The organism is Nitrosomonas sp. (assembly GCF_019635155.1).
Lineage (GTDB): Bacteria > Pseudomonadota > Gammaproteobacteria > Burkholderiales > Nitrosomonadaceae > Nitrosomonas.
Genome location: NZ_JAHBZY010000018.1, coordinates 1 through 57,671, shown reverse-complemented (window position 1 = coordinate 57,671; position 57,671 = coordinate 1). Strand labels below are relative to the sequence as shown.

Genomic DNA, 57,671 nt, shown 5'->3' with positions numbered 1-57,671 from the left:
ATCAGACCGAAAGGATTAACACGATGCGACTGAACTATTTCATTCAATTGACGAATTGTTGCCACGTCGGATGGAGGTAAGATGATGGATCAGAAAGAACTCGCTGCACTACATGCAGAAGCCGAGACCGAATTGAGAAAAATCCCGGGCGTGGTCGGTGTCGGTTACGGCTTGAAAGAAGTCGCCGGAAAAACCACCGATCAGATCGCGTTTCGTGTCTATGTTAAAGAAAAACGCAAACCGGAAGATTTGAATCCAATCGAGATCATCCCAAAAGAATACAAGGGAATTCCGACCGATGTGGTGTTGGTCATCCAATCCAAACCAATACATTGCGAAGACTTGGATCAGCACTCGCCGTTGATCGGCGGTATATCGATCACCAATTTCAAAACGGATGCCGCGAATCAAATCGGCTCCGGAACATTGGGATGCTTCGCCACATTAAATGGCGTCAGCGGACCGGAAAATGTCGTGCTACTTTCGAACAATCACGTCCTTGCCAGCAATGGCGCGGTGAATGGCGATACCATTTACCAACCGCGTTATATCGATAATGCAGGAACTATCAATATTGATAGCACACAAGAACGGCGCAACCCGATCGGAAAAATTCATAATGTTGGTCAACAAGCCCCCTACTCTTATACCTACCCCAGTGAAACGGCACAAGACTATTATTTGGACTGCGCCATCGCTAAATTGGATATTTGCATTTCCAGCTGGTGCAACACCAACTGCGGTGTGTCGTACAAAAACGAAATTCGCGGCTTGAATATCGGCGGCAACAGCAAACTGGAAGATGTGGCCCGCGTTGCACAAAGCGATCTGGGCAGCAGCGATTATGTGGTTTATAAAGTTGGACGCAGGACCAGCAAAACCATCGGCAAAGTCATCGACACCACTGCGCTGGATGCTGGCGGCGGACGCATGATCTACATCGAAGCCACGCAACCCGATTGCAACGGCGCTTTGATATTCGCCGATCATGGCGACTCCGGTTCCGCTGTAGTCAATGCGCAAAACAAAGTAGTCGGGCTATTGTATGCAGTGGATTCGGCAAACCCCGCACGAGCACTCGCATCACACATCCACCCGGTCATGGCCTACCTCAGCATCACCCCGATCACCACCGCCAACCCGCCGGTCGGCCCCGCCGGACAGACACTAAACGATGTCGAAGGCATCTTCACCGGCATCAACCATACCACCGAGGTACGCGAACGCTTTTTAAACACGCCCAAGGGCGCTGAAATTTATCAACGGATTCTCGATCATCGTCAGGAAGTGGTGGCGCTCGTCAATCACAAACGACCGGTCACTGTGGCTTGGCATCGCAGCAAAGGCCCCGCATTCCTGGCGCATTTCGTCAACAATGCGCGCGATCCCTCGCATCGGATTCCGTTTGAAGTGGAAGGCATCACGCGCGATCAGATGATCCGACGTATGGCCGAGATACTGACACAGCATGGTAGCGAGGCGCTGCGACAAGTAATTCTGAGCTACTTTGACGAAGTGACCGGTTTCATTAACAGTTTCGACAATCTGCACGAATTTGTTAAGCAATTTGAAGACGCATCCGGCTCCGATGGATTCAGCGGACACGCCGCGCTCATGGAGGAAACCGCCGATGTCAAATGAAGTGGATACCTTACAGCGCGTTCTGCTGCAAATTGCCAATGTGCTGGAGCCGTTGGAGCGCGAGCTGAATAGCACGCGCGCTGTTCAAACGTTTGCGGAATTAGGCATTACGCTCAACAGCGGCCAGGTTTCGTCGCTGGCTTCGCCGATGCAAGCACTGGTCGCCAGCAGCAAAACCGTGTTGCAAAAAGCCGGGGATTTGGCGCAAGCGATCGAAGACGAAAACGTCGGCCAAATCGTCTCCGTCAGCGCGGAACTGATCAGCCAGGTTATCACCGCGATCCAGAAAATCGACCAATTGCAAACCGCCGTGCAAGGTATCGGCAGCATCCCGGCAAGCGTGTCCAGTCACTTTGCCGAACGCTTGTTTAACTATTTACTCGTTCGCACATTGGATGCCGCCAACGGCATCAACGAACTGCTCGAGCTGCTGGGCATCCTCGAGCGGCAACGCAACAATGTCGGTTCCACCGACCCGGACAATCCGGAGTTCACGATCTCCACCTTTCATTTCAACGAACTGGGCAAGTGGCTGGAATCGCCGGTGTCGGCATTGCAATCGCATTACAACTGGGGCAGCAACAGTCTCGATGCCGCTAATTTACTGCAGCGGCTCGAACGCTTGCTACTCCATCTGAAAGCGCCGGTTTTCTATGACGATGCATCGCCTACGCCGATTCTCGAGGCCGTCATCTTTCAACTCAAACCGCGCACCGACCTCAATCCCAACGGATTGAGTCTATCGGTCCGGCAGAATCTCAGTCCCGGCAAAATCGAATTCGCCGCCGATGATTTAAAAGTTACATTGGATTTGCAAGCCACGCTACCGTTCGGCGCCGAATTAGTCATCCAGCCGCCCGCCAAATTCACGTTCCAAACCGCCGCAGCCGATACCGTTTCCGGTTCGTTAAACCTCAGCGTCAGCGCGGATCGCACGCAAGCGGCAACGCCTTATCTGTTAATCGGCGACCCGGACGGCAGCCGGCTGGAAGTCGGGAAATTCGGCGTCAGCTTCGGTGGTCGGATTCAAGGCAGCGGCGGACAATCAACGGCCGACTTTACCGTCGGCGGTGAAATCGGCGCCGGTAAGCTATCGATTTCGTTTGCCGACGGCGACGGTTTTATTACGGATATTTTGAGTGGCATCCAGCTTAATTCCGACTTCGGCATGGCATTTGGCTACAACAGCAACGACGGCCTGTTTTTTGTCGGCAGCAGCGCGCTGGAAATCCAACTGCCGCTGCACCTGGATCTCGGACCGGTGGAAGTCAGCGCACTCACCTTTTCCGTCGGTATCGATAACAATAAATTCCCCACCGCGATTTCAACGGATATCAAAGCCGCACTGGGTCCGCTCGCCGCCGTCGTGGAAAACATCGGTTTGGCGATCGATTTCGCGTTGGTCGATAACCGCAGCGGCAATGCCGGGCCGGTCGATATCAGCTTGGGCTTCAAGCCGCCGAATGGTGTCGGATTGTCGCTCGATGTCGGCATCGTCAAAGGCGGCGGCTATCTCTACTTTGATTTTGACAAGGAAGAATACGCCGGTGCGCTGGAATTGATGTTCAGCGGTATCGTCACGGTGAAAGCGATCGGCCTGATCACGACACGCATGCCCGACGGTTCCGAAGGCTTCTCATTGTTGATCATCCTCAGTGCCGAGTTCGGTACGCCGTTTCAATTGGGTTTCGGTTTTACGCTAAACGCCGTCGGCGGCTTGCTCGGCCTGAACCGCACCATGGAACTGGAAATAATCGCCGCCGGCGTACGCACCGGATCGATCAACAGCATCATGTTCCCGGACAATATCATCGAGAATGCACCGCGCATCATCAGCGATTTGCGCCAATTCTTTCCGCCTGCACAAGATGTGTTTCTGATCGGTCCGATGGCAAAACTCGGTTGGGGAACGCCGACGCTGGTTAGCGCATCGCTCGGCATCATCATCGAAATACCGCCAGGCAATATCGCGATTCTCGGTGTGCTGAAAGTCGCGCTGCCCGATGAAGACGCGGCATTGATCATCATCCAGGTCAGCTTCATCGGCGCATTGGAAGTCGACAAGCAACGCTTGTGGTTCTATGCCAGCTTGTACGATTCGCGGGTGATTTTTCTCACCATCGACGGCGATATGGGGTTATTGATCGCCTGGGGCGACAATGCCAATTTTGTCATCAGCGTGGGCGGCTTTCATCCCTCCTTTAAACCGCCTCCACTGCCTTTCCCCAATCCCAACCGGATTGCGATCAATATCCTGAATACATCATTCGCACGTATCCGGGTAGAAGGTTATTTCGCCGTCACGTCCAACACCGTGCAATTCGGTGCCAAGGCGGAAGTTTATTTCGGCCTCAGCGCTTTCAATATTTCCGGTCATGTCGGCTTCGACGCGTTGTTCCAATTCTCACCGTTCTATTTCATCATCACGATCTCCGCGTCGTTCGATGTCAAGGTGTTCGGTGTCGGCTTGTTCGGCGTGCATATGCGCGGCGAACTCGAAGGCACATCGCCGTGGCATATCGAAGGCGAGGGTTCGATTTCGGTACTGTTTTGGGATATCGACGTACCGTTCAGCCATACCTGGGGCGAAAACGAAAACACCACGTTACCGGCCATCGACATCATGCCGCTGATCACGGCGGAATTCGAAAAACTGGATAACTGGACAGCCGAATTGCCGGTATCCAACCAATTGCTGGTGTCGCTACGCGCCATTGAAAGCACCAGCGATTTGATTCTGCATCCGGTCGGCGTATTGCGCGTCAACCAGCGCGCCATCCCGCTTGATCTGGATCTCGACAAGGTCGGCAGTCAGAAACCGAAAGATGCCAAGCGGCTTACTATTGAAGTCACCGGTGGCGGTCTGGCCAAAGTTGCGGATACCAAGGAATCGTTTGCCACGGCGCAATATAAAAACTTGAGCGATGCCAATAAATTGAGCGCGCCCGCGTATGAGAAGCAGAATGCCGGCATCGAGTTATCGGTCGGCAATCAATCGATAAAATCATCCGCGGCAATCAAGCGCGTGGTGCGCTACGAGCAAAATATCATCGACAATAATTTTATTTCGCTGCTGATCCGCTTTGTCGCGATCAGCGCTGAATTTTTCAATCACTTCCTGGGCCGCAACGCTGCATCGAAATCGGCACTCTCGGCGAGTTACAAAACGCAAAAAGCCCCGATCGATCAGAAAGTCATTGTGAAAGAAGCCGGTTACGTCGTAGCTTCAACGACGAATAACAGCCCGCATAGCAAAGAAGCTTATTTTGCATCGCACGCCCAAGCGCAAGATTTCCTACGCGCGCAAGTGAGTCAGTCGCCCGGATTGCAAGACAGTCTGCACGTCATTCCGAGCACGGAAGCGAACCCACTGCAGGAGGCGGCATAATGGCGATCGGCACCTATACATTTCTACCGTGGTTGCGGCAAGGTGTCGCCAATAATATCCAATCGGCGGATCTCGACGCTTCGGTCAAAACCCGCGCCAGTATTGCCGTCAACCTGAATATCAAAGGCAGCGGCGGCGAAGGTGGCGATGTAGCCGCCCCAGTCAATAAGAATGTCGCGCTCTACGGCCCCGGCGACATCATCGGTATCGAATCGCGCGCGGTCATCAAAACCGAGCCGCTCAATTGGATCACCAACTTCGAACCCAATTATCTTTGCCACATCGAGTTTTACGACGAAGATTTTCCCTGGCGTTATACGCCGGCGGCACCGGCGGGATCCCGGCTGCGCCCCTGGGTCACGTTGATCGTACTAACCGAAGCCGAATTTGCCGAAGGCGGCAATATTTCCGGAAAACCATTGCCTTTCATTGACATCAAAGCCAATCCGTTCGAAACGGTATTTCCAAAAGCCGAAGAACTGTGGGCGTGGGCGCATGTGCACGTCAATAAAAATATCGCCGGCAATCAGGATGCACCGCAAGCGCCGGATATCAACGCTGTGTTATCGCAACTTCAGAGCGTACTCGCGCAAAATGCCGACGAAGCCTATTCACGCATCGTTTGCCCGCGGAAATTGACTCCGAACGAACGCTATCACGCGTTTCTGATTCCGACGTTTGAAACAGGCCGCCTGGCAGGTCTGGGAATGAGCCCCGACGGCGCGCCTCATGCGACATTCTCGGCATGGGGCGAAGGCCGCCCGGCGCCGACGCAATTCCCGGTTTATTATCGTTGGTTTTTCCGTACCGGATCGCAAGGCGATTTTGAGTATCTGGTGCGCCTGCTGGAGCCAAAACCGGCGGATAGCCGCGTGGGACGCCGCGATATCGACGTGCAAAACCCCGGCTCCAATATCAGCGGTATCCAAAATCCGGATCTCGAAGGCGTATTGAAACTCGGTGGCGCACTGCTCGCACCGTTAAGCAGCGAAGCCGAACAAGAGATCGCGAAATGGGAAAATTGGGATCAACCGTATCCGCACGTGTTCCAGCAGGAATTGGCGGCGTTTCTCAATCTGGCTGATGATTACGCCCGGCTCGCCGCCGATGCGGCTCACCAGAACACCGATTTACCCGCCGCCATCCAAGCCGATCCCGATCCGCTGATCACCCCACCGATCTATGGTCACTGGCATGCGCTCCGGAATCGCGTGCTAAAAGAAGCCGACGGCAGCGACGCGCCGAACAACGAGAACTGGCTGCACGAACTGAATCTCGATCCGCGCTGGCGCAGTGCCGCCGGTTTCGGCACCGATGTCATCATCGCCAACCAGGAAGAATATATGGATGCAGCGTGGGATCAAGTGGGCGACGTGCTCGAAGCCAATCGTCAAATCCGTCTGGCGCAACTGGCTAAAATCACCGCCAATCACTGGTATCAGAAACAAGTGCTGCCGCTGCAACAAATCAGTCATGACAAAATTCTGTTCATGACGGCACCGGTGCAAAAACGTGTGATCAGTCAGGGCATGACCGTTTTTCATCAGATCAAGCAAAGTCCGGTCACGCCTGCGCTGACATCCGCGCCACTGCGGCGCATGCTGCGTCCGAACGGCCGCTTGCAGAAGCTATCCGCTTTCGATGAAAGTATCCATCCGAATAATTTAATCACCCGCGTCAACGACGGCGCCGTCACTGCCGCGCCGCCGCATGTAATCCCCGGCACGCTGCCATCGTTGGATAATCTTTCTCAAGATGCGCAGCCGAAGAATGTGCCGTCCTGGCTGCTGGATTTTTTGAAACGCTACCCATTTATTCCTTACCTCATATTAGCGTTGATTTTTCTGCTCGTGATCGTGCTGGCGATCATCGGCGCCAGCGCCGGAATCTGGGCTGTAGCGGCGGCGGTGGGTGCGGGATTATTGTGGGCTTACCGCACAGCACAACGTTTGATCACACAAGCCAATCAAGCCGATTCGGTATCCGAAACCGGACAAACACCGGCTGCGGTGGATACCATGCCACCCAGCAGTAATTTTGTTCTGACGCCGGAATTGAATCTGTTGGCACTGGATCCGGTCAATCCGCCGCAACCGGCGACTGCGGGTACAGTCGACAACGCACAGTCAAACCGCTTTAAAACGGCGCTGAAAGACTCATACACGGTGCTGCAAAATGGCCTGCAAGCCGGCGTCATTCCCGCAGCGGTCCCGGTTAACATCGCCCTGCTGGCAACGGATACGCTGGTGAAATTGGATCCGGCGGTCACCATCCCGAAATGGACCTTGAACAACATTCTGCTGCCGGCGCATATTATTAACTTGATCGGCGAGAAATTTGTCGAAGCGATGGCATACCCGGAATTCGATATTCCGATGTACAAACCGCTGGTCGATAAATCCACCGAACTGTTCGTACCGAACCTGAATTTCATCGGGCAAAACACCATAACGTTATTGAAAACCAACCAGTCATTCATCGAATCGTATATGGTCGGCATCAATCATGAATTCGCGCGCGAATTGTTATGGCGTGAATATCCGACCGATCAGCGCGGCTCCTACTTCCGGCAATTCTGGGATGTCAGCGGCTTTCTAAGCCCCACCGAGGACAGCGAGCAACGCCGCGAGGAACTGAAAGACATTCCGCCGATTCACCGCTGGTCCCGGTTCTCCAAACTGGGTGAGCATGACAACCGCGAACAAGGCCTGGAAAACGAAGAGGAACTGGTACTGGTGATTCGCGGCGAACTCCTGAAAAAATATCCGAATGCGGTCATTTATGCGCAAAAAGCCAAATGGCAACCGATCAGCGACACCAATCCGGCACCGAACAAAAAAACCGAACGGGTATTCGACGATAGCGTGCCGATCAAAACACCGCTCTACGAAGCACAAGTCAAACCGGATATTTACTTTTTCGGTTTCGATTTAACTGAAGAGGAAGCACGCGGCAATCCCGAAGTCGACGATGATCCGGGCTGGTTCTTCGTGATCAAGGAACGGCCGGGCGAACCGCGTTTCGGTTTGGATATCGATCGCGAAGGCCCGATTCAAGTCTGGAACGACCTGTCTTGGGCGGATGTCGCGCCCGGCATCAGCGATGGTGAATTTATCGACATCGCCAGCGCCCCGACACGCAGCTTGCCAAATGTCGAACCCGGCGGCACTGCTCAAGAAAAAGCGGAACAATGGCAAGAAGATCACTTGTTAAGCTGGACAAACAATATTAATTCGGCAGAACTGGCTTATATCTTGTTCCAGGCACCGGTACTCGTCGGCGTGCATGCTTCCGAAATGCTACCGCCCGATTAAGCATGACCAGTAAGTGGAACACTTCAACTGACAAAAGTGGCTTATGACAAATTTTAAAGATACTCAAGATCAGATTGACTCAGCGCGTCGACAACACCAGCAAAACCGGTTAAATTGGTTCGCTGCCAATGAGAAGCTGCAAAAAAACGAGCGCACCATCGCGTCTCTGAGCCGCCGGACGGATATCCAAGCCAAAGAGCAATTGCAAGCGCTGTTGCGTGAGCAAGAATCGTTGCGCGCCAACACCGCCAAACTGCAGACGGAACTTCAGCAAAGCCGGCAAGTTCTGCTCGATCACGAATTGTTGTTCGAAGTCTTTTCCGATCCTACAAAAAACATCGAGCAACTGAATGATCTGCATCCGATCTTGTTGTTTCCGTTACGCATTGAAACACGTTTCAAAAAAGTTGCCGGACCCGATGGACGTGATGACACCGTAAATCACTTATGGGTGCGCGTTTACCCGGACGACATCAGTATCGACACCTTCGAAGAAATTCCTTCCGAAGTTGAAATTAGCAACACGCGTGTTTATTGGACCAATATCTGGAAAGCGGGCGGCATCGATAGCGAAAAACGCGCAGCTTGGCAATCGTTGGTCAAAAGCCACGGTGCGGGCCGGGCATATTGGCTAAGTCAACTATTCAAGCCCTTGAATCTGACTGAAGAGCCGGTCAAAGCAGAGGGCGATTATCTTTTGGTGATCGTCTCCGAACAAGCGCTACCCGCGGCCGAGAAACCATTTGTGCAGCAATATTGGCAAGCTGTTTTCAATGCCAATAACGATCCAACTGCATTGGATGCCGCGTATACCGCTCTTAAAAATAATCTTGGCGAAGCACGCACACAGGAAATCGTCACGTCATACCAACCGCAAAATCTGAATGTCAAACCGGCGCAACCCGAAACTGCTACCAACGTGCGCGTTGAATTCCTGGAATTACCCGTTCTCAGCGGTGTCGATACGCAATTGCAAGCTTGGTCCAACCCGGCACGCGTCGCATTGTTACCGGAACGCTTCGTCGTAATGGGCTTTAACGGTACCGAACAAACGCTATTGCACATTGGCCGCCCGGTACCTTCGGAACTGATTGTCGGTCCCAATCCCAACGCCCCCGAAGATCAGCAATTGCGGCTGGAAAACGACGAGCTGATCGTCCCCGATGAAATGAAATGGGTTACCGATTTTGACGAGGCGGTCGCCAAAGGCATGGGGTTCAAGATTAATCTCACTGATATTCAAGCACGGCGCGGTTTCGACCGGCTATTTGTACTCGGTGTCCGGCTCAGCGCCGACGTCAACAAAAGCCGTGATCAATTGCAGCAATTGATTCAGCATCATCAACGCAGCCGCAAGGGGTTCAGCTTGCTTCCGCAAGGTACGCCGACCAATAATGTCGAAGACCAGGAAAGCGGCTATAGCTGGTTCAGCGATGCGGATGCCAGTTACGATCATTATTTCACCCAATACGCCACCGATGGCAGCGATGACGACCCGAGCGATTGGCGCACGCGCAAAGATGGCCGTTGGCTGGCAAGCAGCTTGGGCATTGACCCGGCCATTATGAAATTATCGCCGCAGTATTACGCCAATGATCAACTGGAAACCAGAGCGATGAACGAGGCATTGTGGCCGGCAACATTAGGTTATTTCATGGACCAGATGATGGAGCCGGTGTTCAGCGACGATACTATTACCAGTACACGCAATTACTTCAACCGGTATGTGCTTGGGCGCGGCACATTACCCGCGATCCGCATCGGCAAGCAACCATACGGCATTCTACCGGCGACCCCATTCTCGCGCATGGCATGGATCAATCGCAAAATTTTCGCGAACGACCGGCTGGAACCCCAAATTTCCGGCTCTTTCCTGTTTTTATCCCGGCTCTACGCGCTCATCAAGAAAGTCGATGAACGCTGGGTAACGTTGCTCCCCAAAGTCTCCTATGTCGGCAAGCCGCAAACCGATCCGCAACAAGCTTTACTCGATATCGTCGGTCTGCATCCGGCATCGGTCGAGTTTTATCAGCGCTATGCGGAAAGTGCCGAACAGTTATATAACCGCTATAAAACCTCCGGCATCAATGGCGCAATCTACGCCGCGATCGCATCGCTGATTTACACCCAGAGCGGTTTAAACCTGCTTGCGCAACTAGGCTATTCGGCGCAGGAAAACAACAAAATTCCCGATATTCTCAATAAATTCTTCACGCTGGCAGCCAATCTGCTGAAAGGCCCTCTGATCGACGATCAGGCATTGTCTGAATTCAATCCGATCCGGCCGTATCATACCGATGGCTCGAATTATCTCCAGTGGTTGGCTGCCGCAGCGCGTGACTCGCATAACACCTTGCGCTTGCAACAAGGCTTTATCGACGATAAGCCGCCGACCGCGCTGCTTTATTTGATGCTGCACCATGCGCTTGATCTGTCCTACCTCGACACCAGTTTGCGCTTGCATCTGGAAGCGAATGTATTGAATCCGCAACAATTCGCCGTAGCAAAACGCGAACCGAAGTTTTTGCATATCCAGGAGATCGAAGAAGATAAAGGCAGTCCTTGGCAGTATTTGTACAAAACCGAGCCTGCGATCACCAACCAACCGAATTTGCAAATCGCCGATTTTATTCCGCAGATACTAACCCTGCGTAATCCTTATTTGAATACTCAGATCAACGCAGTGGAGCGTCTGCGGCAAACACCGACCGCTCGCCTGGAAAGAAGCTTCGCCGAACACATTGATTGCTGCAGCTACCGTCTCGACGCCTGGTGGCTGGGATTATTGAATGTACAGCTCGACATCATGCAGCAAATAACCACTCCGGCGCAACCACTCCCCGGCACCGTACCGGATAATGTTAATGCTAATGACTCACATGGTTGCTACCTGGGTGCTTATGCCTGGCTGGAAGATGTCAGGCCGGAAAACAAAAATCTGGTGCCCGTCGAACTGACCGGAGAACTCGATAAGATTTTCAACAAACCCGGTCAAGCGCCCTTGGTCACCGACGACAAGAATTTCGGCTATATTCATGCGCCTTCCTTGAATCATGCCGTCACCGCTGCAGTGTTACGCAATGGTTATCTGGCCAATGCCACGCCCAGCAACCCCGACAGTCTGGCAGTCAATCTCACTTCCGAACGCGTGCGGCTGGCGATGAATGTCATCGACGGTATGCGCAATGGCCAAAGTCTTTCATCATTGCTGGGGTATTATCTGGAGCGCGGCTTACACGATGCCGGTGATCTGTTCCTCGACAGCATCATTTTCGATCTGCGCAAGCAATTTCCGCTTGCGGGTGACCGGTTATCGACCACCAAAAGCGCGAGCGATGCACCGATCAGTGCGGTGGAAGCCCGCAATGTCGTCGACGGTTTGGCGTTAATCGAACATGTGCAAGCGCAGACCGGCGTAAACCGGAATTATCCGTTCGGTATTGCGGCATTACCCACGATCACCGAGCAGAACAAGCTGGATGCAATAAACCGCGAAGTGCAACATATCATGAATATTAACGATGCCGTTGCCGATCTGGCGATGGCGGAAGGCGTATACCAAGTAGTGCGAGGCAATTACGAGCGCGCCGCCGGTACGCTGGATGCCTTCAGCAAAGGGCATTTCCCACCGGTTCCGGAAGTGGTGCAAACACCGCGTAGCGGTGTCACGCTCACGCATCGCGTCGGCTTGCATTTGCGCGCCGGATTGAACCCCGGCGACCCTGCCAACAGCACGCCGCGCGCCAAAGCCGAACCGGCCGTCAATCAATGGTTAACGCAATTGCTGCCAGTGATGAGCGATATTTTCTGCACCGTCGACTACTACCATCACGGCAACGCGCAACAGGAACAACAAACAGTCAGCGCGCAGGATTTGGGCTTGCTGGCAATCGACCTGGTGTATATGCTGTCGAGTGATCAGCAGCAAATGACCGCGCTTGACGATCGCATCCTGACCTATGTTTATGCCATCCCCGGCGTGCGCGTCGACAGTGACATCAAGATCCAATACCGCGGCAAGCTGCCCGGAAAATTCTCGCTCTTTGAAGTGATGCCGATGCTGCACGACCTGAAAGCTTTAATCACGCAATCGCGCCCGCTCAAAACCACCGACGTGAAACTGCCGAACGAAGCATCGCAAGAAGAAGACAGCGCCGCAACAATCCGTGCGGAAAAAGTCACCGCAGTGCGCGATTTGCTGTTGCCGCAACAAACAGCCTTGAATGCTTTGAAAACGCAAATCGACACTTGGCTGAACGATGCCGATCCAGCCGTTGCAGAAAGTAATGCGCTCAATCATCTCGATGAAATGATCAACGGTTATTTGCCAATTGCGCATGCGGTCAATCAATTCGGCTTGACCGGCGCGGCAACCGGTTTCGTTTACGACTGGCGGCGTGTTCAATTTCTCGCTTTGCTTGAAAAACTGCAAGACATTGTTACCCGCTGGCAAGCATCGCTGCAAGAATTCGAGCAGCGCATCACCGATTTTGGAGCGCTGGATCCGTCGACGCCGGTTGAAAACAAAATGCAATACCTCATGGAAGCGGCATTATTGATCACGACCGAATCGATTCCGATCCCGGCATCGAACGATCCGGACGATTTGCTCACCGCACTGAACACGACGCATAAGACCAGTTTCCAGAGCAGCTTGTCGATTCTCGAAAACTTGTTGGCAACCGCCGGTCAGGTTGGCGCACTGTATGCGTCGATGTTCGCTCGGGAAAGTGACATTGCGCTGCATGATACGCAGCCATTGGATATTGCCGACAACAAAAAAGCTATCATCAGTTTTGCGCAATCTCTACAGGCCAAAGCACAAGACTTGGCAACGGATATCGACAAACGCCTGACGGCGGCAAACGCTTTGATCACCGGTGACGCCTCGACATCAGCCGAGAAACGCATTGAGGAGTTGACACAGGCAATCCGGCAATTGACGCACGAAGATTTCGTTATCCTGCCCGAATTTAATCTCACCGCCGCGCATGGCGGTGAATGGCAGCAAAGCTACGACAATCGTGCGCAACTGCTGAATTATCAGAAAAATGATCTGGGTGTGGATTTTCCTGAAGACAATTGGCTTTACGGCGTCGCGCGAGTACGGGAAAAATTGCAACGCTGGGAAAGCGTCATGCAATTTGGCGAAGCGTTGAACAATAGCGGTCTAAATCTGACGCCATTACAATTTCCGTACCGCACCGACGATCATTGGCTGGCGTTGCAATATCCCGACACCCAGCCTGGCACTTCCGAGCTGTTTGTGATCGATAGCGACAAATTATTGTATACCGCGCACTATGTCGATGCTTTTGCACAAAATGCGGCGATCTGCGGGTTATTGCTCGACGAATGGACTGAAGTCATTCCCACTACGCAAGAAACTACCGGATTGACATTCCATTATGACCGTCCTAATTGCGAAGCCCCGCAGTCGTTGCTATTGGCGCTGCCCGCAAACTTTACCGGACACTGGCAATGGCAGGACTTGGTTGATACCTTGCACGAAACCCTGGATATGGCCGGAAAACGTGCGGTTGAACCGGCGCATTGGAATGAAACGGAGTACGCCCGCTTCCTGCCGGCCGTGATCTCTTCGGTAACCCGCTACCCGATCATGATGACGCTTGATTTCGCCTTTAATAATGCGGTGCAATTCAAATCCAACATTGAGAGTTGACCATGAACGATTTTATTGCGATAGAAAATATCCAGGAAGTCATCGATCGCAAGATCTTATTACCCACCGTGGTGCTGTGGAATCGCCTGGAAGGACGGCCTCGCACGAAAAACTTCACTCGCGCATTGCGCGCTGAAATCCGCGATCCGCTGTGGATGCTGTGCAAACAATGGCAAACAGGGGAATTCAAAGGCGACGACGCCGGATCGCCAATCTTCGCAAAAGCGCATATGGCGACCACCGAACTGACCAAGTATCAACCGGGCGATGCTGCCGTTCAGGATTTCGACCGTTCCGCACCGCTGGAAGCAATCGTCGAACAGCGTCCATTCCCCTACAACGGCCAGCAGCATATTCTTTCGCTGGATATCCGCCTGCTGATGGGCCGGCAATGGCTCAAATATTTGCAGTTGGCCGGTTTATCCGCGTTGAAACCGCAATACCTGCAACATGCTGGCTATCAAATCGCCGAACCCGACCCTGCAAGCCGCGACGATGCTTCTTTGACCGCGCATCCGGCGGTGTGGCAAAGTTTCTCGGCGCTGGCGGGGCGCGCGATGGATGGCGCCAATCTGTATTTTTATTTAAAAGCCGATATCTTGCACCATGCCTACGACGGTATTACCTTAGCGAATGACAGCGACAAAACAACCATAGATGACTTGGCTAGCAAATTCGTGCAATGGTACGAGCAATTGTTTTATCAGCCGGTTCAAGGCCGGAACGATGCCTGGCAACCTCAACAATTGGAGTATCAATTCGCAGTCGCGGCGCCGCAAATTGGCACGGAAAAAATTATGACTGCCGAGGAATACTACCAAGGCCGCTTGGATTGGTACAACTTGGATGTTGATCCGTCCCAGAAAAGCCTGGGCGCAGGTAACGATAGCACGGTGGAAGGAACCACCACGCTGTCGTTCTTCCCGACCGCTCTGCAATTCGAAGGAATGCCGAATACACGCTGGTGGGCATTTGAAGAAGGCAAAACCAATTTTGGCGATATCAAACCCGATACCACCGATATCAATAAGCTGCTGTTGATGGAATTCGGCTTGGTTTATGCCAACGATTGGTTTTTGGTGCCTTTCCAGTTACCGGTCGGCAGTATCGCCAATGTACAAGGCCTGACAGTTACCAATGTGTTCGGCGAACGATTCTGGATAACGGCATCGGGCTCCGGCAGCGACGAAGATTGGCAGCGCTGGGCCATGTATAACCTTACCGTCAAAGGTAGCGATAACGTTCGCGCCGACACATCGCTGATACTGTTGCCAACCGTACCCAAGATTCAGGAAGGAAAACCCTTTGATGCGTTATGGTTCGTCCGCGATGAAGTGGCCAACATGGTGTGGGGCATCGAGCAACGCATTCCGCTGGCAACAGGCCGCAGCAAACCGGGCAACGAAGCTGGCCGTGAACTCTTCAGTCGTCTGGAAAGTATTCTGGATAGTGAGATCGAAGGCGGTTTAGTCGTTCCGGAAATTCCCGAATCGAATGCGACCATTCGCTATCAATTGATGCAAGGTGTTCCGGAAAATTGGATTCCGATGATTCCGGTGCATCTGGACGGCAACAACCGCGAAATCCAATTGCAGCGTGCATCGATGCCGCGAATTATCCTCGGCGATCCTAATCCACCCGAAAAGGTCAAACCACGTACGGTATTGTTGCGGGAGGGGCTCGACCAGCAACCGCCGCAACCTTATTTTCTGCATGAAGAGGAAGTTCCCCGAGCCGGTATTCAAGTCACGCAGGCGTATCAGCGTACCCGCTGGAACAATGGTCAAGTCTTTTGTTGGCTCGGCGTGAAGAAACAAACCGGCCGTGGTGAAGGCAGCAGCGGATTAGCATTTGATCGCGTCAAGCCGGTCAAGGGGCGCCTGCGTCGCGCGCTACAACCAGCGAAACAATGATGTAACGCAACATCTCAGTATTTCCTGACGCACCGGGCAATTTTTGCTTCTTGTAACCAATCGACTCAATTTCAGGCTAAAAAAATTACGATCAACAGTATATAATTTCTGCTTTCAATTTTTTTGCTTATCAACATGCAAAAACCCGAACCACCCGTGATCGAACCATTTTCTTTCGTTTTTAGTTGGCGGCGTTTTATGATTCACTGCGCCATCATGGGATTTTGCGTTTTTCTCGGACTCATGACATGGTATTTCGGCAAACCGCATAGTGTACGGTTTTATGAAACAAAATCGGAAGAACTGTTAGCAACGTCTATAGCACCGGGTATTGAGATGGCCTTGGATACGCGCAGTTTTGTCGCTGTCAAGGACGGTGAGCCGCTACATGTGGAATTGTTCAGGGGAAATGTATATTTCGACATCCAGAAAGCTGCCGCCAATAAGTTAGAAGTAAAAGTCGGCAATGTCATCATTAAGGATCTCGGAACTCGCTTCAGTATCCAAATGCATAAAGATGGCAGCAACCATATTGCAGTGGCCGATGGACATATCGAGATTCATGTCGCATCCGGTGTTTATCAGATCAATGCATTTGAACAAGCTAACTTTGATGATGCCGGCATCCGTCAACACAGGCTGATGACGGAACGTAATATTGCGCCTTGGAATGCGCAGTGATCGTAATAGAAAATGGCAGAGGAACTCCGGTACCTCTGCCATAAAGCATCGTTACATATAATCTAAGAAATCCTGCGACGACGTACCATAAACCCCAATATACCCAATCCACTCAGTAACATAGCATAAGTTTCAGGTTCCGGTACCGGAGTTAAGATAGCCGCAGTAAGAAAAATTCCATCTTCCGGTTGATTTGGAAACATACCGATATCACTGGTATTGAATGCACCGATCGCATTATCCCAATAGATGTGATACATATGGTGATTACCTTCATCGGTAATAACTGCATCCCCCTTATAAGCCAGAAACTCGCTTGCATCCGCCTTTATCACATTGTCTGGATAATTAGCTGCATAAAAACCTTCGAGCGGATTACCACTATCGCCCAGGTTTAAAGGTACAAAGCTTAGCATTTCCGGTGTACCAAAGTGCAGCCCCAAATCCCTTTGTGAGCCATCAGATGCTATCGCTGTCAATCGCCCTGTGCCTTCTGACACAACCACCAAAGTATGGGCCGGAATGTCACCAAATGCTTGAGGTGTAAAGTCCAAACCTTCCGCGTCTCCGCCAACATTCGCTAACAAAGAAGCAGATCCGGTGCTATCAACTCTGTAGACATTGCCAGTCTGAGTTGTCACGAGCATATTGAAGCCGTATTCACCATAAGGATCAAAAGCAATACCGCGAACATCCCCGCTCAGTCCGGAGGCAAATAGTGACTGACTTGATCCATCGTTAGAAAATCGATAAACATTACCGGCCGCTTCCGATCCGGCAAATACGTCACGAGCGTCGCTTGATCCGAATCCACCGAGTCCCAGTGAACTGGATACATAAATTTCACCGATACTTCCACTGCTGATAGGTAACGGCGCTCCAAAAGGCAAAAGGTTACCGCCATTTAGATCCGTTTGATAGAGCTGATTGTTGAAATAGTTCGAACCGACAAACTTGTTACCTGCATATGCAAACCCAATCGGTGAACCGCCTGTGCTGCCTACAAATGTATCAAAACTGACAGCAGCATTACCTGTTCCAAGTAAAGAAAGACCGCCCATTAGAATCGATATTGCTAAGAATTTCTTTTTCATATTACCTCCTTATTTGAGGAAAAACCTTTTTATTATTGGGGTGGTAATAGTAAGTTTCGCAATTATCGAATACAAGGGAGTCCTGTACTATTTTAGGTAGGTCATTTGTCCTAGTTAGCTGCCGCTAACTTACTGAAATCAGTATCACAAATTCAAAAATAAAACACCATGGCGCATTGGCGGATGTCTCAATACGCCACTCGCGCAATCAGATAAAAGCTTGTTGAAATCAGTTTTATGAACGCACCACCAGACATCCAAACCCTTGTCGGGTTAAGCTTTGGCAGGCGCTGCGTGCTTGATTTTCCTGTAGCCCTACCAATCGCGCCCGGTATAGCTTGCGATTACTGATTTCCACTTCGGTAACCGCCACTTCGCCGGGTATCAAGCGAGCCGCAGCTTGCGCATTGGCACGCGCCCGGTCGGGTTCATGGTAGGAGCCGATCTGTACGGCCCAACCTTCATTTGTTCGCTGTTCAACTTTCCGCGGTTGCGGATGCGGCTGCGTCGGTTGCGCTCGCGTAACTGCCGTACTGCTACGTTGTGTCACAACAGGTTCAGCCATTTTTTGCTGCTCCGGGTAGGGCTTCAAGGTAGGGGTCGGTGCATTTACTTTCACAGGGGACACCACTGCTGCACGAGTATTCTTGCTATTATTTGCCACTTGGATTGCGCGACTACCCTGATTCAAACTACGGTCGATCAACTGCGCCATATGCTGATCGCGCGCAGCTGCGGTATGACCTCCCATCACCACCGCAACAACGCGGCGATTGCCGCGTTTGGCGGATGTAGCCACATTAAACCCGGAAGCGCGGATAAAGCCGGTTTTCAATCCGTCCACACCGGGAACATTCCGTACCATGCGATTATGGCTGTTGTATGTCACGCCTTTATAGCTAAATGACTGTGTAGAAAAATAATGATAGTACTTGGGAAAATCCTTCATCAGCCGTGTCGACAAGGTCACCATATCCCGGGCCGTAGTTTTTTGCTCGCCATTGGGTAAACCGGAAGCATTACGGAAGGTGGTCGAGCGCATCCCCAGCTGGCGCGCTTTATCGGTCATCATGCGCCCGAAATTGGCTTCGCTGCCACCCAATGCTTCGGCTACTACAGCCGCCACATCGTTGGCGGAGCGAACGATTAATGCGGGAATCGCGTCGCGCACCTTGATCTGATCGCCAGTGCGCAAAGCCACGTTGGTCTGCGGCATGGAAGCGGCGTGCACCGATACTTTCATCGGCGTATCGAGTGTCATTTTGCGCTGCTCCATCGCTTCGAAGAGCATATACAACGTCATCATTTTAGTCAGGGAAGCCGGATAGCGAACCGCATCCGCACTGTCTTGATGCAATACGGCGCCGGTATCGGCATCAATTACAATTGAGGAATAACGGGGATTTGCCTGTACCGGATTTAATAAAAATAAAGATAGCAATGAAACTGCGGCGGCGAGAAGTCCTTTTGTCATTACGCGGTTTAAAAAGAACATAAGATAGTACCTCTTGAATATTTATCAAAAAATGGAAACCCAGCGGCTCGCGACAAGCCAACAAATGCAAGCCGCATACGGCGTGCAATCCTGGATATGACGATGGGCTTTGCGTGATGCTTTTTATTGTTTCCCACTTTTTTATTGGTCATTCTCGTTCGATGCGATCGAGAGCACAGCAAGCATAAAAAATTATCCGCATAAATAATCGTTCATGCCATGTATTCTAAAACAAAATTTTTATTACATAATCGTTAATAAATAGCACATTTTGCCTTATCTACAAAGCATTTTCTGCCCGCATGAGTGTGTTGCATATCGATAGACTCGGTCAGCAGCGGCAAACAAAGACCATCCGTGATTATTGCAATCATTTACTCTTGTTTAACTATTATCAATAATACAAATACTTATGAATCACGACAAACCCGGATTAGCTTCCAGCGGCATTTTAAGCATATTTGATCGAATGCGCCGAGTAACACGATGATTGTTCAAAAAATCATAAGCACTGCTGTATGATGCATGTGTTTATTGATCGCATCACGCTGAAAATTCCGGGAAGAAAAACATACAGGAAGAATGAACCTATGACCACCGTCTGGCCGATAAAAAGCAGAGAACTGCACAGTCATCACTTTGATTCGACGATCTGGAACGATTTCCAATTTCGCGGCAACGATATCATCATCGCAACGTACGCCAAATCGGGTACTACCTGGGTACAGCAAATCGTCGCGCAACTTCTGTTTAACGGCGACCCCGAACTCGAAGTCGCGGAAATGTCTCCTTGGTTGGATTTGCGCGTACCGCCCAAGGCAATAAAATTGCCGCAGGTCGAAGAACAAACCCATCGCCGGATACTGAAAACACATCTCCCGGTGGATACATTGGTATATTCTCCCAAAGCCAAGTATATCTATATTGGCCGCGACGGCCGCGATGTATTGTGGAGTATGTACAATCACCATGTGAACGGCAATGCGGCATTTTACGCAGCGTTGAACGACACTCCCGGACGGATCGGTCCGCCATTGCTACCGCCGCCTGCGGATATTCGCGACTATTGGCACGATTGGATCGATAAAGACGGCTACCCGTTTTGGTCGTTCTGGGAAAATATCCGTTCCTGGTGGCAGATACGCTCACTACCGAATTTATTGCTGATACATTTCAACGATTTAAAGCGCGACATGCCCGGTGAAATGCGGCGCATCGCCAACTTCTTAGAAATCCCGATCGATGAGACACGCTGGCTTCATATTCTGGAATACTGTTCGTTTGATTGGATGAAACAGCATGCCAGTAAATCCGTGCCGCTTGGAGGCGCGTTCTGGGATGGTGGCGCTCAAACCTTTATCAATAAAGGCACCAATGGCCGCTGGAAAGAAACTCTGACCGCGGCGGAAGCCGCCGAATATGAAGCACGGGCAATCCATGAGTTGGGACCGGAATGCGCTCACTGGCTCGCCAATGGGCAAATCGCCAGTAAGTGCTGATTAATTTGCCAAACAAGATACAATCCAAGGCGAATGAAGCACAAGACACGAAGTCTCTCGAAAAACAGGCGATTTCTTGAGCATCACCCAACGCAGCAAGTCGCTTGCGCAGACAATTCACCGGTGTTTCCCTAAGCACACAGAAAAAGGATTCATGCAATGAGTAAGCTACGCTCCTCCTGGACTGGTCCGATTACCGAACATACCACTGCAACCAGTACCCGCGTATGGATTCGCGCAAAGACGCCGAACGGCAACGGCATGATGCAACCCTGGTAACATCTGTCATCGCTTACTGCTCCTCCCTCAAAACTTATGATTACAATCTCCAATCGCGAATGGGCTTTGATCGCCGGTCCGCTGCTGGCAATCGCGCTATATTTCACCATGAGCCAGTCCGGCTGGGAATCGCCGGCTTGCTGGACCGGTGCAATCGCAATTTTATGCGTGGTGTGGTGGATTTTTGAGCCGATTCCAATTCCGGCGACGTCGATCATTCCGCTGGCGGTATTTCCGTTGGTTGGCGTTTTGCCGCAAGATAAGATTGCATCCGCGTACGGCAACGAATTGATCTTGCTGATGCTCGGTGGTTTCATGTTATCGGCAGCAATGGAACGATCCGGCGCACACCGGCGCATTGCGCTCGGCATGGTCAATGTTATCGGCGGCACCAGCAGCCGCCGCATCGTGCTGGGTTTTATGGCAGCGGCAGCGGCACTGAGCATGTGGATATCGAATACTGCGACGGTGTTGATGATGCTGCCGATTGCTCTGGCGGTGATCACGCAAAGTCCCGACAAAAAACTGGCGCTGCCGCTGCTACTGGCGATTGCGTACGGCAGCAGCATCGGCGGCCTGGGTACACCGATCGGCACACCGCCGAATTTGGTATTCATGCAGCAGTACGAAAGCTTCACCGGCAGCGCAGTGAGTTTCTCGCAATGGATGAGCTGGGGACTGCCGGTGGTGCTGATTTTCTTGCCGATTGCCGGATTATGGCTGACACGCAAACTGGATTACCGGGGTGAATTGACGATCCCACCCGCAGGCGATTGGCGCCCGGAAGAACGCCGTATGTTGATTGTATTCGGATTGACCGCGCTGGCCTGGGTCACCCGCCTGGAACCGTTCGGCGGCTGGAGCACCTGGTTCGGTCTCAAAGGCGCAAACGATGCAGCTGTCGCGCTGACCGCCGTGGTCATTCTGTTTCTGGTGCCAAACGGACGCGGCGGCAAATTAATCGACTGGCAAACCGCCGAACGCGTACCTTGGGGCATTCTCATCCTGTTCGCAGCCGGTATCGCCATCGCCCAAGCATTTATCGAATCCGGCTTGTCGCATGCCATCGGCGGTCATTTAACCATGCTCGCAAACCTGCACCCGCTGGTGATGATCGCCACCATTGCTTTAATGGTTACATTTCTAACGGAAGCCACCAGCAACACCGCCACCACCATCCTGCTGATGCCGATCCTCGCCTCCGCCGCACTCGGCGCCGGCCTCGATCCCAGCTTATTAATGGTGCCCGCCGCGATGAGTGCAAGCTGCGCCTTCATGCTCCCCGTCGCCACCGCACCGAACGCCATCGTGTTTGGCAGCGGTCACGTCACCATCGCGCAAATGGTGCGGGAAGGATTGGCGCTGAATTTGATTGGGGCGGTGGTAATTACGGTAGTTTGGTATTCATTGGCAGCATAGTAATCACACTTCAAAAAAACGGGAAAATGGTTGCTCTAAACTATTCGGCTCAAGAAAAGAACCAGCAAGATACCAGTCATACTAAAACAATACACCGGACAACACCCATGCTTTCCATCCTGCCAAGCATAGTAGAGTGAAGAAAGCGGCTACCAGGTCGTCGAACATTACGCCGAATCCGCCTTTGAAGCGGTTATCGCAATAGCGGATCGGTTGCGGTTTGGCGATATCGAAGAAGCGGAACAGCGCAAACGCCGCCAATTGCCAGGCCCATTCATTTGGGATGAAGAACAGCACCAGCAGAAATGCGACGGTTTCATCCCAGACCATGCCGCTATGGTCCGGCTCACCCAATGCTTTGCCGCTGAGACCGCAGGCCCAGATGCCGACAATGAACAGCACGTCGATCAATATCAGAAAACCCAATGGCGCCAGGTAGAGATTGCATAGCCAGTAGAGCGGAAATGCGACCAGCGTACCGATCGTACCGGGCGCTACCGGCGCAAGGCCTGCGCCGCCGGAAAAGGCAATGAAGTAGGCCGGATGGCTGAGTACTAACTCCAGATCGGGTTTGAATGGCGCGGGTTGCGTATTGACTGTATTTTCAGACTCAGGTGCGGAAGTGGTCATAACCTTTGATTTCCATTGTGATTGGGTTTCCTTGCGCATCTTTGACGGTCAACCCTGTGCCATTGACGATCTCACCGATGCGGGTCAGCGGCAGCTGCAACGCTACGGCAAGCCGATCGATCGCCTCACGCCGGCTTCCAGGCGCTGTAAAACATAATTCGTAATCGTCACCGCCGGCCAGTAAACATTGCAATGCAATCGGTTGCTGCAATCGTTTTTTCAATGCGGGCGCGCATGGCAGCGCATCCATATTGATGCAAGCGGCTTGGCCGGAATTTGCGAGAATATGTCCCAAGTCCGCCAGCAAGCCATCGGAAATATCGATGGCGCTGTGCGCCAAGCCAATCAAATGCTGTCCCAGTTCGACCCGTGCAACGGGCGCTAACAACGCGGGTAGGCATTGCGTGAATTCGTCCGATTCCAAGATTATTTGCCGGCATTCATGTTGAAGCGCCAATGCAGCGCTGCCAATCTGGCCGGATACCCAGATGTCATCGCCCGGTTTCGCGCCGCTGCGGCGCAACGCTTGCCCCGCCGATACGTCGCCGATTATTTGCACGCAAATAGCCAAGGGACCGGCAGTCGTGTCGCCGCCGATCAATTGCACCCGATACTTGTCAGCCAATACAAAAAAACCTTCGCTGAATTTTGCCAGCCAACTTGGGTGTTTCGCCAAGTCTTCCGGCAGTGTCAGCGACAGCATCGCCCAACGCGGTTTGGCGCCCATGGCCGCCATATCGGACAGATTAACTGCTAATGATTTATAGCCGAGCTGATAGGGATCGGTATCCGCAAAAAAATGCCGTCCGCTCACCAAGGTATCGGTTGATAGTGCCAGTTCACAACCCGGTGTGTTGGCAATGAGCGCGGCATCGTCGCCTATTCCAAGAATGGCATCGGTATGCGATTTCTTGAAATAGCGATGAATGAGATCGAATTCCGAGCACACGATGCAAAGACCGCTACGGATGTTTCCTTACCGTTTTTTGCTCCCGGACTTCAACTTCGCGGAACCGCACAGCCAGCTTATCCAACACGCCGTTGACATATTTATGGCCTTCGCTGCCTCCAAACGTCCTGGCGAGTTCGATGGCTTCGTTAATGATGGCGCGGTATGGAATTTCCGGAAAATGCATGAGTTCATAAGTACTCAGTAACAAGATCGCAAATTCGACGGGACTAAGGTCTTTGACAGGACGATCCAAGCACGGTTGAATAGCTTCTTCCAATTCTGTTGCATGAACTATCACGCCCTGCAGTACCTGAGTGAAATGTTTCGTATCGACGTGCTTGAATTCTTCGGATTCGCGCAGTTGCTGCTCGATGAAATCCGCTCCTCCACCGGCAACTCGCCATTGATAGAGACCTTGCAACACGAATTCGCGCGCAATGCGGCGACGGCTTTTGTATTTTTCCGTTTTATTGCCAGCGGTTTGATCAATCTCACTTAACATGCCATTCACATACCGATTTCATCTATTTTAAAATGCAAATTTGCCATTTCCAAGGCAACCTGCGCCGCTTCCATTCCTTTGACACTCATTCGCGCAATCGCTTGATCTTCATTGTCCGTGGTTAAAATACCGTTGGCGATGGGTATCTCGGTTTCAAGTTGCACCATCAGCAAACCACGCGTCGAATCATTGGCAACCACTTCAAAATGATAGGTATCGCCACGAATCACGGCGCCTAAAGCGATCAGCGCATCAAATTGATCGGACATCGCCATTCTTTTTATCGCCAGCGGAATTTCCAAAGCGCCGGGAACGGTAACAATCAGAATATTCGAATCCTGTACTTGATTCTTCTTCAACTCCGCAGTGCAAGCGCTGAGCAATCCTTCACCGATATCAATATTAAACCGGCTCATGACAATGCCGATGCGTATATCCGATCCGTCCAAATTCGGTTCAAATTCAACTATATTGTCAAAATAGGCCATACTCGGCTCCTGTAGATCTTTTCTTATTTACTGGTATTTGAATTAATCCGGATTCACGGATCACCGTTCTTGATGCGTGTTTTCATAACTGGTCACTTCCAAACCAAACCCGGCGACACTCGGCATTTTCCTGGGCGCGGCCATCAATCGCATTTTACCGACATTGAGATCTTTCAGTATCTGCGCGCCAATGCCATGATCGCGCAAATCGGCTTTAATCGGATTGTGCTCATGAGGTTCCTTCTTCTGAACGCGTTCCAGCAGTTTAGAAGCGCTTTCCTTACGATGCAGTAGCACAATAACCCCTTGTCCCGCTTCGGCGATCAGCTTCATGGCATCATGGATGCTCCAGGAATGGGTGTTATCATGAATATCCAATAAATCAATGACCGATAACGGTTCGTGCACCCGCACCAAGGTTTCGGTGGCCGGATTTATTTCCCCCTTGACCAAGGCCAGATGCACTGTATTTGCAATTTCATCACGGTACGCGGTTAACAAAAACTCGCCATGCAATGTTTGAATCACGCGTTCGGCAACACGAGTCACGAGACTTTCCGTTTGACTGCGATACTGAATCAGATCCGCAATAGCGCCGATTTTCAATTCATGTTTTTTTGCAAATTCGATCAGATCCGGCAGCCGCGCCATGCTACCGTCCTCTTTTAGAATTTCGCAAATTACCGAAGCGGCGGTTAATCCCGCCATTCTCGGCAAATCACAGCCAGCTTCTGTATGTCCGGCACGCACCAATACACCGCCTTTCTGCGCCATCAACGGAAAAATATGCCCCGGCTGTACGATATCTTGCGGTTTTGCATCCGCTTTGACGGCGGCTTGAACGGTACGCGCACGGTCAGCCGCCGAGATACCCGTCGTGACACCGCTGGCCGCTTCGATTGAAAGCGTGAAATTGGTACCTAGCGGTGACCGGTTGGTTGATACCATCAAGGGTAAATCCAATTGATGGCAACGTTCTTCGGTTAATGTCAAACAAATCAAGCCGCGCCCATGGGTCGCCATGAAATTAATGGCTTCCGGTGTAACAAAATCGGCGGCAAGAACCAGATCCCCTTCATTCTCACGGTCTTCTTCATCGACCAGAATAACCATCTTGCCTTGTTTCAAATCGGCAATAATATCCTGGATAGCGCTGATGCTCATGCTTTCTTACCCCGATTAACCTAAACGTTTAGCAATCTTGCCACATAACGAGCCAGCATATCCGTTTCCAAGTTTACCTGTACACCCGGTTTTAACGCTTTTAAATTAGTCATAGCGATCGTATGCGGTATGAGATTCACGGAAAATTCATTGCCGTTCACGTTATTCACCGTCAAGCTGACACCATTCACGGTTATCGAGCCTTTCTGTGTAATGTAACGCAATAACGGCGATGGTGCTTGGATAATCAACTCGAAACTTTCTCCGACGGGCATAAAGCTCGTCACTACGCCGATCGCGTCAACATGTCCGCTCACCAGATGCCCGCCCAAGCGGTCGGATAAGCGTAGCGCCTTTTCCAAGTTAACTCGTGAACCGGCTTGATCAAGGCCTTGCGTGCAGTTTAGAGTTTCTTGAGAGACATCGGCCGTAAACGCGCACGAAGACTGGGTCGTCACGGTCAAACAAACACCATTGACTGCAATGCTATCGCCTGGTCTGACATCACTCAAATCAAGCGTCCCAACCGAAATATCGAGTGTTAATCCGGCGTTGCTCCAGGTCTCTATTGAATTAACGCTCGTTATTTCCCCAACAGCTTGAATAATTCCGGTAAACATCCCAATTTGTGTATTTTTATCAGATTCCGATGGCTTTATATTTTTGGCGCGCCCAACACGATTCGAACGTGCGACCCCCGCCTTCGGAGGGCGGTACTCTATCCAGCTGAGCTATGGGCGCTTTGGTGAACAGACTACGACTGTTATTTACCGGGCGACAGAATAACCGCTTTTAATATTCTCGTCCAACCTGGATTGCCGGATATGTAGACAATGCAAAATACATATAACGCACATCGTTCAACTTTCTGACCGGTTTACTCAGAAACCTCTGAGGAATACTGATTAATTCCGCCTTGCACAATAAGATTCGAAGCAAATGAACCGCATAAGCGGATAAACGAAACGCCTTCCCGCGTGCGACAAATCGTTTGCACAGACGGTCAATCAGTATCTTCCGCGGTTTCTGATGCTATGGATGCAATAACAGGAAAGATTTTAACAGTTTTTACCACGCGATTCTTGATTTGAATGATCTCCAACGGATAACCGGCAATATTTAAGCCGATTCCTGCTTCCGGAATATCTTCAAGATACTCCAGGATTAAACCATTCAAAGTCTTTGGTCCATCCAGTGGAAACTGAAAACCAAGTTTGCGATTCAATTCTCTCAGCAAAGTGCTGCCCTCGACGATAAGGCTACCGTCTTCTTGTTTTATAAAAGTATTTGCTTGAGTGGGCGCATGCGTCGTAAATTCCCCGATGATCTCTTCGATAATGTCTTCAAGTGTGACCAATCCCATCCATTCCCCGTATTCGTCGACGACCAGTCCGACTCTTTTTTGGTTTTCCTGAAATAGCTGCAGCTGTGCAAACAATGAGGTACCTGATGGGATAAAATAAGGCTTGCGCATGACTTTCTCCAAAACTGCCGCCGTGACCTTGCCATCCTGCATCTGATTTAAAACCTTACGGACATGAACAATACCGACAATATTGTCCATCCGTTCCCGATACACCGGTAAGCGGGTATGGTGACAAGTCAATAACTGTGCATGAATAACATCATCATCCGCGCTCAAATCAATGGCTTCAATTTGACCGCGAGGTACGATGACATCATCAACGGTGATGGTGTCAAGATCAAACAGGTTCAACAACATGCTTTGATGTTTATGTTGAATGAAGTGACCGCCTTCCAGAACCAGCGTCTTAAGCTCCTCTGTGCTAATTTTCTGCTCGAGCTCGCCTTTCTGAGGCTTTAGTCGGAACAGCAGCAACAAACCGCTAACAAATAAATTGACAAACCATACGATGGGATAGCAGATCGTCAATAACGGGGTCAAGATATAGCTGGCTGTTAATGCGATCCTTTCCGGATAGGCGGCAGCGATCACTTTCGGGGTGATTTCGCTAAAGACCAAGATCGCAAATGTCACTGCAATCGTTCCCATAAGTAACGCAAAATCATCATGCGTAAACAGCGTAGCGACAATAACGGCCACCAGGGTTGCAGAAGCGGTATTCAGCAAATTATTGCCCAATAAAATAACACCCAGTAATCGATCCGTGTTATTGAGTAATTTTATCGTTAACCGGGCGCCACGATGGCCTTGCTTAGCGAGATGCTTCAAACGATAGCGGTTAATCGCCATCATACTGGTTTCAGATAAGGAAAAGAAGCCTGACAAAATCAACAGAAGCATCAATGCGATCAGCAAGATGTGGATTGGCAAATCTTCCAAGAATCACCTATCATGAAATAGTGTCATTGGTAACAACAGCAAAATAATCAATTATATTTTTGGTAATCAATCAGTTATCCACAAAAAACCAACCCATGCGGAAATTCCTTCTTATCTTACGCTATATTGCGATTACACGTATAATAATCAGAAAATAGAAATGAAAATGGAATTAAAAAATTCCGTCTTATGATTTTAATCATTTTTCAGTATTTTCTTCTTTGGAAAATTTATTAATTTCGACTCGCTTCCAAAAATTGGAGACACCATGTATCAACATATAAAAATACCTGCAGAAGGAAAAAAAATTCAGGTTAATACCGATAATTCATTAACTGTTCCCGATAATCCCATCATTCCTTTTATCGAAGGTGATGGTATTGGCATCGATATCACTCCGGTAATGAGGAAGGTCGTTGATTCAGCAGTCGAAAAGGCCTACAGGGGGCAACGAAAAATCTCCTGGATGGAAATTTATGCAGGTGAAAAATCTACGAGAATCTATGGTCAAGATGTGTGGCTTCCGGAAGAAACATTGCAAGCCGCCAAGGAATTCGTCGTTTCAATTAAAGGCCCTTTAACGACACCGGTCGGTGGTGGCATTCGCTCGATTAATGTTGCTCTTCGTCAACTGCTGGATTTGTATATATGCCTGCGGCCCGTCCGTTATTTTAACGGAGTACCGAGTCCTGTCAAAAGCCCGGAGAAAACGGACATGGTTATTTTCCGAGAAAACTCCGAGGATATCTATGCTGGTATCGAATGGGAGGCTGAAACCGAGAGCGCCAAGAAAGTTATCGATTTTCTGATTAATGATATGGGAGTAACGAGTATTCGTTTCCCACAAACTGCTGGCATCGGCATTAAACCGGTTTCGAAAGAAGGCACGGAACGCCTCGTACGAAGAGCCATTCAGTATGCAATAGCCAACAACCGCAAATCGGTAACTTTGGTGCATAAAGGTAATATTATGAAATTTACCGAGGGTGCCTTTAAAAAATGGGGGTACGCTCTGGCTGCTAAGGAATTCGGCGCTGAGTTACTGGATGGGGGCCCCTGGATGAAATTGCCATCGCAAAATGGACAACACATTATTATTAAAGATGTAATTGCGGATGCTTTCTTGCAGCAAATCTTGTTACGCCCTGAAGAATATGATGTGATCGCCACTTTGAATCTGAACGGCGACTACATTTCGGATGCTCTTGCTGCGCAAGTGGGCGGAATCGGAATTGCACCGGGCGCCAATCTGAGTGATTCAATTGCCATTTTTGAGGCAACGCACGGAACCGCCCCCAAATACGCAGGCAAAGATCAGGTGAACCCCGGCTCCATCATATTATCAGCTGAAATGATGTTGCGTCATATGGGTTGGATAGAAGCGGCGGATATGATCATTAAGGGAATGGAAAAAACGATACAACACAGAATCGTTACTTATGACTTTGCGCGCCAGATGCCAGACTCCAAAGAAGTTTCGTGCTCGGCGTTTGGTAATGCGCTAATTGAAAACCTGACTCTATAGACTATTCAACTAACCAGCAATCAGAATTTTAATTTTGCGAAAGAAAATCGCATCAAATAAATAAAGCCCCTAACTCTTCTAAGAAAGGGGGCGATGGAAAAATACTTAATTTGGATTGTTATAATTATTATTAACTTACCGGCGATCCAACTAATCTCTATTAATAAACTATCAATAGGGGTTCTTCTGCCAGAATTTATAGTAGTTAAGTGGATTGGATATTAGAGGCTTGCTTCCCTTTCGGTCCTTGAGTGACATCAAAACTTACTTTCTGACCTTCTTTAAGAGTTTTAAATCCAGACATATTAATTGCCGAGAAGTGCGCAAATAAATCTTCACTGCCATCATCCGGAGTAATAAAACCAAAACCTTTGGAATCGTTGAACCATTTAACTGTACCTGTTGCCATTTCTACTTCCTATATAAAAACTGGGCCGGAAACCCTAACACTATTTGAATTTTTTGAATCCTGAGGAACAAAAATAACATCTCAAGAAACTCGAAATCAAACGCCAAATGCAGTTTTACGCAAATCCAGCGTTAAAGTCAAGCGGTTACAAAATTTTTATGGTCAACGAATATGTAATTGTCTTAAGATACTTGAAAATTTTGTCGTAATCGTCAAAGATGTCAAAGATGAGGGTTAATTTCTGTGCTTGAATGTTTCTCAAAAGCTGGTAAGCCGCAATGTCTGACAATCATTTAGAAGTGTTTTCCCATGTACAGGAGAAGGTAAAACAAAAACCGCCTCCTCTATATAAGATATTATTATTGAATGACGATTTCACACCCATGGAGTTTGTGATAGAAGTGCTAGAAATGTTTTTTTCCATGAATCATGAGCAGGCTACACGAATAATGCTAACAGTACATACCGAAGGAGTGGGGGTGTGCGGAATATACCCTAGTGATATCGCGAACACGAAAGTAAGGCAAGTTATTGACTATGCAAGAAAGAATCAGCACCCGCTCAGGTGTGTGATGGAGGAAAATTAAAATGATTGCTCCAGATTTGGAAGTCAGCCTGCACATGGCATTCGTGGAATCACGACAAAAACGTTATGAATTCATCACGGTTGAACATCTGCTACTGGCCATGATCGACAATGCGAGCGCAGCCGAGGTTCTGAATGCTTGTTTGGTCGATATTGAAGACCTGCGATCAGTCCTTTTAGACCATATCACACGGCACACCCCCGTGATTAATGGCACAGAGGAAGTTGATACCCAGCCAACTTTAGGATTTCAGCGTGTCATTCAGCGAGCAATACTCCATGTTCAATCTTCTGGAAAAAAAGAAGTCACGGGTGCCAATGTTTTAGTATCGATTTTTGGTGAAAAGGATTCCCATGCCGTTTACTTTCTCCATCAAAGAGGTGTTACTCGCTTAGACGTTGTAAATTACATCTCTCATAATATCCGAAAAGTCTCACACGAAACCGATGCTAAATCTGGAAATGAAACCGATACGGATAATGAATCCAGCACCAATGGATTGCCCGAGAATTACACAATAAATCTTAATCACTTGGCCTTGCTGAATAAAATTGATCCGTTGGTCGGGCGTGAAAAAGAAATCGAACGCGTTATTCAAACATTATGCCGGCGCCGAAAAAACAACCCATTACTTGTTGGTGAAGCTGGTGTAGGTAAAACCGCCATTGCGGAAGGATTGGCTAAGCGCATCGTTGAAGGTGATGTGCCTGATTTACTTTTAAAGCACCAGATATACGCTCTCGACATGGGGGCCTTGCTAGCGGGCACCAAATACCGTGGTGATTTTGAGCAACGCTTAAAAACATTATTAAAACAACTCACGGATAATCCTGCAGCCATCTTATTTATTGATGAAATTCACACTTTGATTGGTGCAGGTGCAGCTTCCGGAGGCGTATTAGATGCGTCCAACTTGTTAAAACCTGTTTTAAGCTCCGGACAACTGCGCTGTATTGGTGCAACAACTTATAATGAATATCGCGGAATTTTCGAGAAGGACCATGCGCTATCAAGACGATTCCAACAAATAGAAGTAAACGAACCTACTGTGGACGACACAGTTGCGATACTGCGCGGCTTAAAATCGCGGTACGAACAACATCACAAAGTCAAATATACGGCTAGCGCTTTGGTCTCCGCTGCCGAACTGTCGGCGCGATTCATCAATGACAGGCACTTACCTGACAAAGCGATCGACGTGCTGGACGAAGCCGGCGCGGCACAACGATTATTGCCCAAATCAAAAAAACGCAAAGTAATAGGCAAAAACGAAATTGAAAACGTCGTTGCCAAAATTGCTCGAATACCGCCGCAAAATATATCCACAAATGATCGTAACCGATTAAAAAATCTGGGGCGCGATATGAAAGCGATAGTCTTCGGTCAAGATGGTGCAATCGACGCATTGACGGCTGCAATAAAAATGGCACGAAGCGGACTCGGAAATCCCCAAAAACCAGTTGGTTCCTTTCTGTTTTCCGGGCCAACAGGCGTTGGAAAAACCGAAGTGGCAAAGCAATTGGCTTATGCACTTGGTATCCACTTGCATCGTTTTGACATGTCTGAATATATGGAACGGCATGCTGTTTCCCGTCTGATCGGCGCGCCTCCGGGATACGTTGGCTACGATCAAGGCGGATTATTAACGGAAACCGTGATCAAACATCCCTACGCGGTATTGTTACTCGATGAAATTGAAAAAGCGCATGTGGATATTTTTAATATCCTACTACAAGTCATGGATTACGGAACCCTCACCGATAACAATGGGAGAAAAGCCGATTTCCGGAATGTCATTATCATAATGACAACCAATGCCGGCGCGGAATCTCTCACAAAATCCTCTATCGGATTTACAAAAACCAAATCTGTTGGTGAAGAACTCGCTGATATAAAGAAACTATTTACTCCTGAGTTCCGCAATCGGCTGGATGCCATTATCTCCTTCGCACCGCTCGATCAGGAAATTATCCTTCGAATAACTGATAAATTCCTGATACAGCTTGAATCGCAGCTTCATGAGAAAAAAGTTGAGGCGACGTTTACCGAGGAATTACGTAGATATCTTGGAAAACATGGATTTGACCCGCTCATGGGCGCTCGCCCAATGGAACGGCTTATTCAAGATACAATTCGTAGCGCGTTAGCCGATGAGTTATTATTCGGACGACTTGTTAATGGCGGTAAAGTAACCATTGATATTGATAAGAATGAAAAGGTAAAACTCCTGTTTGAAGATGAAGCGGCACTTTTATAATCTGTTTAAAGATTCTCAATTATTTTTAGCTCTGCTGTGCATGCATTTATAGCTTCCACTACTTTTTGCCCATAAATACAACCGCTACATACTAAAAACTGTCAACACTATATAATCAACGAAATCCTTAATACCGGCTGACTTTCAAACAGGAGGGAATCGTGAAAAAATTTTTTATCTTGTTGCTGTTTTCTTTAAGCTTCAATAATGCTTATGCCTTATCGATTGTCTATGACGGTTTTGAATGTACGGAAGACTCAATAGCCTCCGGCACTCCTGCACAAAGCAGATTTTTAGTTGACCAAGACTTGGGTAATGGTCATTACAAATTGTTACTGAAGGGTGGTTACCTGGTCTTTAAAGATAAGGTCTGTCTAGAAGTGATAAATAACACTACCCATGATCCGGAAAATTTCTATGGTCTTTCACAGATAGAAGCAATCGCGTATTTTAATGGTAATCAGCTAGCGATCTCGTACGGTAGTATTATTCGAAATAAAGACATTGTACGCGGCGATCCAATCTTGTTGAGTGACATTAGCTTCCCCAGTACGTATACACTGGTTTTTGATTACCTACCTTCAAAACAAACATTCACGCTTAAAAGTGTCACTAAACTCGATAATTTATTTCTGTCCTAAACTTTTGAAAGTAGCGTTATACAATCATTTTCACTTACTCATGTAGACCCCATATTTCCTGCTGAAACAATTGAATTTTTTATTAAAGAATAGCGCGGCAGGATGGGTTCTCACCCGCACCACTCACTATTTCGAAAATACCATTTCAGTATCTGGTTCTTTTACGTTTCACCGATAAACTTTATCGACTTCCGTTTTGATCAATCGCTCGCATTGAAGCTGCACTCTTTTACAGACACACTATGATCGTGTTAAATAAAATGAAAGATACCCCAATACTACAAACCCGACTACCTACGGGAATTTTGCCAACAGTTGATCAAATTGTTCGTAAAAGAGAATAAATACCGCCCACTTTAGGAGTATCTTCGTCGCATTGCAAAGCACAATAGCCCTAATCCGGCTAGCAACATCACATAGAATTTGGGTTCTGGGATGGCAGGCGCAAGAACACCGCCGCCATCCAGTGCATAAGTGTTGCCATTCAAATATGCATTGCCGGCCAGAGTCGGGTTGTAGTAAATATTGTAATCGCTATGAATGTCATTCAGCTGGCTCAGGCCATCAGCCAGATTAACCAGTTGCACATACAGTGCTGCGCCTGATGCCGCATTGCCATCTAAAATATTAAGCTCGGCACCCGATGCAAGATTGAGTGACCTAAAGGCAAAGTTATTGATGAAACCAAGAGACGACAAACCATAATCGGCACCTGCCATATACAGATATTTCATGCCGCTTCCATCGAAGAACAAGCCAGCGTTAAGGGTATTCCACAGCGTGTTTTGCTGACTATGGTTTTCAAAGCTGTTTGTAATATGCCACTCGTCTCCCGTGCCACCAACGAGGTAACCACTGTTTCCGATGATAAGGTTAGTAAAATTATTGATCGACGGGTCACTGATATACACGCCGTTTTCCGTATAAGTGCCAGTGAAGGTAACGGTAGTGTGTGTGCTTTTGAATTGGCCATTATTGACAACATCGCCAGTGAATATAACCGGGCTATTCGCGACTTCGATTTTGCCGCTTACGGCATTGGTGACGTTGCCACCAACCGTCGTCGCCCCACCGGTCAGTGCCATCGAACCATTGTTATCCACTCCTCCTTTGATTTCCAGAATACCTCCTGAGGTATTGTAGGTGCCGCTGTTTATTATGGAGTTAGATACCGTATGGGTACCGCCAGTTTGGTTAAAGGTGCCGTCAAAACCAATTTCCTCACTACCTGAAGAAAGGCTGCCGCCACTCAGATCATACCTCCCCCTGCCCAGAGGAGTAGAAGTGGCAATAGCGAGAATGCCACTCACACTATTTGAGCCACCACTTTGGGAGAAACTTCCATCGCCACTCCAACTACTTCCAATAATCACAGAGTCTGCTGACAGACTACCGGCATCAAGGGTATACCGACCAGAACTCCCGTAATAACCACCGGCACCAACGACAAGATCCGTCGTTACCGTATGCGTTCCACCGCTTTGAATAAAATAACCTCTGCCGGTTCCGTCACCATCGCCTATTCTTTCACTTTCCGTCAACAAGTCGCCGTCGTTTAAATTATAGGTACCATTTATTACAAGCTCCCTACTTACGCTATGAGTGCCTCCGTTCTGGGTGAAAATACCAGAACCGCCACCCATATAACGATCGCCCGGAATGCCGATGTATTCACTGCCAACCCACAGGCTTCCAGAGTTCAGTAGATACTTGCCGAAGCTTCCCGGCCCCTCTCCAAGAACGAGCCCGCCATTGATTCTATTTACCCCACCGTTTTGAGTAAAGCTGCCATTGGATTCCCAACCTGAACCTAGACTTAGAGATCCAGTCGTGTTGGTACCGTCACTAAGCGTATAACTCCCGTTACCCTTAAAACCAAAACCGACCTTCTCCAAATTAAGGATAACTAGGCTGCCACCAGTCTGTTCGAAACTGATGGTGTTGGCTGTATCAGAGTTAACGCTCAACGAATTGGCAAACTGTTCACCGGTGAAACTATCGAATCTTAATACCGTATCCACACCACCGTATGGATTGACAATCACATCGTCAGCCAAACCCGGTATACCGAAAGGAAACCAGTTGCTGTCATTACTCCAATTACCATCGCTGCTTTTCCAGGTTTTGGTTTCCGCATGCACGGTTTGGTTGATTAAGACAGAGAAAACCAAACTTGCTGCAAGAATTAATACGAATGGCTTCTCATTCATGATGCTGCCTCCATAGATTGGAAAAAAGCGAAATCAATGTAACAAACAGAATCCCTCTATAGTTATCATACACTTATTTCCTCTAGGATTGCTTGTTGTAGGCAAGAAAAAATCCCTAACCTAACTTCGCCGATGTACTAGCAGCAACGTAAACTCTACCATTTGAGAAAAACAATTGATAAAATTTGCAGCAAAATCGTTGATTGCTTTCTCGATAGCGTTCCAGTCAACTGATCAATTTGCTATAAGACATTACCATTATGGGTACAGCGCGTCACATCAAAGTCTGAGAAACTGATGTCCATCTTATCAATAGCATTGATTTTAAATATAATTTATATCACCAATCGATGTATTGAGATTGCAACCTTGCAAAGTTCTCTCCTGATTGATACCCGATCATAAATCAATTTCTCTCAATGGCGGTTCGAGTATTAACCACAATCCTTTAACCAAACTTCCCGGTAATATAATCTTCCGTCGCTTTTTGCCTGGGCGTGGTAAAAATTATGTCGGTGTCGCCAAATTCGATCAACTCGCCCAGATACATGTAAGCGGTAAAGTCGGAAACGCGCGCGGCCTGTTGCATATTGTGCGTCACGATGACGATGGTATAGTCTTTTTTGAGTTGAAAAATCAGCTCTTCGATATGCGCGGTTGAAATCGGGTCCAATGCCGAGGTCGGCTCATCGAGTAACACCACTTCAGGTTTCACGGCAATGGCACGGGCAATGCACAATCGTTGCTGCTGACCGCCGGAGAGACTGGTGCCGCTGTGATCCAACTTGTCTTTCACTTCATCCCACAGGGCGGCCTTCTGCAAGGCCCATTCCACGCGTTCCATCAATTCGTTGCGGCTTAAACTTTCGTATAATTTGACACCAAACGCGACATTGTCGTAAATGGACATCGGAAAAGGTGTCGGCTTCTGAAAAACCATGCCCATACGGGCGCGCAGCATATTGATATCCTGCTTATTGTCGAGAATATTCGCACCATCCACGATAATCTCACCCTGCGCGACTTGCCCGGGATATAACTGATACATCCGGTTTAAAGTCCGTAGCAATGTGGATTTACCGCAACCGGAAGGGCCGATAAAAGCGGTCACTTTCTTCTCCAGAATATTCATTCTGATGGACTTCAGCACATGCTGCTTGCCATAAAAAAAATTTAAGTTGTTGATGATCACTTTGGCATCCGCATCGATGGTCTGACTGTTCGTCACCCCGGGTTTCAATGTCGCCGTGACGCTCATCTGCTGCGAAGCATCGGATGATCCGAACAATTTACTATCAAACATGATTTCCTGATTTATCATCATAATCTTTCAAAGTAAGTGAATCGGTTGTTAACAGGCAACTGGAAAACCACCGTCCGGCCGTTAGTCCCGCAGAACCTGTTTACGCAAAAAGAATCGTGCAATGACATTGAGACCCAGCACGCTCAGCGTAATCAATAGCGCGCCAGCCCAAGCCAGCTCCTGCCAGGACTCATACGGACTCATGGCAAACTGAAAAATCACCACCGGTAAATTCGCCATAGGTTGATTCATGTTCGCGTTCCAAAATTGATTATTCAACGCGGTAAAAAGCAGCGGAGCCGTTTCCCCGCTAATACGCGCAACCGCCAGCAGTACGCCGGTCAGTATCCCGACCTGCGACGCCCGCCAGGTTACCAGCGTTACCACTTTCCACTGCGGCGCACCCAGCGCGGCAGCGGCTTCGCGCAGGCTATCCGGAACCAGCCGCAACATATCCTCGGTAGTACGCACGACCACCGGAATAACGATCAACGACAATGCCAATGCCCCGGCCCATCCGGAGAAATGCCCCACTTTCGCCACATAAACTGTGTAAACGAACAACCCGATCACGATCGAAGGCGCCGACAGCAGGATATCGTTGACAAACCGGGTGCTTGAAGCCAACCAGCCCTTTTGGCCGAATTCCGCCAGATAAGTACCAGCCAGTATTCCGATGGGCGTGCCGATCATGGTTGCCAGTGTCACCATCATCAAACTGCCGGCGATGGCATTCAGCAAACCGCCGCCACTGCCGGGCGCCGGTGTCATCTCGGTAAACAATACCATGCTGATGCCGCCGAAACCCTTGCCAAACAAGGTAGCCAAAATCCAGATCAACCAGAACAAGCCGAAGATCATGGCCAACACCGAGCACGTCAAATAAAATGCATTGACCATGCGCCGACGGGTATAGATGGAAGTCATCGTAAGATCTCCTAAGCAGTGACGCCTTCGCGTTTCTTCAGTTGCATCAACAACAGCTTGGAGCATGCCAGCACTACAAACGTGATGACAAACAATATCAACCCCAACGCAATCAATGCCGAGGTATACAACTCGCCGTCGGCCTCGGTGAATTCATTCGCCAACGCCGAAGCAATACTGTTTCCCGGCATAAACAATGATGCATGCAATTGGTGGGCGTTGCCGATCACAAATGTTACCGCCATGGTTTCACCCAAGGCCCGCCCCAATCCGAGCATAATGCCGCCGATGACGCCGGATTTGGTATAAGGCAAGACAATATTCCAAAGCACTTCCCAAGTGGTAGCACCGAATGCATACGCCGATTCCTTCAGCATCGGCGGCACGATTTCGAAGACATCGCGCATGACCGCCGCAATGAAAGGAATCACCATAATAGCCAGGATAATTCCCGCAGTGAGCATGCCGATTCCCATGAAAGCGCCTTCAAACAGCAACCCGATCCCTGGCAAATGCCCCAATGTTTCTTGCAACCAAGGTTGGACTGTGGCTGCGAAGAACGGAGCGAACACAAACAATCCCCACATGCCGTAAATGATGCTGGGAATACCGGCCAGCAGCTCGATCGCGACACCCAACGGGCGGCGTAGCCACAACGGCGATAACTCAGTCAAGAACAGCGCAATACCAAAGCTTACCGGAATGCCGATGGCCAGCGCGATTATCGAAGAAATCACGGTTCCGACAATTGGCACCAGCGCTCCGAAGCGCTCGGCGACAGGATTCCAATCCGCACTGGCGATAAATCCCGGACCAAAAACCTTCAATGCCGGCATGCTGCCAATAATCAAAGAAATGATGATCGCTACCAGCAATACCAATACGACCACGGTAAAAAACCAGGTCGTTCTACGAAATATCGCGTCCAATAACCGTTGTTTCGTCAACATTGCAGAATTATCGAAGCCACTATTTAGTCATACCGGAAACAAAACATACATGCGGATTCTTAAAGCCGGAACTGCAAGCTCTGCTGCCACCGCACCACCTTGATAGTCATTGCCCGCCGGAGTAGATCTGCTGTCCATCTTTCCCTTTCACATTGACCGACCAGGATCCTTTTACCTGCTTCACCAGACTGTCAGGTAACGGCACATAATCGAGATCAAGCGCCATGGCACCGCCGGAAGCATAGGCCCACTCGAAAAATTTAAGCACTGCCAGCGCCTGCCCCGGCTTATTCTGAACCTTGTGCATCAACACAAAGGTAGCACCGGTGATCGGCCAGCTTTCCAAGCCCGGCTTGTTCGTGAGGATTTCATAAAAACCAGCGCTATTCCATTGCGCATTGGCCGCGGCAGCCCTGAAATTCCCCTCCATCGGCGTTACATAAGCGCCATCCGGATTCTGCAATTGCACATAATTCATCCGGCCCTGCTTAATATAAGCGGCTTCGACATAACCAATCGAATTTTTTATCTGCTTGACGAAATTAGCGACGCCTTCATTGCCTTTACCACCGGTCCCGATCGGCCACGCCACGGAAACATCCGCACCCACGCTTTCTTTCCATGCCGGACTCACTTTGCTCAAGTAATCGGTAAACAAAAAGGTTGTGCCGGAACCATCGGCCCGATGCACCACGGCGATATTGCTTGCGGGCAGGCTAAGTCCGGTATTCAGGCTCGCAATAGCAGGATCGTTCCAGCGTTTTATTTTTCCCAGAAAAATATCAGCCAGCACTTCACCGGTTAATTTCAACTGCCCTTGCTGGATGCCTTCCAGATTAATGACCGGCGCAACTCCGCCCAAAACGGTTGGAAACTGCGCCAAACCGGACTTCTCCAATTCCTCCGGCGATAGCGGTTTATCCGATGCGCCAAAATCAACCGTGCCGGCTTTGATTTGCTTGATACCGCCGCCGGAACCGATGGATTGATAATTCAACCGGATACCGGTTGCCTTATGATAAGCATCCGCCCACTTGGCATAAATCGGATAGGGAAAAGTCGCCCCCGCACCGGTAATATCGGCTGCACTAGCGGCGGCCGTGAACCACATCCCGATTGCAAACAACACGGCATTAACCGGTAATTTCATACCTTCTTCTCCTGTTTAACCAGCGACGAATAGAACTCGGATGAGATGAAATAGTAACCTGTGATTGTGACAAACTGATGACGCACGGATTACAGTGGAATTCCTCCCAACGGCTGCCAGCAGGGCGCTGACTGGGAGGTGCGGAAGTGAAAGGTGAAAAACATCAAACCCAATTCAACACGCTCACGACCTCCAGGATCGTTATGACGCTCTTTGTTGCCAAGGCGCTTGGGTCAAGCGATTCTCTATTTACATAGAAGGGAACATCGTGCTTTATGAGCAGCAGACATCGTACAAACTTCCGAACATCAAAATTCGCATACCTGATCACGTTCAATCTGTGAACTATTGCGCTGCGATAACTGGTGCCGGTGATTCAGCAGCCGACCTTTGGGCTTGTTCATAGTGATGCCTGTCAGCAGATAAGCAGAATAAAGGTAGAAGCCTAAGAAAAGGCTTGATATGCCCTCCCAATCGACCACCATTTCGTAAAATGCAACACCCGCAGTAACACCAGCAGCAATACTTAACAACACCAGACACATACATGCAACCACGCGAGCCGTTAGACTATCAATTTGCATACACAACCCTCACCTTGAATTTAAACCGAAGCACAGAACGCATTCCAAACATCAATAGCAACGCTAAAGCACCTAAGCGGCATAGGCAGAGTATTGGCTTTGGATAGCTTTTTCCCAACTTGCGGCTATTGGAAATAACTTGCTTTACATTGTGCTAATTTACCGACCCAACATGAAATAACGATGTCAGTCCAATGAATTTTTGATGAACGCGCAATGACATCGTTTTTTCGCTTCGATAACCGCAATGAAAAAATCGCTGGCACCCGGAAGGTGAAACCAGCGATTTTTAAAGTTGATGAGTCAACTTGAATCGTGTAGAAGCAAATTCTTACAACGAATCAATCCAGGTTGTTAAAACGGAAATGTCCATTCTTTGGTCCAATCGTCGCTGGCATCCTTGAAGGCGCCGATGAAATCAACTGTATCAAAGAAAGGATCGGTGACCGCTGCGCCGCCCAACGTCAGAGGCGATCCACTGGCCGGCAAGTAACCGCTTAAAAGAGGATTTTCCGCTTTATTCTCGGGTTGCGATAAGAACCAATCGCTGACGGAGAAAGTAGCGCCATCACCATCCGCAAAATTATTGTCGCACTGCGCGATCGAATTACGGATCGTCAATTCGCCCGTCAAGCTTCCTGGAGAACCTGCATTGATATAGGTAGAAGCACTGTCAATGCGAATACATTCCGGAGAACCGGTAATAACTGTGTTCCAAATATTCGCAGCGGTACCACGGCGCAGCAAAATACCTTGGGTCGCGCCGGTATCGTTACGGCCAATGATGGTGAAATTGGATAAAACCGGGTGAGCGCGAGGCAAACTGTCATGATTTTTTTCATTATTGTCGGCTTCGATGCCTCGGTCACCAATACCGGGAGATTGCTTGATTAAAACAAATTGCGCGCGGCCTTTAAAACCGCTCGTCCAATCAAAAGCGTCATCACGATTGTCGGTTAATACCAAGTGTTTCATTTGCACCGTACCGCCGAACATTTCCACACCGTCATCCAATCCTGAGTGAACTTGCACATAATTGATCACTGTTCCCGAGCCAACACCCATCAGCGTTAAACCGTTAAGTTCTTCATCCGGACGCACGGCGAATCCTGCGAATAGAACTTGCACATATTTAAGGATCCCGCTGTTATCCGTTTCGTTATTACCGCCGAAAAACTCTGATGTAATCGCTTCAAACGGCGCTTCACAGAGAGCCACGCCCACATTACACCCATTGATCGGCGCATTACCTGCGATGAGCAAACCGCCCCACTCTCCGGGTGATTGCTGCAACGGCCCCGTCATTACGATCGGGTTATCCGGCGTGCCTTCCGCCATAATTTTGGAGCCGCGTCGAATAAATAGATAATCAGCTCCCGATTGACCGAAAATTTTGGTGCCGGGATTAACGGTGATCGTTGCGCTCTGTTTATTATCGCCACCGATATAAACACCGCCCGACAATATCCAGTTGATATTTTTGGTCAATGTAACATTCGTTGTGATTTCTCCACTCAACACGCAGGAGCCAGTTCCCGGACCGGCAGTTGCAAAACTGGGACAGCCTTGAAATGCGTTATTAGCAAGTTGTTCCACCGAAAAACGTAGAGGATTCGACCCCGGAACAACTTTCAATTTGACGTAGAAATCATCAGCACCCACGACAACCGACGGAACATGCACTGCGCTGGTGTCGGGGTCAAACACATTTCTTTGCCCGGTTATAGCGGAAATCGGATCCGCTGATACCAACTCCAATCCATCGCCGACCAACCTCAATTGCGCACGATAAAACGCAGAAGATCCGGCGCCTAATACTTCCACAACCGGCATATCGACGATACCTGTTCCCGGATCAAACGTCGCTGTCGCAGCATAGCCGCCCGATGCAGCCATACATAAAAAAATCGTTGATGTAATTATTATTTTTTCTTTTATTTTATTCAATTTGAACATGATTTACCCACCTCCAAGTATTTATATTAGGATAGGGCAAATCTAGCAGGGCAATATGACAGCGGTATGACATCTACATGTAAATGCATGCTTGTATCAGCATATAGAAGCCATGAAACATGCCGCCGGATACTTTTCTGAAAGTTCGGTTTCAGCGTTTTTATTTTCCGGATCCAAGTTTAATTGGATTCAGAGCAACCGGTAAATCCAGAATCGGAGAACCCGGGATCCATCGATTGCCATTCCGCAGTCTTAATTTCCGATTTCAAAAATGGAGACCTTTGCACGGTGTCATGAGCGGTGCGAGAATAAGGCAAAAATTTGCGAAAAAGCGGAGCTCACACGGGGTAATGAGCATTTTTCGCAAATTTTTAACGCAATTATCGTGCCGCGTAGTAACTGTGCAAAGGTCTCAAATGTTTTATTTTCTACGGCTCGCCGAAAATCCTATCAAACCGAGCCCCACCAAGAGTATCGCGTAAGTCTGAGGTTCGGGCACTGCCGAAACAACTTGCGGGAGATAAGTGGATCCGCCTAAATCAGTATCTTTAAATCCAATCACGAGAAACTTATTATCTCCGGCGATAGCTGCGAAATCATTATCATTGGTCAAAATAAGCGTGTGATAGGTATCAACCCCCACAGTAACATCATCACCAAAAGCCGCGCCTTCCAGCTTAGCTGGTATCTCCGCATCGGTAATACCGTTGGCATTCAGCAGAGCCCGGATATCGAGGAACAAACTTTTATCCGCATGACCTTGATTGGCTAATAAATCCGCCTCGCCACTCAGAGCGGCAACATCGGTGGCGCCTGCTAAATCAACTTTCCACAGTTGCTTGATGGCAGCATTTGAACCATCGCCCAATCCCTTGCCATCTCTCTCCAGCACCAAGAATTCATGATTGTTGAGCGCAAGTATCTCGCTGCTGTTGTAATTTTTGGAACCGATACGATTGTCATACGCAAACTCATGCGTTGCACCTGTGGCAATGTCCACCGTAACGATACGATTCATCCGCCCGCCGTCGCCGCCGTCTTGCAGCAGCGGACTCTGCATGAAACCGAATAGCGTTGAGCCATCCGGGGAAATCGCAAGTCCTTCCATCCCTTTATTCGCAACCCGTCCGATCGTATTGCCGCTGATTTCCAAGGAACCGGACGAATTAAGGCTGTTAACCGCTAAATTATCCGGTAACGCAAAGGATCGCACCCGTTCGCCGGTAAAGCGATCGAACTGATAAATATAAGGACCATACTCATCGGAAACAAAAACACTTTTACCGTCATTCGAGACGCGGATGCCTTCCGGATCAAAACGTGCATTATCCGGATTGAGTGAATTGCCTATCGCAAAATTATCCGAACGCCCGGTGAAGTAATAACTTGTTGCTGTATTTACCGCCGGAGCGGCGCCAGCTGCATACGCCAGCGGCGTAGCGCTTGAAAGCAAAGTTGTGCCGCTCAAGGTCGTTGTAACCGTCAAAGGTAAGGTGGTACCCGGTGAATAGCTCAACCCGATGGTATGAAAACGGGCAATAAAGGAAACCGTGTTATCGACACTACCGCCGCCGATATAATCGAGCGCATTCGGACCACGATCCGGTAATGCCAAGAATGTGTTGTTACCCGCATACGCAATACCTGAACCCAATCCGCCCAGAATGTTCGCAGCCAACCCATTTTCGAGTGTACCGCTTAAGCCGGACAGGTCACTGCCATTGGGAAGACTGCCTATGCCCAGTAAAACCGGTGCTGCATTTGTGGCTGATGCCGTCAGCATTAGGGTGATGAGAAGAAACGAAGCTATTTTGGGATTTTGATGTAAGAATGACATGACTTTTTCCTTCGATGTTTAATTAAATATTTCCATTGACCTGATAAATTCAGGTATTGGAAAACAAAATTTTTGCACGAAGGTGTGACGTCTATATGACAACACCATGTAAAGCCCAAGCTACACAACCCAATGTCTTTACATCGAAATCATTGTCAAGAGAAGCATGGTGCACGTCTCTTGATTTCTGGCGGATTGAATCGGGAAAAACCCTGAATGGTCATTATTTCGAGTACTGTCCAGAGTCCCATCAAAAACGCGACCAGTGATCGGCAACGATCTGCCCGTTCTCGATCAAAAAACGATAGTTGTAATCATCGATTCGATAAAACCAGATTTCCCGCCTGATATAGACAATCCCGCCAAAAGCTCTGGTTTGAATCATTCCCAAATCGGTTCTTAGATGCGGTTCTCCCATATTGACGATCAACTTGTCGGCCAAATCACCTTTGGAAATGATATTGCCGTTCGGCGCACGAAAACCGCACAACAGCAATACGGCAAGAATGATGATAAATCGCTTGGTCATGAAGAGCTCCTTGCTAACTGATAATGTTGTTAAATATCATGGCTGTTAACAACATTAATCCGGGCTCGATTAATACACGCTGAACGGTAAGAATGGCGATCACCAACCGAGCAAAATAAACATACTCACCTGGTAAGCGATCGATACTTTACTTTTCTGATTCGATTCGCTCGGAAGTGATGGGTCGTATCCGCCACAGTACCGCGAGCAAACTGCCGATCAACGAATGCATCACGGCAGATACCGCCCCTGCTACCGGCGCCAATGGCAGCATCGGAAAGGCCTGTTTGGCCAACACAATCGACAAGCCGGAATTTTGCATGCCGACTTCGACCGCAATGGTGCGGGCACTACGATTATGGCACCCCAGAAATCTTGCAAAATGATAACCGATCAAAAAACCGCACCCATGCAACATCAGCGTCGCCAGTAACAGCTCGGCACCATACTGCAAGATCGACTCCGCTTGCGCCGCAAATACGATGGCGCAGATAATGCAAACACCGAATACCGAAAATAGTGGCGCAACCGGCAACACCTTTTGCACCCAATGCGGCATCCAACGGTTAAGTAAAATTCCCAAAACAATCGGCACTACCACCACTTGCAACGTCTGCTTGAACAACATCCAAGTATCCACCGGCACCAAAGCTCCCGCGAACAACTGCGTCAGCAACGGCGTCAACACCACGGCCGCCAACGTGGAACACACCGTCATCACCACCGACAACGCGACATCGGCTTTGGCGATGTACGTCACTAAATTAGAAGCGGTGCCACCGGGACAACAACCCACCAGTATCAATCCAACCGCAAAATGCGACGGCAATTCCAGTAAATGAGCGATCCCCCAGGCAAGCAGCGGCATAATGGAAAACTGTGCAGCAAAACCGATCGCAACGGCTCTCGGCATTTGAGTGATTCTGCGGAAATCGTCGAAGGTGAGCGTCAACCCCATGCAGAGCATCACAAAGCCGAGGATCAATACCACCACCGACCCTTGATTCAGAAACATCCACCCCGTCGGCCAAATCAACGCCGTCGCACAGATTAGAATCATCCAGAGGGGAAACAGCAGGGTCAATTTTTGCAGCATGTCAGCTTTCTACCCAAAGCAGAACATCGCCAAATCGTAATCGATCGACGAACAAGCAAGCTTGTGCAATAGCCATCATCCATTTAGCCCAAATCATCAGTTACTCTATAATAAAATGTCCGTACGATCGTGAAATCCGGCGACACTTTACAGGATGTTTAGGTCGAGTAGTGAATCAATACATGACTATTGAGCATAAAATCAATCAATACGCCAACCGCACGCTCAAATTGAAGAAACGTCCGCGACGATACTGACGGGTAACTTCATCACCCTGGGTGATACGAATTTCGGAATCGAGTAAATTTTGCATGGAAACTTGCATCGATAGTCCTTTATACAAATTCTGGCTGAACACAAAATCCAATTGATGCACCGGTTGTTCATATTTATCCGGTGCGCCCAGCACTCCCGCAGCCATGATGCGTTTGCTGGAAACGTTGTATAGCAAGGTCGCTTGCGTTTTCCATTTGGGGTTATCGTAGCCGATTTGAAAGTTGACAATTTGAGCGGAATGGCCTTGCAACGGTCTATCGTTCGTCGTTTGCGCCTTTAAATTTTCTTCATTCAACAGCACGTTCGACGCCGACCAAGTGTAGTTGCCGCCAACGTAAAAATTTTCCAGGAACGGGTGCACAAAATCCAATTTCTTCAACAACTCCACTTCAAACCCGTAGATATTGGCTTTATCAGTATTTTGATAAGTATTGAGTCCGGCGGTGCCCGGCACGGCAACCAATTCAATTGGTTTAGTCAGATCCTTCCAGAAAAACCCGGCGAAGAGGTTTTCCGTCGGCGATAAATAATATTCCCAGCGCAGATCCCAATTGGTGATCGCTGTTTGCTTAAGATTCGGATTACCGACCGTCTCCTGATTGGTATTGATGTCAGTAAAAGGCGCCGACGACAATTCCCGGAAATCCGGTCTGGATAGCGTTTGACTGAAACCGGCGCGAAGCTGCTGTTTATCGGTCAGATGCAAAGTGGCAACCACCGAAGGCAACATATCCACCCGATTCAACCGGGCGGTTGTCGGCGTGTTCGTCAACGTGAACGTATCAACGCGCTGGTCGTTGTTTTCCCAGCGAAGTCCGCCGGTAATATTGAGACGGTCGTACAACAACCAATCCAGTTTTCCATAATAGGAAAGCAGATCCTGTTTTGCGTTGTACCTATCGCTGGGGCGCGTCACTTCACGAAGCTGGAATCCGTTGGTACCGATATACTGAGGCCGCAGTATGCTTTCCAACGATGATTGCGCAAACACCGCCGGGTTAAATCCATCCGGTCCGACAGGAAAATAATTAAAGCGCCGGATACTGGAATCCCTGCTTTTACTCTGGGTTATAAAACCGCTGCCCAATGTGATTTTGTGATGTATCGAAGGCTGCACCGGCAGTTTTCCGTCCACGCGCCAGCTCTGATCTTTATCGACCAAGTCCGCATACATGGTTTGGTTGTTGTCCGCTCTCTGCGCAAAAAAGAAATTGCCTTGCGGGTCCGCATCAAAACGGTAATCACGCGTTTTGGGTTCGTCTCTATTAGCCGTCGCATTGGTATAAAGCCAATTAATGGATAGATCCTTCAGCCAGTCGAATTGATGTTCACCACCCACTTGTGTCATGAGCAGCTGATTGGAGAAAAACTTCAACCGGGTACGGCGGATATCATTGGTTTCCGCATCGGTGAATCCTTGAGATATTCTCGCTTCATCAACCGCCTGCCGCAGAAACATGGTTCTGGCAAACAGCCTGTGCGTATCTTTATATTGCAGTTCCGTCCCGGCATAACCCGTCACATGCAATTCACGAAGCGAGCGTTGCATTTCGAAGTCCTGAATTTTCCTTAAACTGCCGTCCTTGGTATCGGCGGCAACAAATTCGCGGTTGATTTCGTTCTGTTTTCTAAATTCTTGTTTCCAGCCTGCCGCACCGATATACCCCACCCTGAAATCGCCAAATGTGAAGCTATCCCCGATCGAAGCTTGAAGACCGGTATCAGGCGCACGCTTTTTCTGATCGACATCCCACACCCCGGATAAATCCTCGCCAAATTTCTCGATCTGCGCCGGGGTAAATCCGCTCGGATTAAAAACTGTCGCCGGTTTAATGGTCTCACCGTGTCCGGTTGCATTCGCGATCGAATCGGGCAACGCGCGCGCGCCATCGTCGTAACTGGTGAAATCGGTGTGGCCTCCTTTATACGTCAAGCCATCCTTGAACGTCGTGTTGTCATTCAAGCCTGTTTGCAAATTCAAATTAAAGAAAAAAGCATCCGGAATACCACGGGTACGCATCTCCAGCGTACCCCCCGCAAATTCCGCCGGACGATCAGGCGAATAAGTCTTCTGAACCAGCACACTTTCCAGGATATTCGTCGGAAAAAGATCCAGCGGCACCACCCGCCGGGTTGCATCCGGACTGGGAATCGCGGCTCCGTTAACTAATGTCGACGAGAAACGTTCCCCCAAACCACGGATAAAGATGAATTGACCACCAACCAACGTCAACCCGGAAGCCCGTCGCAATGCACTGGCAGCATCGCTATCGCCGTTCCGGCTGAATTGCTCCGCGCCTAATACGGTTGAAACGGATGTGGCCGTTCGTTGTTCTTCAATCACGGAAGCGACAGTCCCGGCAAGATGGGGCTCCAGCACCACATATTCGGCGAGTTCCACTCCAGCGGGCGTCAGTTTAAAACTCAGTTCGGTCGTTTGGTGATCGGCGATTTGGACATCGTCCTGCGTCTGGCTGCTATAAGCGCTGTGCAGCAGCGACACGCTGTAACTTCCCGCCGGAACAGTGGCAGTCACGCGCCCCTGCCCATCGGTTCTGAGTTTTTCTTTCAAGCCGCTCAAAAATACTTGCACGTCCTTAAGCGGTTTCTGCGTTTCCATTGAAAGCACTTGCACCGAAATCACGCCTTCACCCTGCTCTCCCGTTCCAGCAACCGCCGCATCCGTTCCCGCCAGCGTGCCGGCTGCCGAGCTTTCGATATTGAGCAAGGGTTTCTTCTTGCCCGCATAAAAGGTAACCAGAATTTGCACGTTCTCTGCGGCGATCAATGGCAAGTCGAACATAAATTGCTGGCCATCGACCGTGCGGATCGTGAATTGATATTGCCCCGGCGGTAATTTTCCAGCCAGGCTGCCGCTCTCGTTCGTCTTGAGCGGCGCATCGCCGGGTGGCTTCCATGCATAGGATGTGGGCGTGGATTCGAAGATCAGAATGGCGCTCGATTTTTCGAATGATTCGCTGGTAATTAACAACTCGGCATTGGCAACCGGCAATCCGCTTCGAAACAAATGCAGCGAGAATTCCGCTTTTTCTTCATTGCCCCATGCTGAACTATTGAATAAAACAACCAGGAGTAAACAACATATCCGGAAAAACTTTCTTAATTCTATATCCATTCGGCGTAACTAGCCCCTCTCCAAATTCCCTGCAATCACGGTTGGAGATAAAGTTTTGATTTTTAAAAGTTGCAAACGAAGTACGGTTCGTTTATGGCGGGATAATCATTAGATGCTTCAAGCACATTGCCAAGGCTCGGTTTTGCAGATTTCCATCAAGCGCCGCAATTCGGTCGCCTTGCGAAACAGCTCGGCATCCTTGAGATGGTCAAGATGTTTGTTGACTTCAGCAAAACGGCGCGTTGAGAAAAGCGCGTACGCCAACGCATAGCGAACGCTTTGATCTTCCAATAAACCGGTGCGGTACAAGCTGCTTTCCATATTGGCGGCACGCTCGAATTGCTTGAGCGCAAGCAAAATCGATAACCGTTGTTTAAGTTTTACTTTCTGATCCGGAATACTCTCATTCAGCGTTAAAGCTTTATGAAACCGTCCGGCCCGCCGGTAAATTTCCGCCGCTTCCGATTGCAAGGCCGGATTGAGCAATGCTGCTTGCTCCAGAATAAATGCTGCGGAATTTAATTGCCCTTGATCCAGATAAGTATGCGCCAGCAGTTTCGCGACCAATTCGTCATACGGATACTGCAAGCGTGCAATCTCAAGAATTTTGGTCGCTTCCTGAAATTCACGGCTCAACCGCAAAGCATTGCCGAAAGCCACATAATCGGCTGCACTGGCTTTGGAGCGCTGCAAGAATTCCCGGCCCAGTCGGACTGCTTCCTGATAAAGCTCCAACTCGACCAGATAAAATACTTTGCGTTTCAGAAAACGGAAATCGGATGGAAACGCCCGCTGACCATCGTTCAAGGCGTTGATCGCTGCTTCCGGTTGCTGCAGTTGCCAATAGGATTCCGCTTTCAAGCTGATCAACATTGCGTCTTTATTGACCAAATCACCCGCCTTGCTAATCGCACTCACGGTATTGCGGTAATCTTTCAATCCAAAATACGCTTGCGCCAAATAGATAAAAATCGAGCGATCCTGCTGGCCATTTGTGATCGCTAACTGCAAGCTGTCTCTGGCAGCCTCCAAATCGTTCAATCCCAGATACGCAAGTCCTTGTAACGTATAAAACCGCGCCAGATCGGTTTTCTTATTCCCAAGATCGACGCTTTGCAATGCCAGCAACGCCCGATCGTGATGGCCGTCTTTCAACATCACCGCCGCCAGTTCGACAAAATCAGCCGGCGCCGATTTGTTGTCCGTTGCCTGCACCGCGTGTGTGTAACAACTGAACGCTATCGCAAGATAAATAAGGCCATGCACATGCCAAAACGATCGATCTCTCATAGTGTTCTTTTAAGATAAATCAAAGCGGATTCTTTGTTTGGCCCAAACGCGCACGTTATCGCCTTTGTATTTGGCGGGCTCGAAATGCCAGGCGCGGATACCTTGCAACGCCGCGGCATCGAATATGCCGGATGGATTGGATTCCAAGACCTGTACCTGATTGATCGAGCCATCGGCTTCGACCAATACTGAAAGCAGCACATAGCCTTTGATGCCTTTCTTCTTGGCTACCGGTGGATATTTAAACGATCCTCGCGCGATCGGCTTGGGTGGAATATCCACCAGGTCGGCGGTCATGACGGCATTACCGGTTTTGCCAAGCAAGCCATTATCAATATCCCTGGAACCGCTATCCAAACCCAGCGATCCTAAGTCGATACCGGACAAAGCGGTATCCAATCCCTTAAAAGGTGCCGGAGCTCGCGGACGGGAAACCTGCTTTTTGGGCTCCACTTTCTTGATCTCTTTCTTCGGTTCCTGCCTAATTTCCCGGGTCATGGCAATCTCCGTCACCTCCTGCGGTGGCGTTCGCTCAATCTTCCCCAGATAGTGATTCAGGACCACGATCAACGCGAACACCATCGTCACACCGAACCCCATCGATACCACACCGGCTACATGCCGTTTCATCGTCATCGTACTCATCGTCATTACCCCGCTTCTTTTCTCGTTGCCACACCCACGCTCTCAGCGCCCGCCAAGCGCGCTTGATCCACGACTTCCACCAATCGCCCCGCCGGCACACCCTCGTCGGTCACAACCAACACGATTTTGTTGGAAGAAGTACTCAATAAATCCCGTAATTTGCTTTGTATTAACCACAGCCGCACCGCTTCACCGTCGACATAGGTATCGCCGTTGCGATCGATAAACAATCGAATCGCCTTACTGGATGCAGCTACCGCGCTATTGGCTTTGGGTCGCTCCAAATCCAGCTTCATGTCTTTGACAAAAGTCGTGGTCACCATAAAGAAGATCAGCAAGATAAAAACGATGTCGATCAATGGCGCCATGTCGATGGTAGTTTCCGCTTCCGCCGGTTCGTTATTTCGCATCAAGAAGACTCCTGCCGGAAGGTTGAGAATGGTTTTGATGGCACAGCAAATCCTTGATCTGCGACAGATCGAGTTCGATCTGATGTTGCTTCCGTTTCAGGATGCTATGAACGAGCAGCCCCGGAATCGCCACGGTCAATCCCATCTGAGTGGTGAATAATGCTTGTGAAATGCCGCCGGCAATACCGCCGGATTGCGAATGCAAGGTCATGGTCGCTAACGAATCGAAAGTCTCGATCATGCCGATCACCGTACCCAATAATCCAAGCAGCGGCGCAATCAGAATGACGGCGCGCACCAGCACGGCAAACTTTGCGATTTCCCGCTCATATTCGTAAAAAGCCGCATCCAGATGACGGCGCAAGTTTCTGACGCCCCTCCGCTGCAACAGCACGCCTTGCTTAATCGCTCTGGCAACAATACTTTTTGCAGGCTTGTCGTAATGTTGCTGGTAATATCTGAGCAAATCGCGCACCCCCATGGGTTTCGATTCTTTCATGACCCAAAAACGATACCCCAGGCCATACCATAACAACAAAGTGCATAACACCAGCGGTGGCATGACGACACCCCCCGCCGCGAACATTTCCTTGATGATTAATAGATGTTCAGCGGCGCCCATATCAAGCATTACTCATTGCAATCGCGGTTTCATCCACATCGGGCATATTCAATTCATCGATGCCGGCAGGTCCGCCTAAGAAGATATTAATAATCCGCAACGCTGCATGTTCCATATCACGCTTGATATTCTTCGCCCAAGCGGTTAACAAGGAACCCAGCAAGAGCGTCGGAATAGCGACGATCAAACCGATCTGAGTGGTGACCAGCGCAATCGAAATACCATCCGATAACAATTTCGGATCGCCGGTTCCAAATTCGGTAATCATGTCAAAGGTTTCAATCATGCCGGTAACTGTTCCTAGCAAACCCAATAGCGGCGCCACCGATGCAATAACCAGAATAGCCGGACCGAATCGATCCAAAGGCCCCGATTCTTGCAAAATCGCTTCATACACGATGCCTTCCATATGATCGCGATCGTCTTTTAAGTGACGCAGGGTGTAATGCAATACCCGCCCGATTGCTGAGGCGTTGTCTTCGCAGCTTTTTTTCGCGACTTCCAAATCGCCGGAAGCCATTTGTTCAATGATTTGATCGGTCAGTTGTTGGGTATCGGCGCTGTTGGTTCGCAGCAGATAAGCACGTATCATCACCAAAACAACGCCAACCCCGCCCAGTATTACGATCACCCAACCAATTGGGCCGCCTGAATCGATAATGCTCAGCAGTGTTTTCTCCGGTGCTTCATCAATCGAAGTGGAGCGTGATTCGAACAGATACAACTGCAGCACGGCCGGTTGCTCATTTTTACTCAGTGCGGTAGCGCTTTCCGCACCCGCGTTTTTCCATACCTTGAAATCGCCACCGCCCGCGGGCACCAAACTGCCACTACCTTCGGCACTCACGCCGAATGCCGCGATATTACCCAGATGAATCAGCGACCCTCCGGCTTGCTTACCGCTCGCGAGAAAAAAATGACCCGGCTTGGTTTGAATGCTGCCAAGCCTCTGCAATAGCTGTAATGCTTGCTTAAAAATGAAATCGACTTTTTCCGGATCGTTGCCTTTGCCGTCCTTCACTGCCGCAGGCATTTCAATGCCATGATTTTTGAGCGTGAGTTCCGCCTGCAGATAAGTCGTTTCCAATGCATCGTAACGTTCCGATGCGGAAGCTTCCTTGCGTTCCGATTCAGCCAGTTGCGCATTGAGCTGATCTATTTTTGACGAGCGTTCGACTGTGATGCGCTCAAGCGCGATGATTTTTGCATTCAACGTTTGCTCTTCACGTTGCGCGCTGGCCTGGTAATTTCTTAATCGTTCGCTGAGTTCCCGCTTTTGCGCTTCCAGAAATGCATATTCGCGCTTGTACGCAGTCTCCAGATTAATGGCTTCCTGTTTGGCTGAAGATTGCTTCTTGGTTGCTGCTGCGGGCTTCCCTTCCGGCGCGGATACTGTAACGGTTTCCCCCGCACCCTCAGCTTTTTGTTCTTGCGCATTGCCAGGATTAATCCAAGCCAATGCGGATAACAACAAGATGAATCGCAATGTTTTCATTTGTTTAATGGATTCGGTAATTCAAAATAGCCTTGACGTATTTGTTTTTTCAAGGAATCGAACAAATTGCGGATGCGTTCGCGATCAGCGCTGTCACTTACGGTTTCGAATATCCAACCGCCATCCTTGGATCGCCTCGCCATTCCGCTTTGGTTATCCTTGGTTTGAAAGAACATGAAGACCGTTCCAAGTTTGGCGGTATCAACCAGTACTTTCTCGCCATTCAACAAAATCGTTTGCTGGTAAATACCGTTTTCCTTACTCAACCGCACCTCGTCCTCGATCAGCGACCAGGTTTGATTGACGGCTTTACTCGGATCTATTTGCTGATTGATCAGGTTATTTTCCAAATCGCCGATGGCTTTGATACGATCGTCGACTTTAAAGGGAAATCCGCCTTGAATATGGCGCTTGTACTCCGCCAGAGCGGTCAATAACACCGGTTTTAAATGTTCGCCGGATTGCTCGGCTTGTTGGGCGACTACTCCCAGCTTATCAATTGACTGTTGCAGTTTTTCGATACTTAGTTTCTGACGGCGGTCTTCGACGCTTAAATCCGCCAATTGCGAATTAAGCGCGGTCATTTTGCTGCTGTGCTTCTCTTTGTCTATGTCAAGCTGCGATTGCAGCGTTTCCACTTCCCCCCGGATTTTAGCCAGCGATCTCGCAAGATTCTCGATATTGCTCGCCATGACCGGTGATGTAAAAATAAACAGCAACCAACCGCCCCACACTAATGTTTTTTTTGTTATTTGAATCTGCATACTTTCCTCATCAACATTGCCCCGCATACTACAAGCCGGATATTTCATTTTCATGACATTTCAATGTCATTTAATAAAGAAGCGAGTATTCAAAAACCGAATGAGTGCCGAGTATGCGTGTTGCAGCAATCAAAGAAACGCCAGTGGAATATGCACGCGGGCTATAATTGAGAAAACCGTTACATTATTTAAGGCTATTATTTCTTCGTTAATTTTTTACTGTGGCTTTAAAAAATTATCACTTGTCCAATTTATTCAACGCAGAGGGTGAATTGATAAACTATTTAAAAAAAACAATATTTCTGATTACGTTACTGTTCGCATTACCAATTAATGCTCAAGAGTTTCCGAAAGGTAAATGGGAGGTGATGACTCAAACCGTGATACCCCACGTGATGACACCAATGCCGGCTCATAAGGATGTCATCTGCGTGAACGACAAAAACAAAGAGAGGCCGCCCATTGCCGCTCATGAATCATGCGAGTTTTCCAACTACAAAATAGTAGGCAACGGTGCTTCATGGCAAATGAAATGCAAAGGTGAGCTCAACATGAATGGCGCAGGAAGGATCATTTTTAGTGCGAATCAATACAAGGGTTCCGCAATCGTTAAAATGAAAATACCGCAATCAGAACCTATGGAAATAGACCACACCTACACTGGCAAGAGAATCGGTGACTGTAAATGAAAGGCTCATCCCTTGAAATATGTAAAGATCGGATAAGCTGGAACACGATTGAAAGTGTAACTCGACCTTCCGATTGACACGCCACTGATTCAATCTGTTAACCGCCACTATCACCGCCTGCTGTTTCTCTTTCCCGCAGTTTTCCGATGGACTGATTCTTGTGCCAGCAATTACTTAAAACAGGGGAGTTCCTGCCTTGCGGCTGACAGCGATACGGCTGGATTTTGACTAAGCATGATCGGCTGGAAGTAACGGATTGATTTATGAGGGCGATGAGTTTAAATGTAGATAAATGCGAAGTGCTTGTTGCCACCATCGCTTCCACCAGGATTTATGGTCAGCGGATGGTCGGGAATCTGTTTTTCTACCACACAACCGGATGACCTGATCAAGGGCACGCACGATATTGATCAGTATTGCTGCAAAACCGCTTCGGTGAAAGCATCATCGTGGGTAAGCTCGGTCCGGTAAGACCATTGATGACAGGTAGCCACTCAGGACGATCAGCATAAACAGTCATAATTGCAACAAACGGTTTTGCTCAGCCTGACGCGCGTTTTTATAGTTCACCAATTATATCGCTATCCTGAAATATCCCTTTTCGATACAGCGCACATAAATCCATGGTCAACGCGATACTACAGTGAATCATAACACCGAGCCAGATACTTTTGCTTTTTAAGCTTAAAAACCCCAGCACCACGCCGGCGATGATTGCCGCGATGGTTTCCGGCATCGGTTTACCGAAATGGATCATGCAATACGGAATCACCATAACAAAAATGGCATAAAACCCGAAACGCTGTTTGGTGCCGTGCAAAATAAAACCGCGGAAGAAGAATTCCAATGCGAGAAATTGCAGAAAATATACGACCTCCCATATAAAGAAATTGGGAAACAGGCTTTCATTCCTGACTACTGTGTAATACGGGTAGCGGTCGAGAAAGCTCTCGCTTCCGGAAAAATAAAATACCAGCGGCACCATGACTGTCAGCATGCCAAGATAGAGCAGATAACCTTTACCGGCATTCTTCAGTCGCAATCCATACTCGGTCAGGCTTTCCTTGAACACAAATAAAATGATACCCGCCGGTAAAACGAAGTAAAAGAAAATGATCACCGATGCCCAGTAAATCAATTGATGCAATTGCGCATTGGTATGCTGTTGCAGGATATGGCTCATGGCTTGCGCCAAGCCGGTCAACTTTACATCGTACAGAATAGAGATGAGGAATTGAGCATCGCCCAGATAACGCGTGCAAGTAAGGGAAAAAGCGACAATTAAACATACCAACACCACTTTGACGTCAAGCTTACTGATGTTTTCCTGCAAAGACCGTAACGAATTGGTTTCCGACCTCAGAAATACAAAAGAAAAAAGTTTTTTATTGATCATCTTTAATTCTATATATTAATGATTAGTGCCAGAACACATAGGTAGGATCAGGTGTAAGGAATCTCAGGGTTGTCTACGGAGGGGTTGATTAAAATAAGCGTTGAGTATTTCATAAGGAGTGGCATTATTCAAACTCTTATGGGGTTTTACAGTATTGTAGAAGTTAATGAAACGGAAAAGTTGAATGCGACGATCGACACTGTGAGTCGCTCCGGCTTTGGGGCCGGGCGCTACACTTAATGCGGTAACTACAGCCGGGCGATGGAAAGTTTCAATCCTCGCCCGGCTTTGGGGCCGGGCGCTACTGCTCATCGGGGTGATGTCGTTGTCTTTACGATACGTTTCAATCCTCGCCCGGCTTTGGGGCCGGGCGCTACGTAGTCGCCGCCCATTGCCTGTTGACCTCTTCGATGTTTCAATCCTCGCCCGGCTTTGGGGCCGGGCGCTACAGCCGATTAACGCAAAAGCAAGTACGCAAGACGGACTGTTTCAATCCTCGCCCGGCTTTGGGGCCGGGCGCTACCTATTTTGTCGCTGCGG

44 protein-coding genes and 1 tRNA gene (1 of these 45 running past the window's edge) are annotated in these 57,671 nt (G+C 49.1%); 15 read left to right on the top strand and 30 right to left on the bottom strand.

All coding sequences use genetic code 11. From position 1 onward, the window contains the following. From KF839_RS12100 to KF839_RS12070, 7 genes are all read left to right on the top strand, one after another. Window positions 1-19, top strand: partial view of a hypothetical protein gene (locus KF839_RS12100; protein ID WP_292918102.1) — the end only. 842 nt of this gene lie to the left of the window's left edge; the window shows 19 of its 861 coding nt (coding positions 843-861); its start codon lies beyond the left edge, outside the window; the stop codon is at window positions 17-19. Window positions 20-84: 65 nt separating this feature from the next. Continuing rightward, window positions 85-1,641, top strand: coding sequence for a hypothetical protein (locus tag KF839_RS12095; RefSeq protein WP_292918101.1), 1,557 nt, complete (start codon window positions 85-87; stop codon window positions 1,639-1,641). Beyond that, on the top strand, window positions 1,631-5,029 hold the full coding sequence (locus KF839_RS12090) for a DUF6603 domain-containing protein (protein ID WP_292918100.1): 3,399 nt from the start codon (window positions 1,631-1,633) through the stop codon (window positions 5,027-5,029). Before KF839_RS12095 ends, KF839_RS12090 begins: the two co-directional genes overlap by 11 nt. Beyond that, entirely contained in the window at window positions 5,029-8,343 is a 3,315-nt protein-coding gene (locus KF839_RS12085) for a hypothetical protein (protein WP_292918099.1), read from the top strand. Before KF839_RS12090 ends, KF839_RS12085 begins: the two co-directional genes overlap by 1 nt. 43 nt (window positions 8,344-8,386) lie before the next feature. After that, window positions 8,387-14,026, top strand: coding sequence for a hypothetical protein (locus tag KF839_RS12080; protein WP_292918098.1), 5,640 nt, complete (start codon window positions 8,387-8,389; stop codon window positions 14,024-14,026). A 2-nt stretch (window positions 14,027-14,028) separates the two neighbouring features. Then, a complete protein-coding gene (locus tag KF839_RS12075) occupies window positions 14,029-15,939 on the top strand; it encodes a hypothetical protein (protein WP_292918097.1) in 1,911 nt (636 codons plus the stop codon). A gap of 135 nt (window positions 15,940-16,074) precedes the next feature. Further along, on the top strand, window positions 16,075-16,620 hold the full coding sequence (locus KF839_RS12070; RefSeq protein ID WP_292918096.1) for a FecR family protein: 546 nt from the start codon (window positions 16,075-16,077) through the stop codon (window positions 16,618-16,620). A 62-nt stretch (window positions 16,621-16,682) separates the two neighbouring features. On the opposite strand, the gene KF839_RS12065 is transcribed toward KF839_RS12070, so the two are convergent. Both KF839_RS12065 and KF839_RS12060 read right to left on the bottom strand, forming a co-directional pair. After that, window positions 16,683-17,714 carry a PEP-CTERM sorting domain-containing protein gene (locus KF839_RS12065; protein ID WP_292918095.1) on the bottom strand — a complete coding sequence of 344 codons (1,032 nt, stop codon included), beginning with the start codon at window positions 17,712-17,714 and terminating at the stop codon, window positions 16,683-16,685. Between the two features lie 235 nt (window positions 17,715-17,949). Next, window positions 17,950-19,188 (bottom strand): D-alanyl-D-alanine carboxypeptidase family protein, encoded by a 1,239-nt coding sequence (locus tag KF839_RS12060; protein WP_292918094.1) that lies wholly within the window; start codon window positions 19,186-19,188, stop codon window positions 17,950-17,952. A gap of 611 nt (window positions 19,189-19,799) precedes the next feature. On the opposite strand from KF839_RS12060, the gene KF839_RS12055 reads away from it, so the two are divergent. Continuing rightward, entirely contained in the window at window positions 19,800-20,708 is a 909-nt protein-coding gene (locus KF839_RS12055; protein WP_292918093.1) for a sulfotransferase domain-containing protein, read from the top strand. 315 nt (window positions 20,709-21,023) lie between these two features. Then, entirely contained in the window at window positions 21,024-22,406 is a 1,383-nt protein-coding gene (locus tag KF839_RS12050) for an SLC13 family permease (RefSeq protein WP_292918092.1), read from the top strand. Between the two features lie 81 nt (window positions 22,407-22,487). Here the strand turns inward: KF839_RS12050 and KF839_RS12045 are convergent, their stop codons facing one another. From KF839_RS12045 to KF839_RS12010, 8 genes are all read right to left on the bottom strand, one after another. Then, on the bottom strand, window positions 22,488-23,036 hold the full coding sequence (locus KF839_RS12045; RefSeq protein WP_292918091.1) for a phosphatidylglycerophosphatase A family protein: 549 nt from the start codon (window positions 23,034-23,036) through the stop codon (window positions 22,488-22,490). Further along, a complete protein-coding gene (gene thiL, locus KF839_RS12040; RefSeq protein WP_292918090.1) occupies window positions 23,017-23,985 on the bottom strand; it encodes a thiamine-phosphate kinase in 969 nt (322 codons plus the stop codon). The genes KF839_RS12045 and thiL overlap by 20 nt, the downstream gene beginning before the upstream one ends. A 13-nt stretch (window positions 23,986-23,998) precedes the next feature. Further along, window positions 23,999-24,490, bottom strand: coding sequence for a transcription antitermination factor NusB (gene nusB / locus KF839_RS12035; RefSeq protein ID WP_292918089.1), 492 nt, complete (start codon window positions 24,488-24,490; stop codon window positions 23,999-24,001). A gap of 5 nt (window positions 24,491-24,495) precedes the next feature. Beyond that, window positions 24,496-24,978 (bottom strand): 6,7-dimethyl-8-ribityllumazine synthase, encoded by a 483-nt coding sequence (gene ribH, locus KF839_RS12030; protein ID WP_292918088.1) that lies wholly within the window; start codon window positions 24,976-24,978, stop codon window positions 24,496-24,498. A gap of 60 nt (window positions 24,979-25,038) precedes the next feature. Further along, on the bottom strand, window positions 25,039-26,142 hold the full coding sequence (gene ribBA / locus KF839_RS12025; protein WP_292918087.1) for a bifunctional 3,4-dihydroxy-2-butanone-4-phosphate synthase/GTP cyclohydrolase II: 1,104 nt from the start codon (window positions 26,140-26,142) through the stop codon (window positions 25,039-25,041). A 20-nt stretch (window positions 26,143-26,162) separates the two neighbouring features. Beyond that, window positions 26,163-26,762 (bottom strand): riboflavin synthase, encoded by a 600-nt coding sequence (locus KF839_RS12020; protein ID WP_292918086.1) that lies wholly within the window; start codon window positions 26,760-26,762, stop codon window positions 26,163-26,165. 44 nt (window positions 26,763-26,806) lie between these two features. After that, window positions 26,807-26,883, bottom strand: a tRNA-Arg gene (locus tag KF839_RS12015). Between the two features lie 262 nt (window positions 26,884-27,145). Further along, complete coding sequence (locus KF839_RS12010) at window positions 27,146-28,438, bottom strand: HlyC/CorC family transporter (RefSeq protein ID WP_292918118.1); 1,293 nt, start codon at window positions 28,436-28,438, stop codon at window positions 27,146-27,148. A 277-nt stretch (window positions 28,439-28,715) separates the two neighbouring features. Here KF839_RS12010 and icd point away from each other — a divergent pair, with 277 nt between their 5' ends. Then, complete coding sequence (gene icd / locus KF839_RS12005) at window positions 28,716-29,972, top strand: NADP-dependent isocitrate dehydrogenase (RefSeq protein ID WP_292918085.1); 1,257 nt, start codon at window positions 28,716-28,718, stop codon at window positions 29,970-29,972. A gap of 205 nt (window positions 29,973-30,177) precedes the next feature. Here the strand turns inward: icd and KF839_RS12000 are convergent, their stop codons facing one another. Then, window positions 30,178-30,381, bottom strand: a complete 204-nt coding sequence (locus KF839_RS12000) for a cold-shock protein (RefSeq protein ID WP_108698144.1) — start codon at window positions 30,379-30,381, stop codon at window positions 30,178-30,180. A 278-nt stretch (window positions 30,382-30,659) separates the two neighbouring features. Here KF839_RS12000 and clpS point away from each other — a divergent pair, with 278 nt between their 5' ends. From clpS to KF839_RS11985, 3 genes are all read left to right on the top strand, one after another. After that, on the top strand, window positions 30,660-30,968 hold the full coding sequence (clpS, locus tag KF839_RS11995; protein ID WP_292918084.1) for an ATP-dependent Clp protease adapter ClpS: 309 nt from the start codon (window positions 30,660-30,662) through the stop codon (window positions 30,966-30,968). A gap of 1 nt (window position 30,969) precedes the next feature. Beyond that, window positions 30,970-33,225, top strand: coding sequence for an ATP-dependent Clp protease ATP-binding subunit ClpA (gene clpA / locus KF839_RS11990; protein WP_292918083.1), 2,256 nt, complete (start codon window positions 30,970-30,972; stop codon window positions 33,223-33,225). A gap of 161 nt (window positions 33,226-33,386) precedes the next feature. Beyond that, window positions 33,387-33,866 carry a hypothetical protein gene (locus tag KF839_RS11985; RefSeq protein ID WP_292918082.1) on the top strand — a complete coding sequence of 160 codons (480 nt, stop codon included), beginning with the start codon at window positions 33,387-33,389 and terminating at the stop codon, window positions 33,864-33,866. Window positions 33,867-34,222: 356 nt separating this feature from the next. Here KF839_RS11985 and KF839_RS11980 read toward each other — a convergent pair whose 3' ends face one another. The 17 genes from KF839_RS11980 to KF839_RS11900 form a co-directional block, all read right to left on the bottom strand. Next, complete coding sequence (locus KF839_RS11980) at window positions 34,223-36,037, bottom strand: PEP-CTERM sorting domain-containing protein (protein WP_292918081.1); 1,815 nt, start codon at window positions 36,035-36,037, stop codon at window positions 34,223-34,225. 487 nt (window positions 36,038-36,524) lie between these two features. Next, a complete protein-coding gene (gene pstB / locus KF839_RS11975; protein ID WP_416362367.1) occupies window positions 36,525-37,334 on the bottom strand; it encodes a phosphate ABC transporter ATP-binding protein PstB in 810 nt (269 codons plus the stop codon). Window positions 37,335-37,460: 126 nt separating this feature from the next. After that, window positions 37,461-38,306 carry a phosphate ABC transporter permease PstA gene (gene pstA / locus KF839_RS11970; RefSeq protein WP_292918079.1) on the bottom strand — a complete coding sequence of 282 codons (846 nt, stop codon included), beginning with the start codon at window positions 38,304-38,306 and terminating at the stop codon, window positions 37,461-37,463. Between the two features lie 11 nt (window positions 38,307-38,317). Beyond that, a complete protein-coding gene (gene pstC / locus KF839_RS11965; RefSeq protein WP_292918078.1) occupies window positions 38,318-39,256 on the bottom strand; it encodes a phosphate ABC transporter permease subunit PstC in 939 nt (312 codons plus the stop codon). 106 nt (window positions 39,257-39,362) lie between these two features. Continuing rightward, window positions 39,363-40,406, bottom strand: coding sequence for a phosphate ABC transporter substrate-binding protein PstS (gene pstS / locus KF839_RS11960; protein WP_292918077.1), 1,044 nt, complete (start codon window positions 40,404-40,406; stop codon window positions 39,363-39,365). Between the two features lie 308 nt (window positions 40,407-40,714). After that, entirely contained in the window at window positions 40,715-40,990 is a 276-nt protein-coding gene (locus KF839_RS11955) for a hypothetical protein (RefSeq protein WP_292918076.1), read from the bottom strand. Window positions 40,991-41,344: 354 nt separating this feature from the next. After that, a complete protein-coding gene (locus KF839_RS11950; protein ID WP_292918075.1) occupies window positions 41,345-42,946 on the bottom strand; it encodes a hypothetical protein in 1,602 nt (533 codons plus the stop codon). A gap of 421 nt (window positions 42,947-43,367) precedes the next feature. Further along, on the bottom strand, window positions 43,368-44,783 hold the full coding sequence (locus KF839_RS11945) for an esterase-like activity of phytase family protein (RefSeq protein WP_292918074.1): 1,416 nt from the start codon (window positions 44,781-44,783) through the stop codon (window positions 43,368-43,370). Between the two features lie 250 nt (window positions 44,784-45,033). Continuing rightward, window positions 45,034-45,312, bottom strand: a complete 279-nt coding sequence (locus KF839_RS11940; protein WP_292918073.1) for a hypothetical protein — start codon at window positions 45,310-45,312, stop codon at window positions 45,034-45,036. Window positions 45,313-45,460: 148 nt separating this feature from the next. Continuing rightward, a complete protein-coding gene (locus tag KF839_RS11935) occupies window positions 45,461-46,408 on the bottom strand; it encodes a bile acid:sodium symporter family protein (RefSeq protein ID WP_292918072.1) in 948 nt (315 codons plus the stop codon). Window positions 46,409-46,613: 205 nt separating this feature from the next. Continuing rightward, a complete protein-coding gene (locus tag KF839_RS11930) occupies window positions 46,614-49,820 on the bottom strand; it encodes a TonB-dependent receptor domain-containing protein (protein ID WP_292918071.1) in 3,207 nt (1,068 codons plus the stop codon). Window positions 49,821-49,937: 117 nt separating this feature from the next. Further along, window positions 49,938-51,110: a tetratricopeptide repeat protein gene (locus KF839_RS11925; protein WP_292918070.1), complete on the bottom strand. Its 1,173-nt coding sequence runs from the start codon at window positions 51,108-51,110 to the stop codon at window positions 49,938-49,940. A gap of 9 nt (window positions 51,111-51,119) precedes the next feature. After that, window positions 51,120-51,761, bottom strand: coding sequence for an energy transducer TonB (locus tag KF839_RS11920; protein WP_292918069.1), 642 nt, complete (start codon window positions 51,759-51,761; stop codon window positions 51,120-51,122). After that, on the bottom strand, window positions 51,761-52,165 hold the full coding sequence (locus tag KF839_RS11915) for an ExbD/TolR family protein (protein ID WP_292918068.1): 405 nt from the start codon (window positions 52,163-52,165) through the stop codon (window positions 51,761-51,763). Before KF839_RS11915 ends, KF839_RS11920 begins: the two co-directional genes overlap by 1 nt. Next, window positions 52,155-52,796, bottom strand: a complete 642-nt coding sequence (locus tag KF839_RS11910) for a MotA/TolQ/ExbB proton channel family protein (RefSeq protein ID WP_292918067.1) — start codon at window positions 52,794-52,796, stop codon at window positions 52,155-52,157. Before KF839_RS11910 ends, KF839_RS11915 begins: the two co-directional genes overlap by 11 nt. Beyond that, window positions 52,789-54,282: a MotA/TolQ/ExbB proton channel family protein gene (locus KF839_RS11905; RefSeq protein ID WP_292918066.1), complete on the bottom strand. Its 1,494-nt coding sequence runs from the start codon at window positions 54,280-54,282 to the stop codon at window positions 52,789-52,791. Before KF839_RS11905 ends, KF839_RS11910 begins: the two co-directional genes overlap by 8 nt. Then, entirely contained in the window at window positions 54,279-55,100 is an 822-nt protein-coding gene (locus tag KF839_RS11900) for a DUF3450 domain-containing protein (RefSeq protein WP_292918065.1), read from the bottom strand. The genes KF839_RS11905 and KF839_RS11900 overlap by 4 nt, the downstream gene beginning before the upstream one ends. Before the next feature lie 218 nt (window positions 55,101-55,318). Here KF839_RS11900 and KF839_RS11895 point away from each other — a divergent pair, with 218 nt between their 5' ends. Continuing rightward, window positions 55,319-55,735, top strand: coding sequence for a DUF3617 domain-containing protein (locus tag KF839_RS11895; protein ID WP_292918064.1), 417 nt, complete (start codon window positions 55,319-55,321; stop codon window positions 55,733-55,735). A gap of 559 nt (window positions 55,736-56,294) precedes the next feature. On the opposite strand, the gene KF839_RS11890 is transcribed toward KF839_RS11895, so the two are convergent. Together KF839_RS11890 and KF839_RS14900 are read right to left on the bottom strand one after the other, a co-directional pair. Continuing rightward, entirely contained in the window at window positions 56,295-57,131 is an 837-nt protein-coding gene (locus KF839_RS11890; protein WP_292918063.1) for a CPBP family intramembrane glutamic endopeptidase, read from the bottom strand. 63 nt (window positions 57,132-57,194) lie between these two features. Then, window positions 57,195-57,443 carry an integrase core domain-containing protein gene (locus tag KF839_RS14900; protein ID WP_416362366.1) on the bottom strand — a complete coding sequence of 83 codons (249 nt, stop codon included), beginning with the start codon at window positions 57,441-57,443 and terminating at the stop codon, window positions 57,195-57,197. Between KF839_RS14900 and KF839_RS14895 the strand changes: the two genes are divergently transcribed. After that, window positions 57,349-57,671, top strand: a 323-nt coding sequence (locus tag KF839_RS14895) for a hypothetical protein (protein ID WP_416362368.1), incomplete at its 3' end; no start/stop codon positions are given. The two genes, KF839_RS14900 and KF839_RS14895, sit on opposite strands and share 95 nt — an antisense overlap.

Excerpts from the sequence above, each read along its gene's own strand:
- KF839_RS11905 (WP_292918066.1), bottom strand. The coding sequence starts at position 54,282 with ATGAAAACATTGCGATTCATCTTGTTGTTATCCGCATTGGCTTGGATT.
- KF839_RS11920 (WP_292918069.1), bottom strand. The coding sequence starts at position 51,761 with ATGACGATGAGTACGATGACGATGAAACGGCATGTAGCCGGTGTGGTA.
- KF839_RS11945 (WP_292918074.1), bottom strand. The coding sequence starts at position 44,783 with ATGTCATTCTTACATCAAAATCCCAAAATAGCTTCGTTTCTTCTCATC.
- KF839_RS12075 (WP_292918097.1), top strand. The coding sequence starts at position 14,029 with ATGAACGATTTTATTGCGATAGAAAATATCCAGGAAGTCATCGATCGC.
- KF839_RS11900 (WP_292918065.1), bottom strand. The coding sequence starts at position 55,100 with ATGAAAATGAAATATCCGGCTTGTAGTATGCGGGGCAATGTTGATGAG.
- KF839_RS11890 (WP_292918063.1), bottom strand. The coding sequence starts at position 57,131 with ATGATCAATAAAAAACTTTTTTCTTTTGTATTTCTGAGGTCGGAAACC.
- KF839_RS11940 (WP_292918073.1), bottom strand. The coding sequence starts at position 45,312 with ATGACCAAGCGATTTATCATCATTCTTGCCGTATTGCTGTTGTGCGGT.
- KF839_RS12095 (WP_292918101.1), top strand. The coding sequence starts at position 85 with ATGGATCAGAAAGAACTCGCTGCACTACATGCAGAAGCCGAGACCGAA.
- KF839_RS12090 (WP_292918100.1), top strand. The coding sequence starts at position 1,631 with ATGTCAAATGAAGTGGATACCTTACAGCGCGTTCTGCTGCAAATTGCC.
- pstA (WP_292918079.1), bottom strand. The coding sequence starts at position 38,306 with ATGACTTCCATCTATACCCGTCGGCGCATGGTCAATGCATTTTATTTG.
- KF839_RS12065 (WP_292918095.1), bottom strand. The coding sequence starts at position 17,714 with ATGAAAAAGAAATTCTTAGCAATATCGATTCTAATGGGCGGTCTTTCT.
- ribBA (WP_292918087.1), bottom strand. The coding sequence starts at position 26,142 with ATGAGCATCAGCGCTATCCAGGATATTATTGCCGATTTGAAACAAGGC.
- KF839_RS12060 (WP_292918094.1), bottom strand. The coding sequence starts at position 19,188 with ATGACAAAAGGACTTCTCGCCGCCGCAGTTTCATTGCTATCTTTATTT.
- nusB (WP_292918089.1), bottom strand. The coding sequence starts at position 24,490 with ATGTTAAGTGAGATTGATCAAACCGCTGGCAATAAAACGGAAAAATAC.
- pstB (WP_416362367.1), bottom strand. The coding sequence starts at position 37,334 with ATGAGCGTCACGGCGACATTGAAACCCGGGGTGACGAACAGTCAGACC.
- KF839_RS11915 (WP_292918068.1), bottom strand. The coding sequence starts at position 52,165 with ATGCGAAATAACGAACCGGCGGAAGCGGAAACTACCATCGACATGGCG.
- pstS (WP_292918077.1), bottom strand. The coding sequence starts at position 40,406 with ATGAAATTACCGGTTAATGCCGTGTTGTTTGCAATCGGGATGTGGTTC.
- KF839_RS14900 (WP_416362366.1), bottom strand. The coding sequence starts at position 57,443 with ATGAGCAGTAGCGCCCGGCCCCAAAGCCGGGCGAGGATTGAAACTTTC.
- clpS (WP_292918084.1), top strand. The coding sequence starts at position 30,660 with ATGTCTGACAATCATTTAGAAGTGTTTTCCCATGTACAGGAGAAGGTA.
- KF839_RS12055 (WP_292918093.1), top strand. The coding sequence starts at position 19,800 with ATGACCACCGTCTGGCCGATAAAAAGCAGAGAACTGCACAGTCATCAC.
- clpA (WP_292918083.1), top strand. The coding sequence starts at position 30,970 with ATGATTGCTCCAGATTTGGAAGTCAGCCTGCACATGGCATTCGTGGAA.
- KF839_RS12070 (WP_292918096.1), top strand. The coding sequence starts at position 16,075 with ATGCAAAAACCCGAACCACCCGTGATCGAACCATTTTCTTTCGTTTTT.
- ribH (WP_292918088.1), bottom strand. The coding sequence starts at position 24,978 with ATGGCCTATTTTGACAATATAGTTGAATTTGAACCGAATTTGGACGGA.
- KF839_RS12050 (WP_292918092.1), top strand. The coding sequence starts at position 21,024 with ATGATTACAATCTCCAATCGCGAATGGGCTTTGATCGCCGGTCCGCTG.
- KF839_RS11930 (WP_292918071.1), bottom strand. The coding sequence starts at position 49,820 with ATGGATATAGAATTAAGAAAGTTTTTCCGGATATGTTGTTTACTCCTG.
- KF839_RS12045 (WP_292918091.1), bottom strand. The coding sequence starts at position 23,036 with ATGACCACTTCCGCACCTGAGTCTGAAAATACAGTCAATACGCAACCC.
- KF839_RS11950 (WP_292918075.1), bottom strand. The coding sequence starts at position 42,946 with ATGTTCAAATTGAATAAAATAAAAGAAAAAATAATAATTACATCAACG.
- KF839_RS11910 (WP_292918067.1), bottom strand. The coding sequence starts at position 52,796 with ATGCTTGATATGGGCGCCGCTGAACATCTATTAATCATCAAGGAAATG.
- KF839_RS12080 (WP_292918098.1), top strand. The coding sequence starts at position 8,387 with ATGACAAATTTTAAAGATACTCAAGATCAGATTGACTCAGCGCGTCGA.
- KF839_RS11925 (WP_292918070.1), bottom strand. The coding sequence starts at position 51,110 with ATGAGAGATCGATCGTTTTGGCATGTGCATGGCCTTATTTATCTTGCG.
- KF839_RS12085 (WP_292918099.1), top strand. The coding sequence starts at position 5,029 with ATGGCGATCGGCACCTATACATTTCTACCGTGGTTGCGGCAAGGTGTC.
- KF839_RS11935 (WP_292918072.1), bottom strand. The coding sequence starts at position 46,408 with ATGCTGCAAAAATTGACCCTGCTGTTTCCCCTCTGGATGATTCTAATC.
- KF839_RS12020 (WP_292918086.1), bottom strand. The coding sequence starts at position 26,762 with ATGTTTACCGGAATTATTCAAGCTGTTGGGGAAATAACGAGCGTTAAT.
- KF839_RS11955 (WP_292918076.1), bottom strand. The coding sequence starts at position 40,990 with ATGCAAATTGATAGTCTAACGGCTCGCGTGGTTGCATGTATGTGTCTG.
- icd (WP_292918085.1), top strand. The coding sequence starts at position 28,716 with ATGTATCAACATATAAAAATACCTGCAGAAGGAAAAAAAATTCAGGTT.
- pstC (WP_292918078.1), bottom strand. The coding sequence starts at position 39,256 with ATGTTGACGAAACAACGGTTATTGGACGCGATATTTCGTAGAACGACC.
- KF839_RS12000 (WP_108698144.1), bottom strand. The coding sequence starts at position 30,381 with ATGGCAACAGGTACAGTTAAATGGTTCAACGATTCCAAAGGTTTTGGT.